At 36.0% G+C, this 57671-nt stretch carries 47 protein-coding genes (1 of these 47 running past the window's edge); 35 read left to right on the top strand and 12 right to left on the bottom strand.

From position 1 onward, the window contains the following. A protein-coding gene (gene thpR, locus OM074_RS09780) for an RNA 2',3'-cyclic phosphodiesterase (protein ID WP_301199291.1) crosses the window boundary here: on the bottom strand, positions 1 to 534 show its 5' portion. It extends 9 nt beyond the left edge of the window; only the first 534 of its 543 coding nucleotides appear in the window; the start codon lies at positions 532 to 534; its stop codon lies off the left edge, out of view. Positions 535 to 642: 108 nt separating this feature from the next. Between thpR and OM074_RS09775 the strand changes: the two genes are divergently transcribed. The 6 genes from OM074_RS09775 to OM074_RS09750 all read left to right on the top strand — a co-directional run bounded on the left by OM074_RS09775 (position 643) and on the right by OM074_RS09750 (position 6576). After that, complete coding sequence (locus OM074_RS09775; RefSeq protein ID WP_301199290.1) at positions 643 to 1239, top strand: ATP-binding cassette domain-containing protein; 597 nt, start codon at positions 643 to 645, stop codon at positions 1237 to 1239. Between the two features lie 23 nt (positions 1240 to 1262). Further along, positions 1263 to 2066, top strand: a complete 804-nt coding sequence (locus OM074_RS09770; RefSeq protein WP_301199289.1) for an ABC transporter permease — start codon at positions 1263 to 1265, stop codon at positions 2064 to 2066. Positions 2067 to 2187: 121 nt separating this feature from the next. Further along, the gene (locus OM074_RS09765) at positions 2188 to 2703 is read left to right on the top strand and encodes a KdsC family phosphatase (protein WP_301199288.1); all 516 of its coding nucleotides are present in this window, start codon (positions 2188 to 2190) and stop codon (positions 2701 to 2703) included. 62 nt (positions 2704 to 2765) lie between these two features. Continuing rightward, complete coding sequence (locus OM074_RS09760; protein ID WP_301199287.1) at positions 2766 to 3713, top strand: geranylgeranylglycerol-phosphate geranylgeranyltransferase; 948 nt, start codon at positions 2766 to 2768, stop codon at positions 3711 to 3713. Positions 3714 to 3721: 8 nt separating this feature from the next. Beyond that, positions 3722 to 4309 (top strand): Maf family nucleotide pyrophosphatase, encoded by a 588-nt coding sequence (locus OM074_RS09755; RefSeq protein WP_301199286.1) that lies wholly within the window; start codon positions 3722 to 3724, stop codon positions 4307 to 4309. Between the two features lie 116 nt (positions 4310 to 4425). Continuing rightward, complete coding sequence (locus OM074_RS09750) at positions 4426 to 6576, top strand: S46 family peptidase (RefSeq protein ID WP_301199285.1); 2151 nt, start codon at positions 4426 to 4428, stop codon at positions 6574 to 6576. Positions 6577 to 6716: 140 nt separating this feature from the next. On the opposite strand, the gene OM074_RS09745 is transcribed toward OM074_RS09750, so the two are convergent. Next, the gene (locus OM074_RS09745) at positions 6717 to 7496 is read right to left on the bottom strand and encodes a Rossmann-like and DUF2520 domain-containing protein (RefSeq protein WP_301199284.1); all 780 of its coding nucleotides are present in this window, start codon (positions 7494 to 7496) and stop codon (positions 6717 to 6719) included. A gap of 268 nt (positions 7497 to 7764) precedes the next feature. Here OM074_RS09745 and OM074_RS09740 point away from each other — a divergent pair, with 268 nt between their 5' ends. Both OM074_RS09740 and OM074_RS09735 read left to right on the top strand, forming a co-directional pair. Beyond that, positions 7765 to 8742: an oxidoreductase family protein gene (locus tag OM074_RS09740; RefSeq protein WP_301199283.1), complete on the top strand. Its 978-nt coding sequence runs from the start codon at positions 7765 to 7767 to the stop codon at positions 8740 to 8742. A gap of 62 nt (positions 8743 to 8804) precedes the next feature. Beyond that, entirely contained in the window at positions 8805 to 9710 is a 906-nt protein-coding gene (locus OM074_RS09735; protein ID WP_301199282.1) for a 3'(2'),5'-bisphosphate nucleotidase CysQ family protein, read from the top strand. Positions 9711 to 9719: 9 nt separating this feature from the next. Here the strand turns inward: OM074_RS09735 and OM074_RS09730 are convergent, their stop codons facing one another. The 3 genes from OM074_RS09730 to OM074_RS09720 all read right to left on the bottom strand — a co-directional run bounded on the left by OM074_RS09730 (position 9720) and on the right by OM074_RS09720 (position 14158). After that, positions 9720 to 11612 carry a sensor histidine kinase gene (locus OM074_RS09730; protein WP_301199280.1) on the bottom strand — a complete coding sequence of 631 codons (1893 nt, stop codon included), beginning with the start codon at positions 11610 to 11612 and terminating at the stop codon, positions 9720 to 9722. A gap of 87 nt (positions 11613 to 11699) precedes the next feature. Continuing rightward, positions 11700 to 12836: a carboxynorspermidine decarboxylase gene (gene nspC / locus OM074_RS09725; RefSeq protein ID WP_301199279.1), complete on the bottom strand. Its 1137-nt coding sequence runs from the start codon at positions 12834 to 12836 to the stop codon at positions 11700 to 11702. Positions 12837 to 12964: 128 nt separating this feature from the next. Next, complete coding sequence (locus tag OM074_RS09720) at positions 12965 to 14158, bottom strand: saccharopine dehydrogenase family protein (RefSeq protein WP_301199277.1); 1194 nt, start codon at positions 14156 to 14158, stop codon at positions 12965 to 12967. 161 nt (positions 14159 to 14319) lie between these two features. Here OM074_RS09720 and lspA point away from each other — a divergent pair, with 161 nt between their 5' ends. From lspA to OM074_RS09700, 4 genes are all read left to right on the top strand, one after another. Beyond that, positions 14320 to 14823 (top strand): signal peptidase II, encoded by a 504-nt coding sequence (gene lspA / locus OM074_RS09715; protein ID WP_301199276.1) that lies wholly within the window; start codon positions 14320 to 14322, stop codon positions 14821 to 14823. Between the two features lie 466 nt (positions 14824 to 15289). Next, complete coding sequence (locus OM074_RS09710; protein WP_301199274.1) at positions 15290 to 15544, top strand: putative signal transducing protein; 255 nt, start codon at positions 15290 to 15292, stop codon at positions 15542 to 15544. 18 nt (positions 15545 to 15562) lie between these two features. Then, positions 15563 to 15802 (top strand): hypothetical protein, encoded by a 240-nt coding sequence (locus OM074_RS09705; RefSeq protein WP_301199273.1) that lies wholly within the window; start codon positions 15563 to 15565, stop codon positions 15800 to 15802. 150 nt (positions 15803 to 15952) lie between these two features. Continuing rightward, positions 15953 to 17239: a metallophosphoesterase gene (locus OM074_RS09700; protein ID WP_301199272.1), complete on the top strand. Its 1287-nt coding sequence runs from the start codon at positions 15953 to 15955 to the stop codon at positions 17237 to 17239. A 62-nt stretch (positions 17240 to 17301) separates the two neighbouring features. On the opposite strand, the gene OM074_RS09695 is transcribed toward OM074_RS09700, so the two are convergent. Further along, entirely contained in the window at positions 17302 to 17628 is a 327-nt protein-coding gene (locus OM074_RS09695; protein WP_301199271.1) for a hypothetical protein, read from the bottom strand. Between the two features lie 147 nt (positions 17629 to 17775). Continuing rightward, positions 17776 to 19461: an alpha-amylase family glycosyl hydrolase gene (locus OM074_RS09690; RefSeq protein ID WP_301199269.1), complete on the bottom strand. Its 1686-nt coding sequence runs from the start codon at positions 19459 to 19461 to the stop codon at positions 17776 to 17778. A 183-nt stretch (positions 19462 to 19644) separates the two neighbouring features. On the opposite strand from OM074_RS09690, the gene OM074_RS09685 reads away from it, so the two are divergent. From OM074_RS09685 to menB, 5 genes are all read left to right on the top strand, one after another. Next, positions 19645 to 22641, top strand: a complete 2997-nt coding sequence (locus OM074_RS09685) for a hypothetical protein (protein WP_301199268.1) — start codon at positions 19645 to 19647, stop codon at positions 22639 to 22641. A 78-nt stretch (positions 22642 to 22719) separates the two neighbouring features. Next, on the top strand, positions 22720 to 23769 hold the full coding sequence (locus tag OM074_RS09680) for a nucleoid-associated protein (RefSeq protein ID WP_301199267.1): 1050 nt from the start codon (positions 22720 to 22722) through the stop codon (positions 23767 to 23769). Between the two features lie 23 nt (positions 23770 to 23792). Beyond that, complete coding sequence (locus tag OM074_RS09675; protein ID WP_301199265.1) at positions 23793 to 24890, top strand: isochorismate synthase; 1098 nt, start codon at positions 23793 to 23795, stop codon at positions 24888 to 24890. Positions 24891 to 24899: 9 nt separating this feature from the next. Then, entirely contained in the window at positions 24900 to 26597 is a 1698-nt protein-coding gene (gene menD, locus OM074_RS09670; protein WP_301199264.1) for a 2-succinyl-5-enolpyruvyl-6-hydroxy-3-cyclohexene-1-carboxylic-acid synthase, read from the top strand. 13 nt (positions 26598 to 26610) lie between these two features. Then, complete coding sequence (gene menB / locus OM074_RS09665) at positions 26611 to 27432, top strand: 1,4-dihydroxy-2-naphthoyl-CoA synthase (protein ID WP_301199263.1); 822 nt, start codon at positions 26611 to 26613, stop codon at positions 27430 to 27432. 191 nt (positions 27433 to 27623) lie between these two features. Here the strand turns inward: menB and OM074_RS09660 are convergent, their stop codons facing one another. After that, positions 27624 to 28088, bottom strand: a complete 465-nt coding sequence (locus tag OM074_RS09660) for a hypothetical protein (RefSeq protein WP_301199262.1) — start codon at positions 28086 to 28088, stop codon at positions 27624 to 27626. Positions 28089 to 28314: 226 nt separating this feature from the next. On the opposite strand from OM074_RS09660, the gene OM074_RS09655 reads away from it, so the two are divergent. From OM074_RS09655 to OM074_RS09615, 9 genes are all read left to right on the top strand, one after another. Beyond that, the gene (locus OM074_RS09655; protein ID WP_301199261.1) at positions 28315 to 30411 is read left to right on the top strand and encodes a methyl-accepting chemotaxis protein; all 2097 of its coding nucleotides are present in this window, start codon (positions 28315 to 28317) and stop codon (positions 30409 to 30411) included. A 26-nt stretch (positions 30412 to 30437) separates the two neighbouring features. Beyond that, positions 30438 to 31340 (top strand): 1,4-dihydroxy-2-naphthoate octaprenyltransferase, encoded by a 903-nt coding sequence (menA, locus tag OM074_RS09650; RefSeq protein WP_301199260.1) that lies wholly within the window; start codon positions 30438 to 30440, stop codon positions 31338 to 31340. A gap of 16 nt (positions 31341 to 31356) precedes the next feature. After that, the gene (locus tag OM074_RS09645; RefSeq protein WP_301199259.1) at positions 31357 to 32403 is read left to right on the top strand and encodes an o-succinylbenzoate synthase; all 1047 of its coding nucleotides are present in this window, start codon (positions 31357 to 31359) and stop codon (positions 32401 to 32403) included. Then, complete coding sequence (locus OM074_RS09640; RefSeq protein WP_301199258.1) at positions 32400 to 33473, top strand: AMP-binding protein; 1074 nt, start codon at positions 32400 to 32402, stop codon at positions 33471 to 33473. The genes OM074_RS09645 and OM074_RS09640 overlap by 4 nt, the downstream gene beginning before the upstream one ends. A 181-nt stretch (positions 33474 to 33654) precedes the next feature. Then, entirely contained in the window at positions 33655 to 34854 is a 1200-nt protein-coding gene (locus OM074_RS09635) for a C1 family peptidase (protein ID WP_301199257.1), read from the top strand. A 163-nt stretch (positions 34855 to 35017) separates the two neighbouring features. After that, positions 35018 to 35407: an SRPBCC domain-containing protein gene (locus OM074_RS09630; protein WP_301199256.1), complete on the top strand. Its 390-nt coding sequence runs from the start codon at positions 35018 to 35020 to the stop codon at positions 35405 to 35407. 38 nt (positions 35408 to 35445) lie between these two features. Beyond that, entirely contained in the window at positions 35446 to 37479 is a 2034-nt protein-coding gene (locus OM074_RS09625) for a ComEC/Rec2 family competence protein (protein ID WP_301199255.1), read from the top strand. 134 nt (positions 37480 to 37613) lie between these two features. Continuing rightward, positions 37614 to 38954 carry a Trk system potassium transporter TrkA gene (gene trkA, locus OM074_RS09620; protein WP_301199253.1) on the top strand — a complete coding sequence of 447 codons (1341 nt, stop codon included), beginning with the start codon at positions 37614 to 37616 and terminating at the stop codon, positions 38952 to 38954. A gap of 68 nt (positions 38955 to 39022) precedes the next feature. Further along, entirely contained in the window at positions 39023 to 40474 is a 1452-nt protein-coding gene (locus OM074_RS09615) for a TrkH family potassium uptake protein (RefSeq protein ID WP_301199252.1), read from the top strand. A gap of 18 nt (positions 40475 to 40492) precedes the next feature. On the opposite strand, the gene OM074_RS09610 is transcribed toward OM074_RS09615, so the two are convergent. From OM074_RS09610 to OM074_RS09600, 3 genes are all read right to left on the bottom strand, one after another. Then, the gene (locus OM074_RS09610) at positions 40493 to 41107 is read right to left on the bottom strand and encodes an L-threonylcarbamoyladenylate synthase (protein ID WP_301199251.1); all 615 of its coding nucleotides are present in this window, start codon (positions 41105 to 41107) and stop codon (positions 40493 to 40495) included. A 297-nt stretch (positions 41108 to 41404) separates the two neighbouring features. Continuing rightward, complete coding sequence (locus tag OM074_RS09605) at positions 41405 to 42820, bottom strand: DUF3078 domain-containing protein (RefSeq protein WP_301199249.1); 1416 nt, start codon at positions 42818 to 42820, stop codon at positions 41405 to 41407. Between the two features lie 123 nt (positions 42821 to 42943). Beyond that, on the bottom strand, positions 42944 to 43408 hold the full coding sequence (locus OM074_RS09600) for a methionine-R-sulfoxide reductase (protein WP_301199248.1): 465 nt from the start codon (positions 43406 to 43408) through the stop codon (positions 42944 to 42946). Between the two features lie 328 nt (positions 43409 to 43736). Between OM074_RS09600 and OM074_RS09595 the strand changes: the two genes are divergently transcribed. The 5 genes from OM074_RS09595 to OM074_RS09575 all read left to right on the top strand — a co-directional run bounded on the left by OM074_RS09595 (position 43737) and on the right by OM074_RS09575 (position 50844). After that, positions 43737 to 44684 (top strand): electron transfer flavoprotein subunit beta/FixA family protein, encoded by a 948-nt coding sequence (locus OM074_RS09595; protein ID WP_301199247.1) that lies wholly within the window; start codon positions 43737 to 43739, stop codon positions 44682 to 44684. 100 nt (positions 44685 to 44784) lie between these two features. Continuing rightward, positions 44785 to 45804, top strand: a complete 1020-nt coding sequence (locus OM074_RS09590; RefSeq protein ID WP_301199246.1) for an electron transfer flavoprotein subunit alpha/FixB family protein — start codon at positions 44785 to 44787, stop codon at positions 45802 to 45804. 85 nt (positions 45805 to 45889) lie between these two features. Continuing rightward, positions 45890 to 47596 carry an acyl-CoA dehydrogenase family protein gene (locus tag OM074_RS09585; RefSeq protein ID WP_301199245.1) on the top strand — a complete coding sequence of 569 codons (1707 nt, stop codon included), beginning with the start codon at positions 45890 to 45892 and terminating at the stop codon, positions 47594 to 47596. A gap of 368 nt (positions 47597 to 47964) precedes the next feature. Then, a complete protein-coding gene (locus OM074_RS09580) occupies positions 47965 to 50028 on the top strand; it encodes a site-specific integrase (protein WP_301199244.1) in 2064 nt (687 codons plus the stop codon). Between the two features lie 387 nt (positions 50029 to 50415). Further along, positions 50416 to 50844 (top strand): hypothetical protein, encoded by a 429-nt coding sequence (locus OM074_RS09575; protein ID WP_301199243.1) that lies wholly within the window; start codon positions 50416 to 50418, stop codon positions 50842 to 50844. A gap of 197 nt (positions 50845 to 51041) precedes the next feature. On the opposite strand, the gene OM074_RS09570 is transcribed toward OM074_RS09575, so the two are convergent. Beyond that, complete coding sequence (locus tag OM074_RS09570) at positions 51042 to 51683, bottom strand: hypothetical protein (RefSeq protein WP_301199242.1); 642 nt, start codon at positions 51681 to 51683, stop codon at positions 51042 to 51044. A gap of 195 nt (positions 51684 to 51878) precedes the next feature. Between OM074_RS09570 and OM074_RS09565 the strand changes: the two genes are divergently transcribed. From OM074_RS09565 to OM074_RS09550, 4 genes are all read left to right on the top strand, one after another. Continuing rightward, positions 51879 to 52145, top strand: coding sequence for a hypothetical protein (locus tag OM074_RS09565; RefSeq protein ID WP_301199241.1), 267 nt, complete (start codon positions 51879 to 51881; stop codon positions 52143 to 52145). Next, the gene (locus tag OM074_RS09560; protein WP_301199240.1) at positions 52146 to 53366 is read left to right on the top strand and encodes an IS91 family transposase; all 1221 of its coding nucleotides are present in this window, start codon (positions 52146 to 52148) and stop codon (positions 53364 to 53366) included. A gap of 482 nt (positions 53367 to 53848) precedes the next feature. Beyond that, complete coding sequence (locus OM074_RS09555; protein ID WP_301199239.1) at positions 53849 to 56440, top strand: N-6 DNA methylase; 2592 nt, start codon at positions 53849 to 53851, stop codon at positions 56438 to 56440. Positions 56441 to 56747: 307 nt separating this feature from the next. Further along, on the top strand, positions 56748 to 57572 hold the full coding sequence (locus OM074_RS09550) for a hypothetical protein (protein WP_301199238.1): 825 nt from the start codon (positions 56748 to 56750) through the stop codon (positions 57570 to 57572). Positions 57573 to 57671 lie beyond the last annotated feature (99 nt).

Genomic DNA, 57671 nt, shown 5'->3' with positions numbered 1-57671 from the left:
AATTCTTTCCAGTATGTTGTAAACCACACCTCCGGGCTGAGATTTGCTTTCAATAATTTGGATTTCGGTGATATGATGAGTGTCTATAGCGTTGTTACTTGAGGCATTCAACAGCTCAGGGTCTATTTTTAATGAATGATGATACCTTGCCAGTGTAATGTGAGGGGTATATTGGTTGTGCTGGATGTTTAAATCCGGAATGATTTTTAAAGTAGCCTTTGTTATTTTTGATTGTAAGGATTCTAACACATCGTTTTGATGCACCTTTAACCATAAAATGCCCGGTTTTCTTCGTTTTATAAATGTGCCGTAGTCCTGAACCTGTATGGTAAATGTGTTTTCTGAGGATAAGGTGGTTTCCAGATTTTGTTTCAACTCCGGAACAATATCACGGTCGATGTTTCCTATAAACAAGAGTGTAAGGTGCAGGTTGTTTTCTTTTACCCATTTTATTTTGGTATCCTCATGAAAAATAGTTTGAACCTGGTTCAGTTGTTTTGCCAAATCCAATTTTATGCCTATAAATATCCTCATACCCCTTAATTTGTTTAATGCTACATTAAAATTAATGTAAATAGTCGATGAAACGTTGTGAAGGATGGAATTACATTGTATTTTTAGCTTAAAATTTAATATGCAACAATGATTGTATGTAATAAACTTTCGCTTTCGTTTGATCGTATTCCTGTTTTTCGTGATTTGAGTTTTGAAATTTATAAAGGAGAATTTGTAACTGTAAATGCAGCTTCTGGAAAAGGGAAAACATCACTGTTAAAAATACTGCAAGGCTATGTGTTGCCTGCTTCGGGAACTGTTTTGATAAACGGTGTTGAGCTGGGGGAGCATACAATTAATAAAATACGGGAACAGATAATATGGATTCCGCAGAATGTGAACCTTCCTGTTGATTGCGGTATGGAGTTAATTGAAATGCTTAATTTAAAGTCTAATATCAATTCAATAAAACAGGTTTTGGATAAACTGGGATTGGATTCTGATTTTTTGTCAAAGAGTTTTAAGAAAATAAGTGGCGGACAAAAGCAACGTGTGGTTGTAGCTATCTGTTTGGGCATTAACAGGCCTTTGGTTTTAATGGATGAACCCACATCATCGCTTGATGAAGAAAGCATCAAAATGCTGTTGGATGTAGTAAAAAGCACCGGCGATAAAACTTTTTTCACCGCATCGCATAATAAAACATGGATGGAGCATTCTGATAGGATTATAGAGTTAGGATAACATCTATCTAATTTTATATAGGTATGAAACAAATAACAGATATAGACCTTATTGATTTGATATTGGGGTTTTCAATCATGATTATTCCAGTTTTATTGTTGCTGTACTACAAAATAAAACTGGTAAAAAGCATTTTGTTGGCCATCGTGCGCATGTCGCTACAGTTATCGTTGGTGGCTGTATACCTTGAATGGATTTTTGAACAGAACAATGCCTGGATTAATTCCTTATGGGTATTTGTGATGATAGTGGTTGGAGCTTCGGCTTCGATAAAAAGGATTGGATTAAACTGGAGGTTTTTTATCCTGCCCATGTTTCTTTCTTCGTTTATTTCTGTTTTAATTATCGATACATTCTTTTTAGGGTTTGTTATCCGGCTCGATTATGTTTTTGATGCGCGGTATTTTATTCCTATAACCGGTATGATAATTGGCAATTCGTTAAATCATAATATTGTGGGGCTGACCGCCTATTTTAAAGGTCTTTCAGAAAAAAGTGATTTGTATTTCTTTTTGCTGACCAACGCTTCAGATTCTAAAATGGCATTGCGCCCTTATATTTCCGAATCGGTTAAACGCGGGCTAAACCCCATGATTGCTATGATGACTGTGATGGGGTTAATATCATTGCCCGGTATGATGACTGGGCAGATTTTGGGAGGGAGTTCGCCAACCGTTGCTATTAAATACCAGATAATGATTATGCTGGCCATTTTTACCGGCTGTACTATCAATCTTTTTCTTGGAATACTGTTGTCCAATAGATTTGTTTTTGATGGTTACGGCAGATTAAAGGAGGGGATTTTTAAGGGGGGTAATAGTCAATAGCCAATAGCTGATAGCAAAGGGCCAAAAGCTTATAGCCAATAGCTATCCGCTAAAAGCTACCCCCCCCCTATTAACTAAATTTTCGTAAATTCGCAGCTGTAGCATTATACAATCAATATACATGAGTAATTTTAAAGAAGATTTAAAAAATGTGAAGGCTTTTGCCTTTGATGTAGATGGAGTTTTATCGGCACAAATAATCCCGATCCATCCCAACGGAGAACCCATGCGTACTGCAAATATTAAAGATGGATTTGCCATGCAGCTGGCAGTAAAGTTAGGGTACCCGGTTGCTATAATTACAGGTGGAAATACCGAAGCTGTGCGCAAAAGGTATTTAAACCTTGGGGTACAGGATGTTTATATGGGAGCTTCCGATAAAATGGTTCAGTTTAATGAATGGATAAAAAAGAGAGATTTAAAGCCTGAGAATATCATGTATATGGGAGATGACTTGCCTGATCACCCGGTAATGAAAGTAGTGGGTGTTCCTGTTTGTCCGGCTGATGCAGTGGAAGAGATCAAGAGCCTTTGCAAATATATCAGTCATAAAAACGGAGGTGAAGGTTGTGTCCGTGATGTATTGGAGCAGGTATTGCGTGTTCACAACCAATGGGGAACAGACCACACCTGGTAGAGGCAGGGAGCAACTAACAATGACCAATTAACAATGATCAATGATCAATTAACAATTATGGCATGATAGCACTATTTCAACTAGTACGATTCAAAAACTTAATAATTATAGCTCTGTTTCAATGCTTAATTCGTTATGGATTGATTATTCCCGTATTAAATAACTTTGGTTACGAACCGGTATTGTCTCATTTTCGCTTTGGTTTATTGGTGTTGGCATCAATGCTTTTAGCTGCTTCGGGCTATGTTATTAACGATTATTTTGATGTAAAGATTGATCGGCTTAACCGACCGGAAAGAGTGGTGATAGATAATGAATTTGGCCGACGCGATGCCATGTTTTTTCATGTTCTGCTTACCTTTATCGGCGTATTTATAGGCTTGTTTCTGTCATATGTAACCAGAAAGGAATCCTGGGCACTGATGTTTTTGTTTATCCCGGTATTTTTATGGTATTATTCTACAACATTTAAAAAGCAGGGGTTTATCGGCAACCTGGTGGTGTCGGCACTCACAGCTTTGGTCGGAATTCTGGTCGTATCGTTGGAGTTTGGCGCTCTGGAAAGGGTTCACGGCCAGGAAATCATTAACAGCCAGGCTTGTTCAATGGCCTGGTATTGGACATTGGGCTTTGCCTTCTTTTCGTTTATAACCACCCTTATACGTGAAATTGTAAAAGATCTGGAAGATATGCATGGCGACAAAGAAGAAGGTTGCTCTACCTTGCCTGTGGTTATTGGTGTAAAGTATAGCAAAATACTCGTTGTGCTCATAAGCTCATTTACTTTAATATCTATATGGATCTTATATTTTTATATAGATTTTCTTAATTCAAATACAATAACATTATATTATTTAATAGCACTGATAACAGTTCCGTTTATAGTATCACTCCTGATGCTTTTTAAGGCAAACACCCCCAAAGCCTATCATAAAATAAGCCTGATGCTCAAGCTTATTATGCTAATGGGTATATTATATATTATTGTTATCAGTAAATTATTACAGTAGTTTAAATAATGATTTCAGAACATTTAAAGGATTTTGAAGTCGTGCTCGCTTCAAAATCTCCCCGCAGAGCACAATTATTAAAGGAAGTAGGTGTTGATTTTACCATTGGAACAAAGTCTGGCGTTGAGGAAATATTTCCCCGGGGACTATCTCATCAAGAAGTGGCAAAATACCTGTCAGAGTTAAAATCATCGGTGTATCAGGATGAAGTGACTGAAAGTAATAAACTGATTATTACGGCTGACACTATTGTTTGTTTAGGAGATGAGGTTCTCGGAAAACCTGCAGACAGGCAAGATGCCATCAAAATGCTTCAAAAACTCTCAGGAAATAAACATTCGGTTATTACAGGAGTTACCCTGATGAGCAAAAACAAAAAAGTAACCTTCGCTGTTGATACTAAGGTGTATTTTAAACAAATGTCAAATCAAGAGATTGAGTATTATGTAGACCATTATAAACCTTTTGATAAGGCAGGCGCCTATGGTATACAGGAATGGATTGGAATGACAGGCATTGAAACGATTGAAGGATCCTATTTTAATGTAGTGGGCTTGCCGGTTCAAAAACTTTATACTGAGTTGATGAAGTTTTAAGCTGATTGGAGTCACTATAAAACAGGGGTTTTCTTGCAGAGACTAACTAAGAATTAAACTTTCAAATTGAAAGTAGCTCAAAAACAAAAACATTATTTAGAAATTAATAGATGATTATGAAGCGATGGATAGCGGTACTCTTTATTGTGGTTTATTCCACTTTGGGGGTTAAAGCAAAGGAAGGAATGTGGATTCCGATACTTTTAGAAAAGTATAATATAGAAGAAATGCAGCAAATGGGCTTTAAACTAACAGCCGAAGATATATACAGCGTTAACAAAGCCTGTATGAAAGATGCTGTTGTGCTATTTGGAAGCGGGTGTACCGGAGAATTGATTTCGGATCAGGGTTTATTAATAACAAACCATCATTGCGGATACAGGGCAATCCAGTCGCATAGTTCCGTTGAGCATGATTATTTAACTGATGGTTTTTGGGCAAAAAGCAGGGATGAGGAGTTGCCCAACGACAACCTGAGCGTTACTTTTTTAAAGAGCATGAAGGATGTTACTAATGAAGTGATGGAAGGGATTTCGGATGATTTGAGTGAGGAGGAGAAGGACAAAATCATAGAGAAAAATATTTCAAGCATTAAGAAAGAAGCCATTAAGGATACCCATTACAAAGCTGAACTTAAACCGTTTTTCCATAGTAACCAGTATTTTCTGTTTATAAACGAGGTATACAAAGACATAAGGTTGGTAGGGGCGCCTCCTTCGGCCATTGGGAAATTTGGCGGGGATACCGATAACTGGATGTGGCCCCGTCATACAGGCGACTTTTCATTGTTTAGGATCTATGCCAACAAAGATAACCAGCCGGCTGAGTATGCTGCAGATAACGTACCTTATAAGCCTGGAAAACACTTCGCAATTTCCATGAAAGGGGTTCAGGAAGATGATTTTACAATGGTTTTTGGATACCCCGGGTCAACAGAACAATACGCCCCGTCGAACCATTTAACCATGATCACCCAAAAAATTAATCCTGAATTGATTGATGTAAGAACCAGGAAACTTGAAATAATTGATTCCTATAAGAGTGATCCGGCGATACGGATTAAATATGCGGCAAAAGATGCCAGTATATCAAACTCATGGAAAAGATGGATAGGTGAAATCAGGGGATTGGAAAAGTTGGATGCCATTAATAAAAAGAAAGATTTTGAAGCTGGATTTAAATCCTGGGCAGCATCCACTAACAAGTATGAAGATATCTTTGATGAATATGATAGGTTGTATGAGGATTATGGCGATTATAGATTGGTTTATTATTACATAAACGAAGTAATTTTTCGCAATGGTGCTGAAATGGTTCGTGCTTCTTCATACCTGGATAAGTTGGTAAGGGAGTTTAAAAAGCCAAAGCCGGATTCTGTTATGGTTAATCTTTATAAGGCAGAGGCCCGTAGCTCGTTCGAAAAGCTTTTTAAGGACTATCATAAACCACTGGATAAGGAGATGACGGCCATGTTGCTTTCTATATACCAACAAAGGATGAAACCTGAATTTTTGCCTGATATCTATAATGAAATTCAGAAGAAGCATAAAAACAATATAGAAAAGTATGTTGATAAGCTTTTTGCCAAATCGGTTTTTGCCGAACCTGAATTAGTATTTTCTTTTATTGATAAATTTTCAGCTAAAAGCATTAATAAAGTCCAGCGAGACCCTGCTTATGTGTTGTATTCCAGCTTTTATAATTTATACCGAAACAAGGTTGCTGTAGTTTATGGTGAATTGAATTCAAAGATAGAAGGATTGAACAAAAGGTATATGGCAGCTCAAATGGAATATCAGGATGATAAAGTTTTTTATCCGGATGCCAATCTGACATTAAGGGTTTCGTATGGCAAAGTAAGGGCATATGAACCCAGGGATGGGGTGCTGTATAAAAACACAACAACACTCGAGGGTATCATTGAAAAAGATAATCCGGATATTTATGACTATAGGGTTCCTGAACGTTTAAAGGAATTGCATAAAAATAAAGATTATGGAAAATATGAAGTGGATGGAACTGTTCCGGTTTGTTTTATTGCCACAAACCATACAACGGGTGGAAACTCTGGTAGTCCTGTAATCAATGCCAACGGTGAACTGATTGGGATAAACTTTGACAGAGCCTGGGAAGGTGTAATGAGCGACCTGATGTTTAATCCGGTTCAATGCCGCAATATTACCTTGGATATCAGGTATGTTCTATTTTTAATTGACAAGTTTGCCGGAGCAGGATATTTACTCGAAGAGATGGATATTGTAATGTGATCGTATCATCTCCCTCAACCGGCAGGGCAAATGGGGGTGTATGGTTTTATTGTCCGGTTTCAACTTTTTGAAAGAGAAAAAAGTGCGTGTCAAACAAGCAGGTATGTAAATGATCTGTTTTTTTTGACACGCACTTTTTATTATTCGTTGGGTTGGTTGCCCATTTTAATAATTCTGTTGCTTAGATTTTTATATAAAGCATGAAGTTCATGGTCATCGGATAGCATTTCAAGGTGCGAATCCATAATAGCTTTATCCCCTCTGATAGCCGGCCCGGTTTGAGCTTTAGCAGGGCTCAACGATTCTGTTTTTAATGCAGTTTCTATTATTAAAGGTTTAATAACATCAAAACTAATATTGTTTTTACTTAGCAACTCTTCTGCAATGGCATACATGTGGTTCGAAAAGTTACATGCAAAAACAGCAGCCAGGTGGATGTTCTTTCTTTGATTTGAGTTGCAACTTGATACAGTTTTGGAAAAGCATTTGGCAAATTTCGTTAGTTTATCTTCTATTTCAGGTTTGTCCGATTCTATAAGAATGGGTATTGAGTCAAACTCCACATCCCGGTCTTTACTAAAAGTTTGAAAAGGGTACAAAATTCCATTATTCTCAAACTTCAACAGAGCATCAATATTTACACTGCCTGCGGTATGAACCACAATTCCTTTAACTATGGGCAACTGATTAATAACTTGTAATAAAGCTCCATCTTTTACAGAGATAATATATAAGTCGGCATCTTTTTGTATCTCATTCAGGTTATCGGTAGCATATGCGTTTACTTTATCAGCCAATAATTCTGCATTAGCCAGTGTATAACTATATACCTGTCTGATATTAAATCCCTTTTTGGATAGGGTGTAGCCTAGTTGTGAAGCCAGGTTACCTGCTCCAATTAAAATAATATTTCTAATCATGTTGTGTTATTTTTAAGATTACCAAAGATAAAATAAGTTGTGCAGAAGGAGTGGTATGTATATAAAAAAATCGTTGTTAGTATTTTATTTATTATAGGTGTACAATGGGCTTGTTTAATATCAATCGACTTAACCTCTCAATAGGGAGTAAATATTTCATTGTCCAATTCTATGGACGGGAATTTTTACTAAAAAGCAATGATTTTTTCATCATTTGCTATATTTGCAAGCTTGAAAATTGGTATAGTATATCTTATTAATAAATAAAATGAACAATCATTTTAAAGAAATTACATTACAATCAACAGGGGCTAAGGAAATGTCTGTCCATGAAGAAATCCAGAGTTTATGGAGTGGATATGGAAGCATTGTAAGGATTGATTTGAAAGGGAGTGAGCTAAAAAGTGTTGTTGCAAAGCATGTAAAGATGCCCAATAACAATAAGCACCCCCGGGGATGGAATACCGATTTCTCGCATCAAAGAAAAGTGCGTTCCTATGAGGTTGAAACATATTGGTATAAAAAATATGCAACCATGTGCGATGAATATTGTAAGGTGCCTGAATGTCTTGCTGTAGAGCAACGCGGGAGTGAGGTCTTTATGGTGATGGAGGACTTGGATGCAAGTGGTTTTGGCAGAAGGTTATCTTCTGTTGAATGGAAACATATCGAAACCTGCCTCAAATGGCTGGCGAATTTTCATGCTACATTTTTAAATGTAAACCCCCAGGGACTTTGGCCGGTTGGAACATACTGGCATTTGGATACCCGGCCTGATGAATTAAAAGTTATTGAGGATGTGGAGCTGAAAAACTCAGCTTCTGCAATTGATTGTGTTTTAAACAATGCAAAATACCAGACCTTTGTACATGGCGATGCCAAACTTGCCAATTTTTGCTTTTCAAATGATGGTGAAAAAGTTGCTGCAGTCGACTTTCAATATGTTGGAGGAGGTTGTGGAATGAAGGATGTGGCCTACTTTGTAGGGAGTTGTTTGTATGAAGAAGATTGTGAACGACTGGAATCGGAAATATTAAATTGCTATTTTTTAGAACTTTCTGCGGCTTTGTCACGTATGAATAAGCACGTTGATTTTGAAGGACTTGAAAATGAGTGGAGAGCTTTGTATTATTATGCATGGACTGATTTTCACAGGTTTTTAAAAGGATGGAGCCCGGGACATTGGAAAATAAATGATTATAGTGAAAAGGTATCCCGGGAGATTATTCAACAATTAAAAAAGTAAAAATAGTGATGCGCTTCAAGAAGATATTTTTATCTTCAGCGCCAGTTTTAAACCTCACAGAAATGTTAAGCACACAAGTATTACAGTTATTAAGCCAAAAAGCGATAGAGGCTGCCAAAGAAGCCGCTACTTTTATTTCATCATATGATATAGAAAACGTAACTGTTGATATAAAGAAAAACGAAGTGGGGTGTTTAACACCACAGGGGGGTACGTCTGTAGCTTCGCAGGTGGTAACCGAAGTTGATATCAAAAGTCAGGAAATAATCCTTAATATTCTTAATCCTACCATCCGGGAGTATGACCTGGGTATTTTAGCCGAAGAAATTGTTGATGATAACAGTCGTTTTGAAAAGGATTGTTTTTGGTGTATCGATCCTTTGGATGGAACATTGCCGTATACCCAGGGATATCAGGGATATTCAGTGTCGATAGCATTGGTCGCAAAAGATGGTACACCGGTAATAGGCGTAGTTTGCAATCCGGTAACAATGGATGTGTATCATGCTTTTTTAGGAGGAGGAGCTTTTAAAAATGGAAATTCCTGGACTGATGATAAAAGACCGGGGGATAAATATTTTACCCTTATTAATGACAGGAGTTTTACAAAACATCCGAAGTTTAAGGACATTACCATGTGTGTTAATGACGTGGCAATGGATTCCGGCTATTCAACTTTTAAAATGATAAAGCAGGGGGGCGCAGTTATGAATGCCATTTGGGTATTGGAAAACAGACCTGCATGTTATTTTAAATTACCCAAAAAAGAAAAAGGCGGCGGTAGTATTTGGGATTTTGCCGCTACAGCCTGTATTTTTACAGAACTGGGTGTCCCTGTTTCTGATATTTATGGTAATAAACTGGACCTGAACAGTAAAGAATCTACTTTTATGAATAATTATGGCGTGTTGTTTTATGATGTGCCCGATATTCAGTGCAATAATATGTTGGCTAAATTTCTTGAGTAATCAGTAGTTTTAAATTGTGTTTGGGAGCTTAAAGTAAAATATACTTCCTTTACCTTTTGTGCTTTCAACGCTGATTTTACCGTGTAAAATATTCGAAATCTTGTTTACAATGGCCAGCCCCAATCCGGCACCGGTTGTTTTTACCGAATGGTTTGAAGTAACTTGTCTAAACGGTTCAAAAATATACTTTTGATCTTTGTTTGAGATGCCAATTCCACTATCCTCAACATATACCACTACCATTTTTGGTTGTATGGTATACCCAATTTTTATATAGCCCTCTTTGGTGTATTTTAATGAATTAGAAATAAGGTTGTTGAGTACTTGCTGAATTAAAGCATAATCAGATACGATATGAACGGAATTGTTTTCATCCGGTATATCAAGTATCATTTTTAGGTTTTCCCTTTCGGCTGCAATGGTATATATATCATAGGTTTCCTTAATAACCTTTGCCAGGTTTATTTTATCCCACTTGGGTTTCATCACCCCTGATTCAATTTTTGATAAATTGATAATACTATCCAAAATAGATAATAATTGTTCGCTTCCTTTTAAAATCAAATCAGTGTATTCCTTGAATTCTTTAGGATCTGATTCGCAGGCTTCCAGAATCTGTGAAAATCCCATAATACTATTCATGGGCGTCCTGATTTCATGACTGATGTTTGCTAAAAATGCCTGGGTTAGTTTTTCGCTTTCTGAGGCTTTGATTAATGCCTGATTTAGCCTTTGATTGGTTTTTCTAAGTTTTTCTTTATCTGTTTTTAAATTGTCATTTGTAGTGTTAATTTCATGGATATAATTCGAAATCTGCATTTTCATGTTCTCAAAAGCTCTGGCCAGACTTCCGATTTCATCTTCTCTTGACAATAAAAAATTATCGGTTGAAGTTTCAAGATTTCCTTTAGCAATACTGTCCGATAGTTTTTTTAAGCGTAACAAAGGGGTGGTTATACCTCGCGACAAAAAATTTACAATTACCAGGGTTATTAGTAAAAACAAAACACTAAAAATAGCAGTCTGCTTTTCAACAGCAGAAAATATGGGGAAAAGCTCAACTCTGGGGACTGTCATAATAAGTTTGTACCTGCCATTATATAAAGGCATATAGGCAAGTTCAACCTTTGTTTTGTTATGTTTTATATTTGAAATGGCATTTTCTTTATTGTCCGACAAAATCATATCCACAACCTCCGGGTTAAACTGGCGCGATATCGGGAAGTTGATTTCTTTTACATTCTGGCTCATGATCACATTCCCGTTTCCTTCAACGAGCCATAGTCTTGAGTTTGGTGATGGTTTGTGTTGGTTAAAATCAGTAATTATCATTGATGGATCTATGCCAACACCGGCAACTCCAATGGGATTGGTTGTTTTTCCCATTATTACATTGACAAAAAGAATCGATTTATTCAGATCCCGGTTGTAATCAAAATTTAATGATGTTTTTATTTTGTTGTCTATCGTGTTGTAAAACCAGCTATCGTCAGGATCAAAGCCTGATACAACATCCAATAGGTTGAAATCTTCACTCCAGTAGTTTTTGGTAATGCTGTTTACAGCAAAAACGGTAGGGTAATTGTAATTTTTTTGCAGGAAGTCAAGTCGGGAAAGTGCAAGCTGTTTGAGTTTGTCATCCTTTTCACCACTTAAAAACCAGGAGGTAAGAGTTGGATCTTCAGCAAGCAATTCAGAGGTTTCAATGGCTTTGTGTAATATGGTGTGAAAAGAACTCTGGGACGCTTTTAAAACAGTAAACAGGTTTTTTTCCCTGTACTCGTTTATTAATGATCTTTTTAAGGTGGTTATATGTATAATAACAAGTAAGGATATGATTAGCAAAACAAAGATTCCTAATATTAACTGTAGCTGAAATCTTATTTTTTTGAATTTAATCATACCCGAACTTCTTTTTTGCAACAATGTAGGATTTTGAAGTTAAATAACGAATTTTTTACCAATAAAATAATTGGAGGATTTCAATATTTACCCCATTCTACCTTTGTAATCTTCATATCCAAATTTTCTAAGCAGCCTGAAACCTTCCTTAGAGTTCCATATGCCAATAGAAGGATGGTTTACGCCATTAAACATGGTTGTTTTTACCATGGTGTAGTGAATCATATCTTCAAATACAACTAAATCACCAACCTGAAGCTCCTTATCAAATGAATAGTCTCCCACAAAATCACCAGCCAAACAACTGTTGCCTCCCATCCTGTATGTTGGCTTTCCGTCAACAGCCTGCATATACGCATTCTTTATGCCGGGTTGATATGGCATTTCAAGGCAGTCGGGCATATGGGCAGCAAACGAAACATCTAAAAGCGCCGTCTTTATTCCTTTATTTTCAACTATATCAACTACCGAACTTACCAAAACACCTGTTCCCCAGTTGAATGCACTTCCCGGTTCCAGTATGAGCTGTATATTCCACTTCTTTTTAAAGGCTTTAAGTACGGTTACCAGATGCTCTACGTCATAATCTTTATGAGTCATTAAATGACCGCCTCCCATATTTAGCCATTTAATTTTTGACAAGTATTTGCCAAATTTACTTTCTACAGCTTCCAGTGTCTTTTGCAGGTCGAATGATTTGGATTCGCACAGGGTATGGAAGTGTAATCCTTCAATTCCATCAGGAAGTTCCGAAGGCATATCTTCTATGGCAATTCCCAGGCGGGTTCCTGGCGAGCATGGGTTGTATAAATCCGTTTCAACGGTTGAGTATTCTGGGTTGATACGCAAGCCCATCGATATTTTATGAGGGTGAGCAAGCACTTTATCTTTAAAACGGTTGTACTGGTTTAAAGAATTGAATGTAATATGCGAGCTATAGCCCATAATAGTATCAAAGTCAGCATCGGTATATGCCGGGGCATAGGTGTGAGCTTTACTTCCCATTTCTTCAAATGCCAGTTGGGCCTCGTTTACAGAACTTGCAGTAGCCACTTTAATGTATTCCCTGATAATTGGAAAAGCTCCCCACATAGCAAAAGATTTAAATGCCAGGATAATTTCTGCACCAGAGCGATCCTTTACTGATTTGATTAATTCCAGGTTTTTACGAAGTATATCTTCGTTTAAAACATAACAAGGTGAGGGGATGTTGGAGTAATTCATATGCATTTTTTGTTATGCGCAAGTATGCACAAGGTTTTATCGTAAAGAGTTTAAAATTAAAAAAAGCTCGCATAATATAACTTTGCGAGCTTTGTAAATATCCATGGTGCTCTTTGCGAGCAATTATATTATAACTCTAAATCAATATCGTGTTCTTCAACCCATGGCAATCCAAGTTGATTTAATTTTTCCATAAATGGATCTGGATTAAATTCCTCAACATTATAAACACCTGCTTTTTTCCATAATCCCTGAAGATACATCATTGCTCCAATAGTAGCGGGAACACCGGTTGTATAACTTACCCCTTGTGCACCGGTTTCTTCAAAAGCAGCCTGATGGCTACAGTTGTTATAGATATAATATGTTTTTTCTTTCCCGTCTTTTAATCCTTTTATTCTACATCCTATAGATGTTTCGCCGGTATAGTTTTCGCCAAGATCACCCGGATCAGGAAGTACGGCTTTTAAGAATTGTATAGGTACAATCTCCTTACCTTCGTACATAATTGGTTCAATACCTGCCATACCAATATTTTGGATTACCCTAAGGTGGGTAAGGTATTCCTGACCAAAAGTCATCCAAAAACGGGCACGTTTAATTGTTGGGAAGTTTTTCACCAACGATTCTAATTCTTCATGGTAAATCAAATATGATTCACGATCACCTATGTTCGGGTAATTTAAAGGCTTATGGATTTCATGTGGCTCTGTTTCAACCCATTTTCCATCCTGCCAGTATTTTCCTTTTTGGGTTACTTCACGAATATTGATTTCGGGATTAAAGTTAGTGGCAAAAGCTTTACCATGGTCGCCTCCGTTACAGTCAACAATATCCAGATACTGGATCTCGTCAAAATGATGTTTGGCGGCATGTGCTGTATAAATGCTTGTTACGCCTGGGTCAAATCCACATCCAAGAATGGCGGTGATACCAGCATCTTTAAACTTATCGTGATAAGCCCATTGCCATTTGTATTCATATTTGGCTTCATCCAGTGGCTCATAGTTTGCTGTATCTAAATAAGCAACACCAGTTTCCAAACAGGCATCCATAATATGAAGGTCTTGATATGGCAAGGCCACATTTACAACGATATCCGGACCAAAGGATTTGATCAACTCAACCAATTCAGGAACATTATCAGCATCAACCTGAGCGGTTTTAACACGGTTGTTTCCAATTTTTTCAGCAATAACATCGCATTTGCTTTTTGTGCGGCTTGCCAACATAATTTCAGTAAAAACCTCAGGTAATCCAGCCATTTTTGTGGCTACCACAGTGCCTACACCACCGGCACCTATTATCAAGACTTTTCCCATCTTTTTATGTGTTTCAAAATAAGTGTTTATGTATAAATGTTTAACATGGCAAAGAAAGATTATTTTTTGAATAATGTAAATAGTTTAGGAAATATTTTATTGATAAATATCTAAATTTAGCTCGTGAATAATAAAAGAAAATGTTTTAAAATATTGGTAAAATGATAGCGAAAACCACTAACAGAATAATTGTAATATTCTTATTGATTATAGCTAATGTAGCTTGTGATCAAATAACTAAAGAAATAGTACGGGATAAGGTTGAATACCATAAGCAAACAGAAGTTGTAGGGAAGTATTTAATACTTACAAAGGTTGAAAATACTGGAGCTTTTTTGGGTATGGGAGATTCTCTTCCCAAACCCTTATATATATTGCTGATGATCCTTTTGCCATTGATAGCTATTGGGTACGGTGTTTATTATCTGGTAAAGCATAAAGAGATATCATTGGTTGTGTTCGTTGCCATTTGTTTTATTATTGGCGGTGGCATTGGTAATATATGGGATCGGATTTTGTTCGGGTCTGTTACCGATTTTCTTTATTTTGATTTTGTGATTTTCCATACCGGAATTGTAAATATGGCAGATATATCTGTTACTCTTGGATTTTTTATGATACTATTTGAGCAGGTTCTGAATAGGAAAAATACTGCAAAAAAATAATGCTGATTGTACTGTAGATAATTGTAAAGGATAGAGAAATGCAATAATTATTTTGACGAATGGCAGTTTTATGGTGATGAAGGGTGTGAGATTAGAAAAACCATTAACTAAATTTGTTAAAGAAAGAACAAAGCGGAATAAGCTTTATACGAATAATATAAGTTAAAGTTTGTTCAGCCGCAGTCTGGAAAATTGCATTTTCACTATCCAATTACAATTATAATTATATAATTGCGCAAAAGAGCAGAAGTCTGTTAAAAGGTTACAGGTTTCTGCTTTTTTTAATGCATAAATTATCCTGATTGAATCATTTTAAGTAAGGGCATAACCGGACATTCTATTTCTGCGGGTAGTATAGGCGATGTGAGGTTGTAGTCTATCTTAAGATATAATTATTGACTTTATTCCTCAGAATATTATTAAGAGTTTGTTATCTTGGGGTTGCATTTTTATATACTAAATAGATATGAAAACAGACACAGGAAATAATTTAGTGGAAATATATTCCGGTCCTTCTGTAGAAGCCGGAATTGTAAAAAGCTATTTGTCGGATTCTGGCATTGAAGCATATTTAAAAGATGAATATATGGGTACTATTGCCCCTTGGAATGTTTCTGCCGGCGGAGCTAATCCGGTTAAGATTTTTGTTCCGGATTCGGAAATGGAGCAGGCAAAAAAGTTGGTAGATGAATATTTTAATCATATAAATAAGAACCTGTAATTATTTGTTTGGAAACATATGGTCATTGCTCAATCGTCCAGAATACTTCTTCGGCATATCGTACCTGATGATATTGATTACTTTCATAAAATCTATAACAAAGAAGAGAATATGAGATATGTATCCAATGGGAAAAGCAAATGGTCGAGGTTGGAAATTCTTGAAAAATGTGGGATGAAACAAAGCCATAGGGGTACTACAGTTGGGGGTAAGGAATATTTGGTTTATGAGATGACTGGAGAGGTGTTGAATAGTTAATTTAAACGTTGAAAATGTTGCTTTATTCCTCTTTCTTAAAAGTTTAACCTTTATTAATATAACCTTTTATAATATAATGCGTAACATTGCACAACCTTAAAAACAAAACTGTCGGCAATAAGAATGATGGTGGGGTATTAAATTGTTGATATGAAGCTAACTTTTGTAGCGTTTTTATTTATTGCTGTTTTTATTTTAGTTGTTGATGCCTTGGCATTTTTGGTTTGGAAACGGGAAGTTGAAAAACCAATGGATAAAACAACTAAATGGTTGGGGACTTTTCTCTTTTTTATAGTTCCTGTATTTGAAATTGTTTCCTATTATTATTTAACGCAATCTATTCGTGATGCATCATCGCCAGAATTTTATATTTGGTTTATGATGGCTAATGCCATATGCTTGTTTATATACTTGCCAAAGGCATTCTTCTTATTTTATTATGGTTTATTTATGGTGGTTTCAGCTATAACCCAACTATGGAAAAATAAAAAGTATTCAAAGGAGCAGACAACGATCAGGTATCCGCGCATCAGCCGTAAAAAATTCCTGAGTCAGGTAGGAATAATCTTTGCTACCGCACCATTTATATCCCTTATTTTTGGGATGCACAAAGGTCGCTTTAACTTTTTTACCCGACACCAACGTTTGAGTTTCCCAAATTTGCCATCAGCTTTTGATGGTTTTAAGATTATCCACATATCAGATATTCACCTGGGATCTTTTGCCAGCAATTATCACAAACTTGAAGGTATTGTTGATATTATTAATGATGAACATGCCGACGCTATATTTTTTACCGGAGATTTGGTGAATAATTTTCAGGAAGAAACCTACGGATGGGAGAAAGTATTTACACAACTTAAAGCCCGATACGGTAAGTTTTCTATTTTAGGGAATCATGATTATGGTGATTATACAGATTGGAATACGCCGGAAGAGAAACAGAGGAATTTTCAGGGTATTGTAGATGCCCATAAAAAGTTTGGTTTCAGGCTGCTGCGTGATCATTCTGTTTCTATAGAAAAAGAAGGGGAAGAAATTGCTTTAACAGGAGTTGAAAACTGGGGGCATGATCCTTTTCCCCGTTATGGAGACCTTCAGAAAGCTATGGCAGGTACAGATGGATTCCCGTTTAAAATACTATTGTCGCATGATCCGGATCACTGGGATGCAGAGGTTGTGGATAAAACAGCATATGATTTAATGCTAGCAGGGCATACACACGGCATGCAGTTTGGTATTGACTGGAAAGGATTTAAATGGAGCCCGGCAAAATATAAGTTTAAAAAGTGGGATGGTTTGTATCAAAACAAAAACCAGTTTATGTATGTGAACAGGGGACTGGGCTTTTTAGGAATGCCAGCCCGAATAGGGATGCCCCCTGAAATTACGGTTATTCAGTTAAGTAAAGGGCCTGTAGGTACAGAGCCTATGTAAAAAAATATCAGTAACCAATTTTTTTAATTGATTACTGATAAACGATAATTGTTAACTGAGAATTATGCTACTGCACAATTATTAACGTACCAGGATACAGAGTGATCCTGTCCGTTTATGAGCTCTTCTATAATTTTATAATTATCCCATTTATTTCTGGAGCTGGTTGTTTGATCCATGGCTTTGATAAGCAGCAGCCAGTCGTTAATTATTTTAGTAGTTAGCCTTCCTTCAAAGTGTTTCAGTATATCAAGGCATCTGGAGCCTATGAAATGAATGGCTGGCTGTTCTCTGTGAATAGATTCTTGTGTTGTATAAATATTATCTCCCACCTGAATAAATTCTGAATCATCTAAAGAAATGTTGAAAGAAAAATCGACTTTTGACATATAGAATTCCTCCTAAATTTAGATTAACAAATAGTACTTATAATATACTACATATTCTTTCCAATTAAAAGAGGAATTGTGTATTGATATTCAATTTAGAATGCATAAAAATTGAATATATCGCTTTGGCTTAAAATTGTTTACAGATTATTTTAGTTCATAAACCCGTCCCGAATATGGTGCCACTTTAACGCCAAGCCCATTGGTTATGGCTACTTCCTGAGGAAAACTCACTTTGTTCTTTTGGGTTAAAATATCAACTCCTTTAAAAAACTTATTGCTTTCAACTCCTATAGTAAAAAATGCATGTGCCGGAATTTTTATTCTGCATTTTATTTTTTCGGGTGAGAAGTTTACAACAACCAATAGAATGTTGCCTTCGTGATACCTTAAAAATGCATAGAGTTTAGAGCTGTCAAAATATGGATTGTCTTCGTTTGCCCACATCAGATCGTAAAACTTCCCTTCTTTAATTTCCTCGTAGTCGTGCAGTATATTCAGGAATTTTTTATACCACTTTTGAAGGTCAGCATTGTCCTCAGGCAGCATGGCATTGTCAAAGGAACCATTGTTAATCCATTTTTCGATTAAATCGATACTCCAATAATCAAAGATTGTGGTTCTTCCGTCCTTCCCGCTAAATCCTTCTTCTTCCATACCGGGTTCTCCCAGTTCCTGACCAAAGTATATCATTAAGGGATTGGAGTACATTAAACCGGATATAATTAATGCTGGAATTGCTTTATGGGGGTTGCCAGCAAAATACGGAGAGGCGATCCTTTGTTCATCATGGTTTTCCAGGAAGAAAAGCATGTGTTGATGTATTCCATTTAAAACGTCCCAGGCTTTGGTAATGGCATTGGGTTGTTTATGTCCCTGGATAATATCTTTTAAGGTGTCGTACATGCCAACTTTATCGTATAAAAAATCAAAACCACCATAAGTAATGTACTGACGATACAGGTCGGGGTTGTACACCTCGGCAATGAAAATAACTTTAGGATATTTTTCTTTTATCTTAGGAATTACCCAATGCCAAAACTCAACAGGTACCATTTCGGCCATGTCGCATCTAAAACCGTCAATTTTTTTATCCGCCCAAAACAGGAGTACATCATACATTTTTTGCCATGTATCCGGAATGGGGTCGAAGTGTTTGCTGCCATCAAATATGTTTATCCCATAATTAAGTTTGATGGTTTCATACCAATCGTTTATGCCCGGTTTTGAAGATAAGCAGTCGTTCCCGGTTACTTTTGCAGGTTTTTCTATCAGGCGATCCGCATTTTTGGGGGTTATAGGGCCATCAAAAGTTTCGTCGGGTAAATAATAAAAATTGTTACTGGCACTGAAATTTACAGAAGTGTCATCATTTTCTCCAAAGTCATTTATGCCTTGAGGTTTGTTGTCGGAAATATAATGTCGGGCCAGATGATTGGGGACAAAATCAATGATAACTTTTAAGCCGGCGTCATGGCTTCTACTGACCAAGCCCTCAAATTCATTCATTCTTTCAGTAACATTTGTAGCTAAATCCGGGCACACATCATAGTAATCCTTAATTGCATAAGGAGATCCTGCTTTTCCCTTGATTACCTCAGGATAGTCTTTTGAAATGCCAAGGCTGGAATAATCGGTAGTAGTGGCGTGTTCTATAATGCCTGTATACCAAACGTGAGTGATACCCATGTTTTTAATTTCGTGGAGTGCTTTTGGAGTAAAGCTGTTCATCTTTCCACATCCATTTTGTTCAATGGTGCCATTCTTTATTTTTGATGTGTTATTGTTGCCAAAGAGGCGGGTAAATATCTGGTAAATAACTATTTTTTGCATATGTGTGTAGAATGATGTTAAAAGATTCAGGTTTCAAATCACTAAAAATACAATTTTGGTATTAAAAATGTAAGTGCATCAAGTTTTAAATTTGTAACAATATCAAAGATTTTAACAGGAATCAATAACCTTGTGTTACTTTGAAATTTTAAACTATTTTTATCCATTATATAAAAAATGATAATGAATTGTAAAGTTTTTCTTCTTATACTGGGTATTTTTCTTTGTTTTCCTCTCGTAACATTTTCGCAGTATTATACTTCGGGAGAAGATCCCGCCTCCTTAAAATGGAATAAAATAGAAACGGATAATTTTAAATTGGTATTCCCTTCCGGTTATATTGGGAAGGCACAGTATCTCGCTAAAGTTTTTGAAGAGGTTTACAAATATGGTTCAGAATCATTAAATCATCAGCCTAAAAAAATAAGTGTTTTAATTCATCCGGAAACTTCATATTCAAATGGTTTTGTAAGCTGGGCGCCCAAGCGGATTGAGTTATTTCCTACCCCAAATCAACAGATGCATGCGCAAGAATGGTTGCAACAATTGGCCATGCACGAATTCAGGCATGTAGTACAGATAGATAAACTTAATACAGGTTTTACAAAGATTTTGAGTTATGTTTTGGGAGAACAGGCTGTAGGTGCAGTGTTGGGTTTAAATGTGCCTATGTGGTTTTTGGAAGGGGATGCTGTTGCTGCAGAAACGGCACTATCAAAATCGGGAAGGGGGCGCTCGCCATGGTTCGAACAGAGAATCCGGGCGCAGATAATGGAAAAGGGTATTTATTCATATGATAAGGCGTATTTTGGATCGTATCGTGATTTTACGCCCAATTATTACGAAATGGGGTATCAATTGGTGGCGGGAGCAAGGGCTCGGTATGGTGCCCAAATTTGGGAGGAGGCTTTATTCAATACGGGCAGGAATAGTATGTGGTTTTACCCTTTTAGTAATGGAATTATAAATAAGATTGGATATAATAAAGATCAGCTATATAAAAACGTTTTTGCTGGTTTGCATAAAGATTGGGAGAGCCAGGATGGTGAAACGGTAAAAACAAATTTCCAGTTGATTTCGAAAAGGAATGATGCCTATATAAATTTCAAATACCCGCTTGTTACTGAAGAGGGAAATATTATTGCAGAAATTTCCGGACCTGGAGAAATAACTCGTTTTGTAAAAATAGACTCCTTGGGCAATTATTCTACAATTTTTACTCCCGGACAAAAAAATGATGAGCCATTTTCGTATGGAAACCATGTTGTTTGTTGGGCAGAATATACCCCTGATGCACGTTGGGAAAACCAGGCATGGTCTGTAATTAAATGCTTCGATTTGTCAAATTCAAAATTGAGTGTTGTAACAAAAAAATCAAGGTATTTTGCTCCGGAAATTAGTCCGGATGGAAAATTCATTGCCGCAGTAAAAGTAAGTACTGATAATAAATATAACCTGGTGATTGTTGATAGGTTTTCGGGTAAAGAGGTTAAAGAATTTGTAAATAATGCATCAGATTACATCATGTCGCCATCATGGAATATGAATGGAGATGAGATTGTGTATATCTCCTTGTCGGATAAGGGGAAAAGGGTTTGTGTGGTTGGTGCGAATGGTGGAGATGTGAATGATGTTGTAGTGGATTCGTATCAGGATATCAGGTATGTGTCATGGAAAGATAACAATACGATTTTACTAACAGCTGGTTTTAGTGGAACAGAGGAGATTTATGCCGTTGATAGGGGATCAAAAGAGGTGAAACAGTTAACGCAGTCGCAATATGGTTGTTCCCATGCTGTATTTAATAACCATTCTGGAGAAATTGTATTTAATACATATACTGCTGATGGATTTATGGTGGCTAAAGCATCAGAAGGGGATTTGTTGAATGTACCTTTGTCGCGGGTAAGCAATCACTCAAAAAAGTTGTATCATACCATTTCAAAACAGGAATCCGGGCAACCTGATTTTATATCGATAGATACTATCCAGGATTATCAGGTAAAAAAATATTCAAAATGGAATTTATTTAATTTCCATAGTTGGGCACCGGCTTTTATAAGTATCAATGATGAAGTTGTTAATGCAGGCTTATCTACATTTTCGCAGAACTTATTGGGAACGGCCATTACTTCGGTTGGATATAATGCAGATTCGCAAAAAAAACTGGAGAAATATCACTTTAATTTTCAGTACAGGGGCTTTTATCCTGTTTTTGAAGTGGATGTTAAGCATGGAGATGACAAAGTAGTATATGATGGACTATATGGAAATGACAATGAAGCTTTTTATTTGCTGGCTAATGAAAAAATTCACCAAACACAGATTGAAGCAGGATTGAAACTTCCTTTAAACCTGACTAAAAATAAGTATTATAGTTTGTTACAACCATCTGTTGATTATAACTTTTTTCATCGGTCGGGATATGAAATAAACCGGACCGAATATACTCAGGGTATTAATCGGTGGATTCCTGTGCAAGGTTCTGAATCGATAATTTATAACTCCAGTGTTGACTATTCAACAATGGAGTATGGACTTTATTATCATCACTTAATGAAGCGTTCGGAAAGGGATGTAACTACCCGTTGGGGGCAGCTGTTTCAGTTAAATTATCAAAGTACTCCATTCAATGGAATTGATGCAGGTAGTATTTGGGGTTTCAGTTCCCGTTTGTATTTTCCCGGTTTTCTAAAGCATCATTCGGTCAGGGTTGATAACGAATACCAAACAAAATTAAAAGGCGAAGAATATGATAACGGTAGTACTGAAATTGTTGCATATAGGACATTGGGAGATTATGTGAATTTTGCACGGGGATACGGGAGGTATGCAAACAATCGGTTATACTCCTTTAAAGCTGATTATATCTTCCCCCTTTGTAATCCGGATATATCGTTACCGGGGATTTTATATTTAAAACGCATAACATCAAATGTGTTTTTTGATTATACAAAAGGATGGCAGGAGATCACTGATGCAGTAACACGGCAAAATAATACAGCATCGTATGAGCTTAAATCATTGGGAGTAGAATTTAGAGGCGAAGTTCATGTATTGCGGTTTATTTATCCGCTATCGGTGGGTTATAGATATGCACGATTGTTAGATATAAACAGTAATCATCATGAATTTTTACTGGGCTTGAATATTTCCGGTTTTTCGGTAGGGAAAAAATAAAAAATGACTGAAATATAAATTATGCCGAGTTTAGGTTATTATTATATTTGTAGGCTGTTTAGATAAAAACAAATTAAGATGATTGATTTTTCGCAGGCAACCATTGAAAGTATGGTTGTACATCATATTGGGTCAAGGTCAGAAGCTGAACCAATTAGATTTTCAAAGGATACCATGGATTTGCAGGATGATGAGATGGTAAAGGATGTGTTGTTGAATTATTTTTTTAAGCCATTTAAGGATGATTCATATTATACCTTTTTTCATCCGGAAGATTTGGAACAGAATATTGTTTATACCAATGTGAGGGATCTTTTTGAAGGAGCCGGAGATTTTTATCAGTCGTCTATTCAGATTTCAGAATGGCTTTATGAAAATTCCAATCATCCCAAAATAAGGGGTGGAGAATTGTATCTGGCAGTTTTTAAAAATGTGGTAGTGGATGGAGAACTGGTTGATGCCATGGGGGTTTTTAAATCGGAGAACAAGGAAACATTTTTAAAGGTGTATCTGAATAACCAGAATTTTGAACTGGGTACTCAGGAAGGAATCAATATTAAAAAACTGGATAAAGGCTGTTTGATATTCAATACCGAAAAGGAAGATGGATATAAGATCTGTTCAGTGGATAATATTAATAAAGGAAATGAAGCTCGGTTTTGGGTCGATGATTTTTTAGGTCTTCAGCCCAGGGAAGATAATTATTACTTTACAAAGAATTACCTTGAAATGTGCCGGGGCTTTGTGGATAATGTTTATAATAAAGAAAATGACGTAGCCAGAGCTGATCAGATTGATATGCTTAACCGTTCAATGGATTTCTTTAATAATAAAGATAGCTTTAATGAAGCCAATTTTGAACACGAGGTTATGGGGCAACCTGAAATAATTGATGCTTTTAAAGATTATAAGGAAAGCTTTCAGCAGGAGGGTAGTATGCCTTTAAAAGAAGAGTTTGATATTTCAAAGAGTGCAGTAAAAGGTCAGAAGGGTACATTTAAATCAATTTTGAAACTAGATAAGAACTTTCATGTTTATATCCATGGACGCAGAGATTATGTGGAACGAGGATATGATCAGCAAAAAGGATTGAATTACTATACTCTTTATTACGAAGTGGAAAGTTAAATTGCCTAAATAGAGAATTTATTGTGGCAGAAATTAGTCAGAAGAAAGTATTGGAGTATTGTATTGGAATCAATGCTCCTTTTGCAATATATAAGAATCCAGGAGAAGAAAAAATAACTCTGCTCATTAGTGAAGAAGTGGGAGTGTATGGAGACAAAGAGCTTTCAGGATACTTAAAAAAAAGCGGTTTTGTTATAGCACCTTTTGATCTGCAGCATGATGCCGGATTGTTTTTAAAAGATGATTTTGTTGTTGAAGGATCAACTTCTGCCGAAGTATTTGAAGCAATTAAACAAATCAAAACGTCAGGTGATCAAACTACTGAAAGTAAATGCTATGCTACCTATAATTCATATGAAAAACAATATCGCCAATTATACAAAGCAATAGAATCAGGTAAAATAGAAAAAGCCATTCTTTCGAGAATAAAAAGAGTTGATGGGGTTGATGATTCTTGTGCTGCTGATTTGTTTTATAAGTTGTGCAGCAAATACCCGGAGGCTTATGCCTTTATGTATTATACCTTAAATTCAGGCTTGTGGGTTGGTGCCAGTCCTGAGCTTCTTTTCAAGGTCGAAAACAATTTGGGCACAACAGTTTCGTTAGCCGGAACCATCAGTGAAGGAGAGCATTCGCAATGGCAGAATAAAGAAGAGGAGGAGCAGCAGATTGTTACTGATTTTGTCACAGATGTTTTAAAAAGATATGGGGTGGATGAGGCAGATGTTGATGGTCCTAAAAGTGTAAAAGCAGGTAGGTTATTTCATCTTAAAACAATCTACAGGTTTGCAGTAAACGGATTGCGAGATAAGCTTGGAGATTTTGTTAAAGATCTTCATCCTACACCAGCTGTTTGTGGCTTGCCTAAAAATGAAGCAATGGAGGTTATTCGCCGGGTAGAAGAGCATATGCGCAGTTATTATGCAGGTTTTATTGGCAGAATTAACAATGGGAATGTAGAGTTGTTTGTTAATATCCGATGCATGAAGTTTAATGATGGTGGTGTTGATATGTTTTTGGGTGGGGGTATTACTGTTGGTTCGAAGCCTGAGCAGGAGTGGAATGAAACAGAATTGAAAGCAAGTACTCTTTTGGATGTTATAAATGAGATAAAAGGTTAATTGAAAAGTATGTCTTACGAAATATCTGATAAATCGTCTGTTAAAATATTGGTTCAGGTATTAATTGCCAAAGGACTGAAGGAGGTAGTGATTTCTCCCGGTTCACGCAATGCGCCTTTAATTCTCTCATTTAGCTCTATCCCTGAAATAAAATGCTTTACCATAGTAGATGAAAGAAGTGCAGGCTTTTTTGCACTGGGGATGGCGCAACAGTTACAAAGGCCTGTGGCATTATTGTGCACAAGCGGTACGGCAGCGCTAAATTATGCTCCTGCCATAGCAGAGGCATTTTATCAGGAAGTTCCGTTGGTGGTTTTAACAGCTGACAGGCCTGTGGAATGGCTTGGTCAGGCGGATGGACAGACTATTCCCCAGCAGGGATTGTATCAAAATTATGTGAGGTTTCAGGCAAATTTGCCTGTAGAAGCTATTTTACAGGATGATCACTGGTATGTAAAACGACTGGTGTCAGAGGCCTTTAACAGAGCAAATGGAAATGTGTCAGGTCCTGTTCATATTAATGTTCCGTTACGTGAACCATTGTATAAAAAAGGGGAGTTGAAACCGGGTTCATATAACACCATTGATGTTGTTGAACCATCAAGTGCGCTAAGCGAGGAAAATTTACGTGCTTTAGCTCAACAGTGGAGCTATGCTAAAAAGGTGATGGTAGTCTGTGGAGTTTGTCACCCAAATGAAGAGTTGAATAAAGCTATTAATGTCTTATCGCAGCAACCCAATACTGTTTTTCTTACAGAAACCACCTCAAATATTAAGGGTGAAAATATTGTAGAGTGCATAGACAGGCAGGTTTTTAGTATTGAAGAAGACAAGGCAGTTGATTTTTCGCCCGAGCTGTTAATCTCTTTTGGGGGACAAATAGTAAGTAAACAGATCAAAAAGTTTTTAAGGAACAATGCTCCCCAAAATCATTGGCATATTTCATTAAATGAGGAGGTTATTGATACGTTTCAGCATTTGTCATTAGCAGTAAAAGTGAAGCCTGAAATGTTTTTTTTGCAAATGGCCGGCTGTGTGCAATCTCAGGATTCAGATTATAGGGATTTGTGGATGGGCTTAAGTGTTAAAAACCGATTGTTGCATCTGGATTATTGCAATGATGTTGAATGGAGTGATTTTAAAGCTTTATCACACATATTTACAAATTTGCCACAGAATATCAATTTACAGTTGGCCAATAGTACGCCAGTAAGGTATGCCCAATTGTTTCAGGATGAAATTCATGAGGATACTTTTGCCAACAGGGGGACGAGCGGAATTGATGGATCTACCAGTACTGCTGTCGGAGCTGCTTATGTATCTCAAAAGGCTACGCTTCTTATTACTGGCGATATGTCTTTTTTTTACGATTCAAATGGCCTGTGGAATAAATACCTTCGTAAGGATTTTAAAATTGTATTGATCAATAATGGAGGTGGCGGTATTTTCAGGTTTATACCTGGCCCGTCACAAACAGAAGAGCTGGAAGAATTTTTTGAGGCAAAACATAATCAATCGGCAAAATATATTGCTAAAGCTTTTGGATTAAGGTATTATTCATGTTCGGGTGAAGATGAATTAAGGACTGTATATAATGAGTTTTTGCTTGAAAATGAACAAGCTTCTATATTAGAGGTATTTACGCCAGGTGATTTGAATGGTGAAATACTTCGAAACTACTTTAAGAGTTTAGTGTTTAAAATATAAAAACATTTTTGTAATGAGTAAATATAGCTGGGAAACAATAAAAGAGTATACCGACATCAAGTTTGAATTTTTTGAAGGTATTGCAAAGGTTACTATTAACCGGCCAGAGGTTTATAATGCATTTCGACCTGAAACAAACATGGAAATGCTGGATGCTTTTGAAATATGTAGAGAGCGTCAGGATATTAATGTTGTAGTTTTAACAGGGACAGGGGATAAGGCCTTTTGCTCAGGCGGAGACCAGAAGGTGAAAGGTGTTGGAGGCTATATTGATGAGAATGGGGTGCCTCGCCTGAATGTGCTTGATTTGCATAAAAAAATACGCTCTCTTCCTAAGCCGGTAATAGCTATGGTAAATGGTTATGCCATTGGAGGTGGTCATGTATTGCATGTTGTTTGTGATCTGACTATTGCTTCGGACAATGCACGATTTGGACAAACCGGGCCTAAAGTAGGTAGTTTTGATGCAGGTTTTGGTTCCTCGTATTTAGCCCGCCAGGTGGGACAAAAGAAAGCTCGTGAAATATGGTTCCTATGTGAACAATATACCGCAGAGGAAGCTGAAAAAATGGGTATGGTCAATAAAGTAGTGCCTCTGGAAGAACTGGAAGATATAACAGTGCAGTGGTGCAGAACAATTATGAAAAGAAGCCCGTTGGCTTTACGAATGATAAAAAGGGGACTTAATGCCGAACTCGACGGACAGCATGGGATAATGGAGATGGCAGGTGATGCAACTTTAATGTATTATTTGATGCAGGAGGCCCAGGAAGGGAAAAATGCATTTTTAGAGAAAAGGGATCCTGATTTTGGACAATTTCCGAAGTTTCCCTGATACATTAGTTCGTTAGTTTTTTATAAGTGTTAGATTATGAGATGCTTAATGAAATCAACTTAAGTTAGGTAAAAATCTGATTTTAAGTATCTTGCAAATAAGTCTCTTATCTCTTATCTAAAATCTAACGATCTGTTATGATAAAAAGAACTATAAAAACTCTGGCAATAAACGATTGTCAGAGTTTTTTACTATACTACAGTTGGATAGCCTTGAAGTATCTCTGTAATAGTTGTTGATAGGAGGTTGTAGAATACAATTACAGACACCGTATATAGTATTAATGAGATAATGGTTAGTATCCCAATAAACCGGTAATACGACCTTAAATTTTTAAATGCCAAATCAACATCCTGTCCATTCTGTTTTTTTAATCCACGCTTAATTTTATTTGAGAATCCATTTAAAAAATATATGGGGAAAAACATTATCACAATAAATGCAATAGTAGTGATAAAAAAGGATATGGGAGAAAATGGAAGAACTTGTTTTGTGCTTTCTACCAAAATCATAAAATTAGTAAACAGGGCTATTAGGATATAGAGAGTCCAAAAAACAAACCCTAGTACTGCAAGGAATTTTGTCCATCTGGCAATTCCGTATATATGAGAAATGGCTTTGTCCGAAAGTAGTAATGATGAGTATTTATTTTCCATAGTTTGCATAATTTAATCGAACACTAATATAATTAAAATCCAATTTAGGTAATGGGTTTTCTGTATTTATTGACTAATCTATTCGATAAACTCATTTTCATATGAAGCAGTGACTTTAAATGAATAAAGTTGTAACTTATACAATGATTGCATTAATGTGTTGATAATTAGTGTGGTTGTTAAGGCTAACTCTAAAGTGCGGTTGTTGAATTTAATATGGAACGGTATGAAAAAGAGTTGGTCATTAAAGAATATCAGGATTGGGAGAAGGTTGAATTTAGTATTGGGTTCGGTAGTAGTGATTATCATTTCGGCCTTTGGGATTTTTGCCTTACTATCAGAGTACAAAACGGTAAGTCTGTCAATGGATTACCTGTCGTATGAAGAAACTCATAACCTTAAAACAATGATTGAGTTACAAATTGAAACCAAACAAGAGTTTGTCAATTCCTCTATGTTAGTAGCTCATGATTTTTTTTATCAGGAAGAAGTGGGTATAAACGAGCGCAAGGCCACCATGGTTCAGGCTGTTAACCAGAAAACAAAACAAGTATCTGTAGTTGAACTACCTGGTTTTATGCGTGGAGGACAGGCTGTTTATGGCAATAATCTATTTGTGGACAGGTTGGGCGAAATGACTAATGGTTCGGTTACTGTATTCCAAAAAATTCCGGATGGCTTTTTAAGAATATCAACCAATATAAAGGATCAACAAGGAAATAGGGCTGTAAACACTTATATACCCAATGATTCTCCTGTTGCAAAGGCAGTGGTAAAAGGAGATACCTTCAGGGGACGGGCCTTTGTTGTTGATGATTGGTATCTTACTGTTTATGAACCTATTTATGTTGATGGTGAAGTGGAGGGAATTCTTTATGTAGGAATGAAAGAAAAAGATCTGGCAAAAGTTAAGCAGATATTTGCCGGTAAAAAATATCTGGAAACGGGCTATCCGTTTATTATAGATAAGGAGGGGAAGATGTTAATACATCCAACCGGAGAAGGTGAATACTTTACTGAAGATGATTTTTTTAAAAAGATAACAGAGTATTCAAAAAGTGCAGATAAGGGGAAGTTTTATTATGATTTTGAGGGTAAAGGAAAGGTGTTGTATTTTGAATATATACCGGCAATTGAATCGTTTGTGGCCGTATCTTATTATAAGTCAGATATTGATAAGGTAATAGTAAAATTGCTAATAGCAATATTGGTTGCCTTGTTTATTGGTATTGTGGTTTTTATTGTTGTAAACAGATATGTGGCACGTTCAATTAGTAAACCTTTAGAGAATACTATGGAGTTTGCCAAACATCTGGCCAGTGGTGATCTGTCTGCTAAAGTACAAATAAATCAGAAAGATGAAATTGGTCAAATGGCATCTGCTTTAAATGAGATGGTAGGCAAACTCAAAGAGGTTGTGTCAGAGATTATTACAGGTTCATCTAATATTGCTTCGGCCGGGCACCAGGTTAGTTCAACTTCAATGCAAATATCGCAAGGGGCAACTCAACAGGCTGCTTCTGTAGAGGAGGTATCTTCTACTATGGAAGAAATGGTAAGTAACATAGAGATGAATGCTCAAAATGCTAAAAGCACCGGGCAAATTTCCGAAAATGCACATAAAACAATGAAGGGTGTATATGAGGGGACTCATAAGTCAATTGAGGTTACCAATAGCATTTCACAAAAAATTAAGGTAATAGAAGACATTGCTGCACAAACCAATATTTTGAGTTTGAATGCAGCCGTGGAGGCAGCAAGGGCTGGTAGCGAAGGGAGAGGTTTTGCGGTTGTTGCAGAAGAGGTACGGAAATTGGCTGAAGTTAGTAAAGTAGCTGCCAATGCTATTTCAGAATTGTCCAGAAAGAGTATTGAAGTTGTTCAATCGGCAGGTGACCAGGTGAATGAAATGGCACCGGAGATAGAGAAAACAACTGAAATGGTTCAGGAAATATCTACATCAAGTGAAGAGCAATTAAAGGGCGCAGAACAAGTCAATACCGTAATACAAGAGCTAAATAATTTGACACAGCAGAATGCTTCGGCAAGTGAGGAATTGGCAGCAAGTGCTCAGCAATTGTCTGCTCAGGCAGATAAGCTTAAGGAGTTGATTAGTTATTTTAAAATTAACGGACACACAGAAATCTCACAGCAGAAAAATTCCGCCCCAAAGAAAGCGAATCCTAAAAAACAGACAAGAATAGTGCATAAGGATAAAGATAGCGTGGTTCAAAACCATCCTCCTGTTAATCTGGGTAAGGTCGTTAAGAATATAGATAAAGATTTTGACGAAGATTTTGAAAAGGGTTTTGATACCTTTTAATATCTTTGGGGCTTATTTTTTAAGCCATGTCCAAAATAAAATCTTACATTTCATCCTTTCGTTTGCGTACGCTTCCGTTGGCAGTATCAACTGTGTTAATGGGTAATTTTTTAGCCTCATATGATGGAAATTACAATGAAGCGGTGGGTTTTCTTGCCATATTAACCACTATCTTTTTACAAATTTTATCCAATGTTGCCAATGATTATGGAGATGCGGTTTCCGGCGCTGATAATATGGAGCGGGTTGGTCCTGAGCGAATGGTGGCTTCTGGTAAAATATCAATGAAAGAAATGAAGCTGACCGTCATTGTTTTTGCTTTTTTATCATTGGTGTCAGGTGTAACACTGATAGTTTTTGCAGATTTTGAGGCAATAAGTTTAAAAAGTTGGCTTTTCTTATTGTTGGGAATGGCATCTATTGTAGCTGCTATAAAATATACTGTAGGCAAAAATCCATATGGTTATAGGGGAATGGGCGATTTGTTTGTGTTTGTATTCTTCGGATTGGTTGGGGTTTTAGGAACGTATTTTTTGCACGTAGGCACCTTGAACTTTTGGTTGTTGCTACCTGCAACTACAGTTGGGCTGTTGAGTGTTGGTGTATTAAACCTGAATAATTTACGCGATGTGGATAGTGATGCCAAATCGGGGAAAAGAACACTTGTTGTTATTAAAGGAAGTAGTTGGGGTAAAAAATACCATTTGTTTTTAATTGTTGGTTCAATGCTTCTGTTTGTTATTTACGGATTGGTTTGCTTTGAGTCTATTTGGCGTTGGTTTTTTATTCCTGTATATATTCTTTTGGTTAAAGACTTGGTTTTTGTTTATAAAAATCAGGATCCTTCTAATCTTTATCCCTATCTGAAAAAACTTGCACTGGCTACATTTTTCCTTGTTTTATTGTCGGGCGTAGCATTGTGTATATAATAAATTAGTCCGCAAAATGTTAAGAGCATATTATAAAAAGCATAGATTCCGGTTTATTACACCGGGTGGAACTTCCCGTGGTGTGTTAACGCATAAAGATAGTTGGTATTTATTTGTTTGTGATTCCCAAAATGCTGAAGTTGTTGGAGTTGGTGAATGTTCCGTTTTACCTGGTCTCAGTATTGACTATGTGCCAGGGTATGAATCAAAGATTCAAGAAGTGTGCGAAAATATAAATGAGTATGCTCAAAATTTGCATGTTGCACTGATCGATTTTCCATCTGTGAGGTTTGGATTAGAAATGGCTTTGCTTGATTTGGAAAACGGTGGAAAAAGAATGGTATATTCAAGTGGTTTTTATAGCGGAAACGCAAGTATTCCAATTAATGGCCTTATTTGGATGGGGGAGGTTGCCTATATGAAATCACAGTTAAAGCAGAAGCTGGATGATGGTTTTAACTGTATTAAAATAAAGGTTGGAGCTATCGATTTTGAGAAAGAAATTGAGCTGATAAGGGGGATACGTCAATCATTTTCTCCTGCCGAAATTGAAATACGGGTGGATGCCAATGGAGCTTTTACTAAAAATGATGCAGAATCAAAGCTAAAAAGGTTGAGTGAACTGGGAATACATTCAATAGAGCAGCCTGTAAAGGCAGGACAGTGGGAATTGATGGCAGATCTGTGTTCGAAAGGAATTCTGCCCATAGCCCTTGATGAGGAATTGATTGGCATAAACGGGGTATCTCAAAAGCAAAGGCTTATTGATACCATAAAACCGGATTATATCATTTTAAAACCTTCGTTGCTTGGAGGGTTTAAAGCTTCAGAGGAATGGGTGCATATAGCTGAATGTGCCGGAATTAAATGGTGGGCTACATCTGCACTTGAAGGCAACATCGGACTCAATGCCATTGCGCAGTGGACTTCATTACAAAATAATTCAATGCCACAGGGCTTGGGTACCGGACAGGTGTTTTCAAATAACATTAATTCTCCATTAAAAGTTAATGGGGGCCGTCTTTGCTATGATCAAAATGAAAGCTGGGGGGATTTGCCATGAAGGGTTATCAGGGAATAAAACTTGATGGGATTTACAGGGAAAAAGAGGGGTTGGTTTCCTTTTGTGAAGAAAAGTTGAGTGATAAAGCAATCCCGGAATGGATAAAGCCTGTATATTCTTTTATACTTGAATGGGTAAGTGATTCAGCTCATGTTATGGGGTGTACATCCGGATCTACAGGTAAACCTAAAACGATCCGATTGTATAAAAAACATATGATTGCTTCTGCTGCCAAAACAGTAAAGTATTTTAACTTGTCATCCGAAAAAACAGTGCTTTTGTGTTTGTCAGCCAATTATATAGCCGGAAAAATGATGTTGGTTCGTGCCTTTGTTGGTGGGTTTAATTTGTTGTTAAAAGAGCCTACGGGCAATCCTTTAAATGAAATTCAAACAAAAGTTGATTTTGCTGCCATGATACCCATGCAAGTAACTAATTGTCTCAATAGTATTTGCCAGGGCGATAAGGTTGGTGTTGTAATTATTGGAGGGGGGGCTTTAAATGAGGATATTAAAAGTGGATTGCATAATGCAGGTACGGTCTGCTATGAGACTTATGGAATGACGGAAACAGTTTCGCATGTGGCGGTCCGCAGGGTGGGAGAGGCTAATTTTAGAGCCATGCCAAATGTGTTGTTTCAAGTTGATTCAAGAAATTGCCTGGTAATTGATGCGCCGGATGTTTTAAATGAAAAATTAATTACTAACGATATTGTTGATTTAGTATCTCCGTTAGAGTTTAAATGGAAAGGGAGGTATGATAATGTGATTAATTCAGGAGGGATTAAACTGTTTCCTGAAGAAATTGAGAAAAAGCTAAGTAAAGTCCTGTCTGCTGCCTGTTTAGTGTCTTCTGTTGAAGATGAGGTGCTTGGGGAGAAGGTAGTGTTGGTGGTTTTGGAAGGTTGTAATATTAATGAGGTGAAAACAATCCTGTCCCTAAATACTTCTTTATCTAAATATGAAAAGCCTAAAGAAATAGTGCAAATCCCTTCATTCCCCTGTACTGACACAGATAAAATCCAGAGGGGAGAGGTTAAAAATCTTATAGGCAGGATTTTAAATAAATAAGGCTGGAGAAGTAAGCTTTCTACTGCATTTTAAGTTGATTTATGTGTTGGGTTTAGATATTGGCTGAAAACCTGTAATATATCATTAAATAATAATATGATATTTATTTTCTTTGTGAACTTTCCAAAGAAGGGGTGCTTTTTTGTAGAATATTTATCTAATAATGAATAATATAAGGAAAATGATGAAAATGAAAATGCTTTGTAGCTTGTTGTTAATTGTGTTGACCATTCAGTCAAGTTGGGCGCAAGATGAAGCTAAAGAGGGATATCAATTTGAAACTATTTATGATTTAGAGGCTACATCAGTTAAGAATCAAAACAGATCAGGTACGTGTTGGAGTTTTTCAGGATTATCGTTTTTGGAATCAGAAATGTTAAAAGCAGGAAAGGAGCCTGTTGACTTATCTGAAATGTTTGTAGTAAGAAACTGTTATTCAGATAAGGCAAGCAAGTATGTTCGTTTACATGGTAACTTAAATTTTGGCGCAGGAGGTTCGTTTGAAGATTTGTTGTATGTTTGGCGTAATTATGGTTTGGTTCCGGAAGGTGCCTATGATGGTTTGCATTATGGTGAGTCGAAGCATGTACATGGTGAAATGGATGCCTTGTTAAAATCATATGTAGATGCTGTAATCACAAATAAAAACAAGAAGTTGTCTACTGTATGGCATAAGGGTTTTAATGGTATTTTGGATGCTTACCTGGGTGTTTACCCTGAAACTTTTTCATATAAAGGTAAAGAATATACTCCACAGTCGTTTGCTAAAGAATATACAGGGATTAATCCTGAAGATTATATCATCGTTACATCTTTTACCCATCACCCCTATTATTCAAAGTTTATTTTTGAGGTGCCTGATAACTGGGTTTGGGGTGAGGTATATAATGTTACGCTGGATGATTTAAAAGAGGTTATGCATTCGTCGCTTGAACAGGGACATACGTTTGCCTGGGCTTCGGATGTTAGTGAAAAGGGTTTTTCATTCAGAAATGGGGTAGCCATAGTTCCTGAAAATGATATTGAAGAATTATCTGATTCGGAAAGATCAAAATGGGAGAGTATGACCAAAGCTGAAAGGGAAAGAATGATGTTTAGTTTTGATGGTCCTGTAAAAGAAAAGTCGGTATCGGCAGAAATGCGTCAGGAATTGTTTGATAATTACCTTACAACAGATGATCATGGAATGCATATTACCGGGATGGTAAAGGATCAGGAAGGAAAATGCTATTATAAAGTAAAAAATTCATGGGATACTAATAATAAGTATGATGGGTACTTTTATGCCTCAGAACCTTTTGTTTTGCTTAAAACCATGAACATAATGATCAATAAAAATGTTCTTCCAAAAGAACTAAAGAAGAAGTTAGGTTTAAAGTAATAAGCATTGTCTTTTGAATTAAATAAAAAATTCCGATATCATCATCAACGTTTTACCCAATCAAGTAAATTATGGTATCAGGATGAGGCCATCTCTTTTAAGAGGTGGCTTTTTTTATATCTTTGTTTTGGAGCTAAGAAAAAATTTTAAAAAAATATATAAAATGAGTTTTAAAGACTATAAAACCAGATTGAAAATTAAGGCTGAGGCTGAGGACATATATGCAGCATTAACAAATCCATTTACAATTGAATTGTGGTCGGGGTATCCTGCCGTGATGAGTACTGAGCCGGGGTCGGAGTTTTCACTATGGGAAGGAGATATTGCAGGTAAGAATATTGAGTTTGAAACAAATAAAAAAGTAGTTCAGCAATGGTATTTTGGTGAGCAGGAGGAACCATCTATTGTTACAATAAAGATTTTTGAACAAAAAAATCTCTGCCAGGTGGAGTTGGTGCACACCAATATTCCTGAAGATGATTTTGATGATATTTGTGAAGGATGGAATGACTACTATCTTGGAGCCATAAAAGAATTTTTTGAAGAAGATTAAGTCTGCATAAATCCATCTTTAATCAAGCTGTTAATTTAATGAAAACTTTTCCTTTTGGGGCGTTCCCATTTGTCCGTATTCTTATACCATTTATTCTGGGACGCTTTTTGTCTTTTTTTATTCCAATAAAGCCGGTTTTTTATGGAGTGTTTTTGTTGTTGAGTCTGTTTTTGTTGTTCTATCTTGTTTTTCGCCTTGAAAGAAAATATTCCGCCCGCTGGTTGACGGGTATTGGCATTTCTTTAGTGTTGCTGGTGGGTGGCTGGAGTAATGGAATGGTTAATGATTTTGAACCGGATTATAACCACGAGTTTGTATATACAGCTACCATTTCAAAAGTTTTGAGAGAAAATTTAAAGGGGCAAACGGTAGAAGTGAGGTGTAATAGTGAACAAAACAGTAAGGCAGAAGGATTTAAAGCCCATATATTCTATTATGTGGATAGTTTGTCCCGGGCTTTGGTTCCGGGCGATAGAATTGCGTTTAGGGCTTGCTTGCAAAAAGTTGTGCCCAATAGCAACCCTTATACCTTCGATTACTCCCTGTATCTTCAAAAGCGTGGGGTGTTGGGGCAATTTTTTATTCATAGCAACGATTGTGTCAAATTTAAAAGGGGTTTTTCTGTTAATTGTCACTTGTATTTGTTACGAAAGTGGTGTGAAAAAAGGATAGCCTGTTTGGGTTTTCCTGATAAAGAAAGAGGTGTCCTGTCTGCGTTATTGATTGGTTCTAAGGCAGACATGGATTATGATACCAGGTTGGAGTTTTCCGGAGCAGGGATTATTCATGTTATTTCCATTTCTGGCATGCATGTGGGGATCATATATCTTTTATTGATGTTTCTTTTATCGCCAATAAAAGGGCCTGGACTAAAGTTTTTCAAATTGTCCGTTGTTTTATTCTGTTTGTGGTTTTATGCCTCTCTCACAGGTATGTCGCCTTCTGTATTCCGCGCTTCGGTTATGTTTTCGGTATTTGCAATTTCAAAATACTCAAACCTTCATTATAATATTTATCATTCGCTGGCTATTTCTGCGTTTGTGATATTACTTTTTACGCCCGAAGCTATCTTGAACCTGGGGTTTTGGTTAAGTTTTTTTGCTGTTGCATCCATTGTTTATTTTTACCCTAAGATAAATGGAGTTTGGTATTTTAAAACTCCCTGGATGAGGCTTGTGTGGAATTTGTGTTCTCTTTCGTTAGCGGCGCAAATAGGTACTGCTCCATTAAGTATATATGCGTTTGGTTATTTTCCTGTTTGGTTTTTGATTTCTAATGTGATAATAGTCCCTGTTGTTCCATTTGTGTTTGTGGGGGGATTTGTTTTAATGGTTTTTGATAGAGGTTCTGTGATCAATGAATTAATAATAGGGGGAGTGGAAGATGTGATGGGTTTTATGTTGCAGTTTTCGCATTGGATAAACGAATTGCCTTTTTCAAAATTTTCAGGCATTCAGATTGGCGAAGTGGAAATGTTTGGGATTTATGCAGGAATGAGTGCGCTGGTTATTTTTCAGCAAAATAAGCGGATTTTCTTTTTAAAGATGACTCTTGTTGCCTTTGTATTTGTAGTGGGAACCAATATAATGGCTTCAATTTCACGAATGTCGAAAGATTTGATTGTTGTACATGATGTAAAAGGGCATACTGCAGTATCTTGTTTGTCATCCCAAATGGCAGACAGTTTAATAAGTGATAGTATTGATTCCAAAACTATGTCGCAATCTGTTTTGCCTTTGTGGAATTATCATTTACGAAGTGAAGCAAAAAGGATGGGTATAGAAGATTCTTCTATTTGCTTTGTTGCAAATGGTTATCAGCATGGAGTTGTAATCAATGGATTGCTTGATGTTGATGTTTTGGAGTGTGTAAAAGAAGAGATTGATTTTATAGTTCTAACACAGCGGGTTCCCCAAAAAGTAGTTTGTGATATATTGGAATTTTGTGGCGATAAAAAAGTAGTTTTTGATTCGTCGGTACCAAAATATAAGGCAAGGGCTTTGCTAAGGCGTTTTAAATCAACCTATGAAAATCTTTATTTTGTTTCCCTGGGGGGAGCAGTGTCTTTGTGAAGTATTTAAAATTAGTTTCAAATAGTCAGTAAAAATTTCGCTTGCAATGAGTTGTTTTTAATATTATCTTTTAAATTTGCTGCGTTTTTTCGCAAAAATGTATCATTACAGAAATACTTTGAATTAATATAGCGATGAGAATAATTATTGCAGGAGCAGGAGAAGTTGGTACGCATGTGGCAAAAATGATGTGCAATGCGAACCATGATGTAATATTGATTGATGATAACGAGGAGCGTTTACGTCAGATTGATGCTCATTTTGATTTGATGACCATAGTGGGGTCGGTGTCTTCTATTGAAGATTTGAAGCAGGCCAATGTTAGCTCGTGTGATCTGTTTATTGCTGTTCCTCCATATGAGGAACTTAGTATCATGTCTGCAATATTGGCAAAAAAACTGGGTGCAAAAGTCACCATAGCGCGTATTAATAATTACGAGTATTTATTACCTGAGAACAAGGAGTTTTTCAAGCAGTTGGGAGTGGATGAGTTGATTTATCCCGAACAGCTTGCAGCTAAAGAGATTCGAACTTCATTAAAAAGGGTTGGTATCCGTCAGCAAATAGATTTTTCTGATGGGAAGCTGATTTTGTATGGTGTAAAGATCCGAGATAATGCCCCTATCGTAAATAAAACTTTGGCCGAAGTTGCTGAAATGCACGACCAGAAGCTGTATAACACCGTGGCAATTAACCGTGAGGGGTACACTATTATTCCAAGGGGTAATGAAACGTTCAGGCATAATGACCTGGCTTACTTTATTACTACTCCTGAAGGGGCAAAGCAGGTTATGGAAGATAGTGGAAAAGAGCAGTTTGATGTAAAAAATGTAATGATTCTTGGGGGAAGTAGGATAGGGAAAAAAGTAGCCCAACGCCTCGAAGGTTATTATAATGTAAAGCTTATTGAAATAGATAGGGATAAAAGTACCCGCCTGGCAGATACCTTGGAGAGCACGCTGGTGATAAATGGTGATGGGAGAAATCTGGAGCTCTTAAAGGATGAGGGAATCAAAAAAATGGATGCATTTGTTGCAGTTACGGCTAATTCAGAAGTAAATATCCTGGCCTGTCAGCTTGCAAAAAAGATGGGGGTAAGAAAAACGGTGGCCGAGGTTGAAAATATGGATTACATAGATTTGGCTGAAAATATTGGTATTGGTACTTTGATTAATAAAAAGCTGATAGCGGCAAGTTATATATATCGTTATACGGTTAAGGCCAGGGTTTCGCATGTTAAATGTTTAACTTCCTCCGAAGCTGAAGTTTTGGAGTTTGTGGCCAGTGAAGGATCCAAAATTACGAAAGGTCGTTTGAGTGAACTAAAGTTGCCTAAAGATGTAAATGTTGGAGGTGTAATAAGGAGTGGTCAGGCTATTATTGTTACAGGAAATACTCAGATTATACCTAACGATAAAGTAGTTGTTTTTGCTATGCCTTCCGGAATACGTAAGATAGAAAAGATGTTTAGTTAGTTTTGGTGCATATTGCATTGGGATTGTTTGATTTAAAGCTTATGTTTAAAGCTAAACCACATTAGAGTATGCTTAATGTTCGTGTAGTCCTGTTGGTTATGGGACTTTTACTGGTAGTTGAAGGGGTTTTTATGTTGTTGTCGGCCCTTGTGGCAGCAGGTTATGGTGAATACGATATGCCGTACTTTTTGCAATCAGCACTTATATGTATTGCAACAGGGGGTGTATTGTGGCTTGCAAATCATAAGGCTCCCAAAAGTATTGGTAAGCGGGAGGGCTATGTTATTGTAACGATGGTTTGGCTGGTATTTTCGTTTTTTGGTTTACTTCCTTTTTATTTGAGTAAGGCAATCCCATCATTTACAGATGCTTTTTTTGAAACCATGTCGGGTTTCACCACTACGGGTTCATCTATTTTAAATGATATTGAAGCTCTGCCTCACGGGATCTTATTTTGGCGCAGTATCATCCAGTGGCTTGGAGGAATGGGGATAATTGTTTTATCATTGGCCATTTTGCCGGTGTTGGGTGTAGGAGGGATGCAGTTGTTTATGGCAGAGGTTCCTGGGCCGGTACCTGATAAGTTGCATCCGCGTATAGCCGATACGGCTAAAAGGTTATGGGGTATATATGTTGTATATACAGCTGTGGAAACCATTTTGCTATGGGGTGGTGGCATGACTTTGTTTGATGCAGTATGTCATTCCTTTACCACAATGGCTACGGGAGGTTACTCAACAAAGCAGGCCAGTGTTGCTTTCTATGATTCTGCTTTTATTCAATATGTGATAATCGTTTTTATGTTTGTGGCCGGGGCAAATTTCACTTTGTCGTACAGCGCATTTATGGGAAGGTTTAAACGTATTTATAAGGATGAGGAGTTTAAGTATTACCTGGGGTTTGTTTTGTTGGTATCAGCTTTGGTTGCTGTTGTTTTGTATGTTTCAGGTGATGTGGATACGGTAGAAAGAGCGATACGGGATTCCTTATTTCAGGTTGTTTCTTTAATAACCACCACAGGATATGCTACTGCTGATTATTTGGTGTGGTTTCCAACTTTAAGCATTGTCATGTTTATGTTGATGTTTGTTGGAGGTAGTGCTGGTTCTACAGGTGGGGGAATTAAGGTAATGAGGATAGTTATTTTGTTGAAAAATGCTTACTTTGAATTAAAGAGGTTGATACATCCCAATGCCGTAATACCAGTAAGGTTTAACTCTAAGGCTGTTTCTTCGCAGGTAGTAACTAATGTTTTGGCTTTTATTGTAATCTATATGTTGATTGTAGGGGTAAGTATGATAATCATGTCAGTAATGGGGTATAACCTGGATACATCAATAGGTGCTGTTGCTACGTGTATAGGAAATATAGGTCCCGGGTTAGGTGAGGTTGGCCCTGCAGTTAATTTTGCACATGTTCCTGACTTTGGTAAGTGGTTTTTGTCGTTTTTGATGCTGATTGGGCGTTTGGAGATATTTACGGTGGTGTTGTTGTTTTCTCCGTATTTTTGGAAAAACTAATGGGTTGATAATTGGTTTTTAGTGTTCTAATTCGCCTTTCCCTTGTCTGATAATTTCAAGGTCTCCATTTGTGCAGTTGACAATTGTAGAGGGGGTGTTGTTTCCGTAACCGCCATCAATGACAATATCCACATGTTTTGAGAACTTTTCGTATATTAACTCCGGATCAGTGGTGTATTCAATAATGTCGTCCTCATCTATAACGGAAGTGCTCAGGATGGGATTCCCCAGTTCTTTTACTAAATCGCGAATGATATTATTGTCAGGTATCCTGATCCCTACTGTTTTTTTGTTGTTTTTAAAAAGTTTGGGAACGTTGCTGTTGGCATTTAAAATAAAGGTGAAAGGCCCGGGCAGGTTACGTTTCATGATTTTAAATGTATTGTTGCTCAGGCTTTTTGTATAATCGGAAATGTGGCTTAGGTCGTAACAGATAAATGAGAGGTGTTCTTTTTTAAGGTTTATGTTTTTTAACCTGGCAACACGTTCTACGGCCTTTGAATTATTGATATCGCACCCAATTCCGTATACAGTGTCTGTGGGGTATATCACTACGGCACCTTTGCGAAGTTCTTCTGTAACATATATAATGTCCTTGGGATTCGGGTTTTCCGGATATATCTTTAATAGCATAAATTAATTGTTTTATAGATGATTATAAAGATCTGAAATTTAACGATAATTATTTAAACTAACTGCTATAAAAAAGTGAAAGCCGCTGTCTTAGAAAATGACAACGGCTTTCGATCTTTAACCAAACCTAACCCTAAACTATGAGAAAATTTAAGACTTTAAATATTTTGTTACCCTATTTGGGTATTTCATTTCTTAATTGCTATTACAAATATAATGGCTTAATTGTTTGTGCCAAAAAATATTTAGTGAAAAAATGTTAAAATTTACGAAAAGCATAAATTATTTGATGAAAGGCTAAAATTTGTAATTAAACCCAATGGTAAAATTCTCTCTTAACTGAATTTTATCTGATTCATTATTAAAATATCTGAGTTGCGTGTTGATTCTGGTTGATAAAAACCTGTTTACTCTCATGTTAAAAATCAATTCCCAATCAACTTGTTGTATGTCGTCTTTAGTAAAATAACTAATATAGGCATCTATTTTTGAGACAAGGGATAATTCGGTGGATATTTTCCAGTTGATATTGTTTACTATCGATGCTCCGTTACTAAATGCAGATCTTTTTCCTTCCAGCTTACCGTTTTTAATGTATTTATCCTGATTCACCTTAACCGTATCCATAACGTAGGTTAGTTTGGCAGTAAGGGGAGAGAGCAGCAAAGTAAAAACTTTATCTTTTTTGTAATCCATGCCTAAGGCAACGGTAAAATAGGCCGGCGACATAAATCCCGAGATTATTTCTTCCCTGTTTTTATTATTGTAACCATTGAAGAATTGAGTCTTAAAATCGTATAATGCAGAATAGTACCATCTTTTTGATGCTTTCATACCGTATTTACTATTCATTTCAATCTGGTCGGTATTAATTTGTGTGGCATAGCTTTCAGAGCTTATTACTCCTACTTTATGGCGTACGTAGTTTTCCCATTCATTTTTATCCTTTTTGTAATTGGCATTTAAAAGCAAATCACTCAATAAGGATACCGAGTTTTCACCACCTTTTGTCCAGTTTTCAAGATATGCCTGCGATAGTTGAATGCTTTCTATACCTGTTAATGTCCAGGGGCCTTTAATTTTTTTCTTTTCTTTTAGTTTGTCGGGTTTGTTTATATCGCGTGTTAAAAGACTCCTGATCCCCTCTTCAGCAGATCTTTTGTTTAAATGTTGCCTGTCGGTGATTAACCTATGTGGTTCGGGTATGGTTTTTAATACGTGTTTTACCAGGTGAGGATTTGAAATAAAGATTTCTTCATTTTTCTTTTTGATTGAAAAAGGTTCTGTTTTAATAAAATCAGTTTGCCTGTTGTTGTTCAAAACAAAAAAATAGCCATCTTCCTGATATAACAGTTCCTTGTTTACCAGGGTTGGTTTAAAATCTATTTTAAGGTTTGGATCGGGATAAAACTTTAAGCTCATCACAAAGTCTTTGTAATTTCTTACATTAGGAATCAAGGTGGATGTTTGATTTCTATTATATTCTATAGTGTCTAAAATAAAAAAACGTTGATCAAGAGGTAAGGCTTTCCATTTTTCAATGTTATAGTCAAGGCTATCGTTTATTGTGGTGTTCTTAATTAGGGAATCTATATAAAAGGTATGATACATGCCTTTTTGTGCAGTAATATCATTGGTATTGAAAGTTGCAGGGATGCATAAAATTAATAATAAACGCAGAAAATAAAGTTGAGTTGACTGAAATGAAAACATATTGATATAATGCAATTTATTAGATGAACACTTCCTTAATGTAAATTATACAATGAGATATAAATTCTCAACATATAAAATATTGTGTGCAAAAATAAACTGATTTTTTCTTAATTAAAATTACTACTCCCTTTTTTCTGTTTTTATTATTTCGGGAGGAATCGAGTCTGTGTGGATAAAGTTAAGTGAAATAGAATTTACACAATGTCTTGTGTTTTTAGTAGTAAAGCCTTCGTTAAAAAATACGTGTCCTAAATGACCATTACAGTTATTGCATACAATCTCAGTTCTTCTGCCATCTTTGTCAGGAATCCGTTTTACAGCCCCTCGTATTTCGTCATCAAAACTAGGCCATCCACAATTAGAGTCAAATTTATCAGAGCTTTTGTATAAAGGAGCGTTGCATTGTTTACAAATGTATGTGCCCGAATTTTTATTGCTGTTATATTTTCCTGTAAAGGGCATTTCTGTCCCCTTGTCAATAATTACCCTTTTTTCATCTTGGGTTAAAGGGTTGTATTGTTTTTTTTGAGCGTCCATTTTGTTTGATATTGTAAATGATAAAATAATAAATAATAGCGTTTTCATATGGTTGGTTTTTGTGTTTATAATTAATCTCTGCACTAAAACCCGAATTTATTCCAACCCGCGCCCTCCAACTCTCCCGAATACAATTTCGGGACAGGCTCTGAAGGGAGAGTCTCAACCCACATAGTGCGAGAGGCTTCCCCTTTCGGGGGACAAGGGGTGAGAAATTCGGTTTTACAATGAAATAGTATTTTTCTTGTTAGTATTATTTAAAACAAAATTTATACTGTTTTGTTGATTTTTACTTCTGATAGATTGTGTAATTCAATGGATTTTTTAAATTTGCTAGCCATTGAAAAAATTTCTCACTCTTAAAATCATATAAAATATGGGATTAAAAATTATTGTCCTTGCTAAGCAGGTTCCCGACACCAGAAATGTTGGAAAAGATGCAATGAAGGCAGATGGAACGGTTAACCGTGCGGCTTTGCCTGCCATCTTCAACCCGGAAGATTTAAATGCATTGGAGCAAGCTTTAAGGTTAAAGGATAGATATCCAGGTTCAGAAGTAACCATTTTAACGATGGGGCCTGGACGTGCTGCTGATATTATTCGCGAAGGCTTATACAGAGGTGCGGATAATGGTTATTTGTTAACAGACAGGGCTTTTGCCGGATCAGACACACTTGCAACTTCATACGCCATTTCATGTGCCATTAAAAAAATAAGTGATTACGATATCATTATTGCAGGAAGACAGGCTATTGATGGAGACACCGCTCAAGTAGGGCCTCAGGTTGCCGAAAAATTAGGATTGCCTCAGGTTACTTATGCCGAGGAAATTGTATCGGTTACAGAAGGTATAGTTGCTGAAGATGATAAATATGGTGTGCCCCATGCCATACTGGCAGATGAAGTATCATTAAATATTAAGGGATCTTTAGTAATTAAAAGAAGGCTTGAAAGAGGTGTTGAAACAGTAGGAACCACATTTCCGTGTGTTCTGACAGTAAATGCTTCTGCCCCTGATTGTCGCCCAAGAAATGCCAAGAAGGTTCAGAAATATAAACATGCCAAAACAGTTACCGAAATTCAGGATCAAAGTGAAGATTACATGGATTTAACAGCTGACCGTCCTTATTTAAAAATTGAGGAGTGGAGCGTTAATGATATTGAAACAGATATCAATTGGTTAGGTCTTTCTGGTTCTCCAACAAAGGTTAAAAAGATTGAAAACGTTGTTTTCCAGGCAAAGGAAGCAAAAAAGATTTCATCTGATGAATCTGAGCTGGAAGAGTTAATAGTAGAGTTGATCGAAAACCACACTATCGGATAAAGTGATAATTATTGTAATCATTTTTATTTATTAGATGAGATAAAGTTTGGAGTTATAGTCTATAATCTCTTATCTCATATCTAAAAATCTTAAAGAAAAAATGGGTAACGTATTTGTAATTTGCGAAATAGAAGAAGGCAAGGTTGCTGATGTAAGTTTAGAATTGCTTACTAAAGGGAGATCTTTAGCCAACGACCTTAATTGCAAACTGGAAGCAGTAGCTTTGGGTCATAATATAAAAGGAATTGAAAGTCAGATTTATCCTTATGGTGTTGATGTTATACACCTGGGAGATGACAAAAGGTTGGAGTTTTATACTACTCTTCCATATACTTCAATAATTGTTGATTTATTTAAAGCCGAAAAGCCGGAAGTTTGTTTGCTGGGGGCGTCTACATTAGGCAGGGACCTGGGACCAAGGGTTTCTTCTGCTTTGTTTAGTGGGTTAACTGCAGACTGTACTGCATTGGAAATTGGAGATCATTCAGATAAGAAGGCGGGTAAAGAATATAAAGATCTTCTTTATCAGATCCGACCTGCTTTTGGAGGCAACATTGTAGCCACTATTATTAACCCGGATTGTCGTCCGCAAATGGCTACCGTTCGTGAAGGGGTTATGAAAATGGAAATTCATGATGCTAGCTATAAAGGTGAAATAAAGGAAATTGACGTTGATAAAATCCTAAAACCAGAAGATTTGGTTGTTAAGGTAATTGAACGTCATATGGAAAAATCAAAAGTCAACATAAAAAATTCTTCGATTATTGTTGCCGGAGGTTATGGTATGGGTTCAAAAGAAGGGTTTAATCAGTTATATCAACTGGCAGATGTGCTAAGTGCCGAAGTTGGTGCGTCAAGGGCTGCAGTTGATGCAGGATTTGCCGATCATGAGCGTCAAATCGGACAAACCGGGGTTACGGTTCGTCCTAAATTATATATTGCTTGTGGTATATCCGGGCAAATTCAGCATACGGCAGGTATGGAAGAATCATCAATGATTATTGCAATCAATAACGATTCAAATGCACCTATCAATAAAATTGCTGATTATGTGATTAATGGCGATGTGAACGACATTGTTCCAAAACTGATTAAACTTTATAAAAAGAACACAAAATAGACTGTTAAATAAGGGATGAGAGGTTTTTAGACAGATGATGTCTATGATCTTGTGTCTCTGAGTCTATTATCTAAAAAATAAGAAAATGGCTAATTTTTTTACAGATAACCCCGAATTAAAGTTCCATCTAACACATCCGTTGATGGAGAAAATTGTGGCATTGAAAGAGCGTAATTTTACCGATAAGGATAAGTTTGATTATGCCCCAATGGATTTTGAAGATGCCATGGATAGCTATGAAAAGGTTTTGGAAATTGTGGGAGAGATTTGTGGTGATATTGTAGCTCCAAATGCAGAGAGTGTGGATCAGGAAGGTCCAAAAATTGTGGATAATGAAGTAATTTATGCCAAAGGCACCCAGGAGAACCTTGATGCTCTGGTTAAGGCAGGTTTAATGGGAATTACTTTGCCGCGTAAGTACGAAGGGTTGAATTTCCCGATTGTTCCTTATATTATGGCTGCCGATATCGTGTCGCGTGCAGATGCCGGGTTTGTTAATATATGGGGACTACAGGATTGTGCCGAAACAATTAATGAATTCGCCAGCGAAGAGCAAAAGCAAAAATATTTGCCCCGTATCTCTAACGGAGAAACAGCAGCAATGGATTTAACCGAGCCTGATGCAGGTTCTGACCTTCAGGCGGTTCAGTTAAAAGCAACATACAATGAGGAGGATGGCAAGTGGTACTTAAATGGAGTAAAACGTTTTATTACCAATGGAGATGGCCATGTTTCATTAGTTTTAGCCCGTTCGGAGGAAGGAACAACTGATGGCCGTGGTTTATCTATGTTTATATACGATAGAAATGAGAAAGCTGTTATTGTTCGTCGTATAGAAAATAAAATGGGTATTAAAGGTTCGCCTACTTGTGAGCTTGTATTTAAAAATGCGCCTGCAGAATTGGTTGGTTCGCGTAAGATGGGATTAATCAAATATGTGATGGCATTAATGAATGGTGCCCGTTTGGGTATCGGCGCTCAATCGGTAGGTGTTTCTGAGTCTGCTTATCGCGAGGCTTTGCAATATGCCAAAGAGCGTGAGCAGTTTGGTAAACCTATTATTCAATTCCCGGCAGTATATGAAATGCTTTCTTTGATGAAGGCCAAACTTGATGCTTCGCGTACCTTATTGTATGAAACATCGCGTATGGTTGATGTATATAAAACATATATGCACATTAGCGAGGAGCGTAAGCTTGAGCCGGAAGAAAGAAAAGAATTGAAGCGTTATCAAAAAATGGCTGATTTCTTTACTCCGCTATTAAAAGGTATGAGTAGTGAATATAGTAACCAATTGGCCTACGATTCGTTACAAATTCATGGGGGCTCCGGGTTTATGAAGGATTACCCTATTGAGCGTATTTACCGGGATGCCCGTATTACTTCAATTTACGAAGGAACAACTCAGCTTCAGGTAGTAGCTGCCATTAGGGGGGTTACAACCGGAGGCTATGTAGATAGGATTCGTGAGTATGAGGCTATGGAACTTAAGCCAGAGTTGCACGGTTATCGTCGCATATTAATCGGTATGACAGAAGAGTATGTTCACGCTGTTAAAACCGTTACAAGTGTAAAAGATCTGGAGTATGTTGATTTTCATGCACGTCGTTTGGTTGAAATGGCTGGTCATATTGTTATGGGATACTTGTTGTTGTTAGATACCCAAAGAGATGATTCTTTTAAAACATCAACTGAGATTTATATTAATTATGGAAAGGCAGAGAACCAGTCAAGGGCCGAGTTTATCCATAGCTTTAATCTTGACCAGCTTGGTTTGTACAAACATGTTTAAGTAAGGAGTAGATATTTTTAAATGATAGTTATAGAGCCATCCGGATTCCGGGTGGCTTTTGTGTTTTATGGAGATACCTATAACATTTGATCGTCAGACTTGAGATAAGAGATGTGAGACTTGTTTGCAAGGTGCAGAATGTTAATTAAAGTTTAAAAGTTAAATTACAAGATATAGAGATTCCTGGGGGAAAAGGTTGTAGACTGAAGAAAGAATGATTAAGGGTTCCTTCGAGGTTCCTTCAAGGTTCCTTCAATGTTTGTTCAATAAAACATCATAATTTTTGAATAAAAAATAAGCCGTATTTTTGTAAATGATGTTCATTGTTTCTATATTTAGATGCCTTAAATTTTTGCAACGCTAACATTATGAGTACAATCTTTATTTATCCTGCCACCTATAAAAAGCAAAAAAGTATTGTGTTAAAATTTGATTATAAGTCAAATAATCCAGTTGATCAAGTTGTAAAACTATTACCGGGAAGACAATATAGCTCATCTAATAAATTTTGGTATATCCCATATCGGGAGGATTATAAATCCTATTTACAGGGGTGTTTTGCAAGTTTAAATTTTGCGAAACTAATTTTTGGAGAAGTAAATAATCTGGAAGCATATGCAGAAAAACAATTAAATACAAACTCAGGGGCAACTTCATCTGTTAAAATAAAAATAGATAAGATAAATAAAAAGATCTACCTGGATCATGGCTATCGTCCAGATTTGTATAGCAGGATAAATAATCTGGGAAAAGGTTTATGGCTGAAGAAGCAAAAGAATTGGATGTTTGAGGGTACAAATGAGGTGTATCTGAAAATTAAAGATATTCTTTTACAAGAAGGCTATGATTTTACAAGGGAGGAAGTTGAGGTAAAGAATTATAGAAGGAGTGAAACATCTATATATATATCAAAAAAAATCAAGGTGTTAAAATCGCTACAGGCTTCGGAAAAGGAGTTTTATGATTTTTATAATAAGCTACTTGACTTAAAGCGATTAAGTCCTTCGACAAAGGATGTTTATTCATATTTTTTTGCTGTTTTTTTAAAGGGATTTGAGGGGAGGGATGTTAAGGAATTAGAATATAAAGATTTATTTCACTACGTTAAAAAACAGTCAGAAATTTTAGGGGAAACCCAATTAAAACAATGTATTGCAGCTATAAAGTTTTTTTATGAAAAAGGTTTAAGTTGGGAAACCCTCTATTTTAATATTAAAAGAGCTGAGAGAATAGAAGCGGGGATAGTTCATGTACCCTATAATGATATTTCCAGAATTCTGGAAGGAGTAGTGCCCGTTGCCGACAGGATGATTTTGTTTTTATATTTTCATGGCAATTATAATTTTGAAGAGATTAGTAAGTTGCCTGCAGATGAGGAAATACTTTTTAGCAGAGCCTACAGACTGCCAGGACAAACAGAAAAAAGTGTCAGCTATTTTAGATCATTATTTAATGAGTTTACATTAAAGCATCCTTCTCGTAATGTTTTATGGGAATTCAACCAGAAACCGTATGGAAAGGAAAAGATAGAAACCAAACTTTACCGGGTGATGCAATATCATAAAATGCATGATTTGTTTAAGTTACAATACGAACATGCATTAAATGGTAGTGAATATAGTAAACAAACCAAGGCTATGTATCTGAGTGCTTTTATGCGTTTTATTGAGTATAACAATTATTTGCATCCGGCATTTATTACAAACGAAAATATTAGAGATTATTTGTTGTTGCACCGTGAAAAATCAACAGCGATGCAGGATAACATGATTAACGCCTTTAAGTTTTTCTTTGAGAGAGTGCATTCTTATCAAATATCGGAAAATAGTGTTATACGCCCGCGCAGGAAGCATTATTTACCTGATTATTTTACGACTGATGAAGTTGGGGCTATGTTGTTGGTAACAGATAATATAAAGCATAAATTATTGATAGCTGTTATATATGGAGCTGGATTACGTAGAAGTGAAGCCCAAAAACTAATGTTAAGAGATGTAGATGTTAAGAAGAATCGCATCTTTATAAAAGACGGAAAAGGAGGGAAGGATCGATATTCGGTTATATCGGGACATGTAAAATCAATATTAGAAAAATATTTAAAAGAATACAGGCCTGAGAAATATTTGTTTGAAGGATCAAAGCCGGGCAAAACATATAGCACGACTAGTATGTCGAATGTTATAAAAGATGCGGCAGTTAGGGCAGGTATCAGGCGAAGAGTGTATTTGCATATGTTACGTCATAGTTTTGCTACTCATTTGTTAGAGCAAGGGCAAGACATTAGGTATGTACAGGAATTGCTTGGTCATAATAGTATACAAACAACTCAACGGTATACACACATTATTAATGATGCATTAAAAACAGTTGTTAGTCCTTTGGATATTGTAGTAAGAGATTTGCAACGAAGAAAAAGAGCTGGTCCAGGCTGAGATCATATAAATAATAAAAAAAATATGGGGTGATGGATTGTAGGGATTTTATTTAAAAATAATAGATAATGAGTATATATTATGTGACTCAGTTGGCGGAGCTGTATGCAGTTGTTAAATTAATGACATGCGTTATTGAATAGAAGAACAAATTAGTATATTTGTTTGGTGAACAACAAAAGAAATCAAAAAATAATGGCTATATATCCAGAGAATAGAAAATCAAAAAAAAATCATAAACAAATATATATAAAACATATATATGTTCGTTAAATCAGTTAGTTACAAGGGTGGTTGTCCTTGCATATAATATATATAAAGCCAATGTATTTAGCGAAACGTTGGCAACAACCCTAAAGCAATACTGCAAAAAAAACAAATAAAGAAATGACAATTATTATATCAAGTTCTTTTACTGCTATTTATAAATTTATTGTTCCCTTGATTCCGATTTTATTAGCATTAGTTTTAAATTCTGTAATTGAAGAGAATTCACGGGGAATGATTGTGTTTTTTTTGATTATTACTGTTATACAGTATATTCAATTGGGTAAAATTAAGAAAGTATCATATGATGAAAAATATCTATTCGTTTCAAATTTTATAAAAAAATATAGATACAATCTAGAAGATATAACAAGTGTATATCGTACTTTCTTTGATTCTTATATAATATCAATTAAAACAGATGATGAAATTGTAAAAGTGAAATTTTCACCTTCTTTTAGTGATAGAATATTAAAAATAGGAGGAAATCGCAAGACGATAAATGAATTTAAAGAAAAAATAAGAATGGCAGTTGCCAACAGCGGCTAATAGCCTATACCGCTGCTCAATTTGGTAAGTAAAATGGATTTGCGAGGTTGGGTGATTTTATGTAACTATATGAATCAAACAAAAAGCGGAACAGGCCATAGCCGCAACACGTTAGTAGCAAGCGGGGGTTCTGTTCTCGTATCAAAGTTCCTGCGTAATTGGAACAAAAAAAAAGAAAAGCCCCACCCGCTTTTGCCCTATTGGGCAATTGGGGTAAAAGAGCACACTATCAATTCAGTATCTTCAACCTTAGTTTTAATGTCATTAATAGTGTATTTATGCTTGTTTCCCAAAACAATAACATCGGCAATTATCACATCTGGTAAAGTGTCGTATGCGTCAGTTTCAAACACTACAGTGTCTTTATTAAATTTCAAGGCTAATGCACTTTTACCTATTCCGCTTTCACCAGAAAATATATAGGTTGGTCTAAGTTCCTTACCTCTGCCATTAGCTTTAAATAAGTCCATATTTACATTATACCCTCCACTTGGATAATAATCACAGCCTCCATTATGGTCTACACTAAAAACATTATTGCTTATATATTCTGCGCTTTCATTAACATCATCAACAATAAGCTCCTTAATCGGCTTATGTGTGTACCCATTAAATTTATCAACGTGCTTCACTTCAAAGTTACCCCAAGAAGCAGTACACCAACCAGAGCCACATACACCTTCTTCATTGGTTAGTTCAATTTCTACCTTTCTGTTGTCTTCAAGCAATCCAAGTATAATGTGCTTTTCAAATTCAGCATCATTATACTCAAAGTCTAAATTATGTCCAGAAATTTTTTTGCCAATATACTTTTCAATTCTTAATCCAATAATTTTCATATCTGTATGTTTTAAAATAACCCCCACGCTTCGCTTTTCTTTTTTAGTGCTTCGTAGTAGCGGTGGTGGGTAATTAAACCGCCAGCTACTAACACTGTATATATTGCACCCTACGGGTCGCTATCGCTGCAACATATACTTTACGTTGTACGTAATGCTAGCATAACCCAGTAGGCACCCAAAAGACAACAGGCAATGAAAGAACTAAGTATAAGTAAAGAAGAGTTTAAATTATTCAACCAAGATGATCAATTTGGATTCTTCTATGATGAAGATGGCTTTCCTCGAAAAGATGCAGATGAAATATTTGACGAAGAAGTTGATAAACTGTATAGCAAATATGCAGTAATAGTTGTAGATTATGATGATAATATCTATGGCATAAAAGAAGGAAAAAAGGAGTTGATAATGGAGTTTGTGATGGAAGCGTATGATATAGCCAGAGAGGTGAAAGAAGAATAAATGAATAAACTATCACACCCGGAACCCAAAAAATATCGATTAGCCGATTATTTTGACCAATGGTGGGATATTTATAAGCAAAACCCCAAAGAATACATCACCCCGGAACAATATAAGGCAGTTAATGCCTTACGGTTATGCAGAACAGAAGCCTTAGGCGTAGATCATTACGTATGTAAGGAATGTGGAGAGATAACCCAGGTATACCATAGCTGCAAGAATAGATTTTGTCCGACATGCAGTTGGCAGGATACCTTACAATGGGCAGACCGGATAAAAAGTCAAATGCTAAATTTGTCTCATCGCCACGTAGTCATGACATTACCGCATGGATTGAATAGCCTAATAAAAGGAAATAGAAAACCCTTATTGGATTTATTACTACGCAGTGCATCCGCAACATTAAAAGATTGGATGTTACATAAATATAAACTACAACCTGGGATAATAAGTGTACTGCATACGTTTGGAGAGACCAAAGAATATCATTGTCATGTGCATATGATTGTATCATGGGGAGGCATTGAGAGGGAGACAGGATTGTTAAAGGAGATAAAAGGTGATTACGTTAACTATAAATTTTTAAAGCAGAAGTTTCAGGTAATATTTGAAGATGGATTAATCAACTTGTTCGATAAAGGGTTTTTAGTACATGATTTTGAAAACAGACAAAAGTTTTTACGATTCATAAATAATATCAATGCAAAACGATGGATATTACATTTAGAACCATCCATGCAAATACCCGCTCAGGTTATCCGATATATAGGAAGGTACTCCAAAAGAGCTTGTATAAGTGAATACAAGATAACCAGCATAGAAGGGCGTTCTATATCGTTTAGGTATAAGGATAATAAGCATAAAGATATAAATGGCAAAGCTATAGAACGGGAATTGGAATTAGATTACGAAGATTTTTTTTCACGATTATTACAACATGTTCCCCTAAAATATTTTAGAATAGTAAGGTATTATGGACTGTATTCCAATAAAGGACGAATACCGGAAGAATACTACTATAAAGGAGAAAAGGAAGAAGAAACCGAACAAAAAAAAGAAGATAAGGAGGAAAAAGAAGAGGATTGTTTAATATGTCCACACTGTAATATTAGAAAGGAATATTTATATACCAGTATAAAGCAAATGTACAAAGGGGAACAAAATATTTTTAGAAGAAGAAATTTAATAAAAAATGAGTTTATCGATAATAATGCAGCATAAAAAGCAATGGGAAAGGTATGTCCTGTTGTGAGAAATTGGTGTTTTGGAAGGGAAAACGTATCAGTTGTCAGGTGTTTTTTCATAAAGAATACCCCAAAGAAGGTAAAATGATTAAACAAAATAGAGTATTTTTACAACATAAGACTGGGGCAAAAAATTGAAATTCGTATAAATAAGGTAAAACCGCACAACGTACAACACTAAATAAAACCGCATTAAAACGACGGTTTATTCTTGACGTTAGGTGCAAGGCTAAAAAACGAGCGACAGTGCAAACTTAATTTTTGTTTTGCCAACCCGCAAATAAAACGAAAAGCCAACGCACATTTGGCACATTTACAAGCTCCGACACACAAGCCGATGCTTCTGCTTGCAAAAGAGCCAAATTTTTGCCGACGCTCAGCTGACAGATTAACAACAGAAAATTGTAAATTGCGAAATTTTATAAATGAAATTGAAGAATTAGGAGAATATAATATATAATGGCAAAGAAAAATATCCAATCAATAGAACCAAATATAGCAGATTTAGCAAACGGTTGGCTAAAATCATATAAACTACCTTATAAATTAGAGCAAGAATCAGTTAATGAAGAAATAGATAAAGCTCTTTCTGATTACTTCACAAAAAACGGAGGTACAGGTGCAAATCGACCAGATGCCAAAATATTACTTCAAGATAAAAATTTAGACTTCTATCCTGTGCTCATTGAGTATAAAGGCTATAAGGATAAACTCGTAAAACTTGATAAAGACGGTCAAGTTGAAAATAGAACGGCAAAGAACGAACCTAATTTTAAAAACATAAACTCGTTTGCAGTAAACGGTGCTGTTCATTATGCCAATGCTTTACTTCATCACACAAGTTACACCGATATTATTTCTATCGGAATGACTGGTTACAAAGATGAAACAGGGCAAATTCATCACGAAATAGGTGTGTACTATGTTTCAAAAAACAATCTAGGGGCAGGTCAAAAGATTGATGATTACACTGACTTTTCATTTTTAGCACCTAATAATTTTGACGCTTTCATAGAAAAGGTTAAAACGCTTGAACTTACACAAGAAGAACTTGACAAACTAAAGGAGCAGCGAGAAAGTGAAATAGACCAAACTTTAACCAAACTAAACCAACATATTTTTGATAACGAAAAAGGGATAAGTGAAAAAGACCGTGTTTATTTAGTCGCAGCCTCTATTATGGCAACAATTGGGGTGCCTAATAAAGTTTCAGCGTTAGATAAATCTGATTTGAAATCTTCTAATGAAAAAGGTAATACAGATGGTGATATTGTTTTACGGAAAATAAAAGCCTTTTTAGATATTAAGGATATACCGAACGAAAAAAAACTATTTGTTACAAGAGCTTTAGATAACACACTTACTACGGAGAATATTAACAAAGTTGAAAATGGTGAAAGTCAACTAAAAAGAGTATTTACAAAAATCGTAGACGATTTAGGTATTTACTATAAAATTGGTTTAACAACTGACTTTACAGGCAAACTCTTCAATGAAATGTATGGCTGGCTAGGATTTTCACAAGACAAATTAAATGATGTTGTGCTAACTCCGTCTTATGTTGCTTCGCTCCTTGTAAAATTAACACGAGTAAACAAAGATTCGTTTGTATGGGATTTTGCCACAGGTTCAGCAGGTTTATTGGTTGCAGCAATGAATGAAATGTTGAATGATGCAAAAAATACTATTAAATCACCATCTGAACTTACAAAAAAGGAAGTCCAAATAAAAGCTGAACAATTACTTGGATTAGAACTATTACCAGATATTTATATGTTGGCTATCTTAAATATGATTTTGATGGGCGATGGTAGTTCAAATATCTTAAATCTCGACTCCATTAAAGACTTTGATGGTAAATATGGTTTTGGTAAATCAGGTAATCAATTCCCTGCTGACGCATTCATACTCAATCCACCCTACTCAGCTCCTGGCAATGGAATGAACTTCGTTGAGCGTGCTTTAGGCATGATGAATAAGGGTTATGCTGCAATTATTATCCAAAACTCATCAGGTTCGGGTAAAGCTATTGACTACAACAAAAGAATTTTAGCAAAACATACCCTTTTGGCAAGTATTAAAATGCCTGTGGATGTCTTTATAGGTAAATCTAGCGTAAACACTAATATCTATGTGTTTAAAGTAAATGAAAAACATCATAAAGATGACATTGTAAAATTCATAGATTTCTCAAATGACGGTTACACAAGAGCAAATAGAAAAAAAGCAAGTAACAACCTAAAGGATACTGACCGCGCTAAAGAACGGTATGAAGAAGTTGTCAACTTGGTTCGTTTTGGCAAAAGTAAATTGAATATTTTTACAGAACGTGAATATTATGAGGGTTTTATTGACCCTAACCACGGTGCAGATTGGAATCAGACAGCTCCTGTTGATACTACACCGACCTTAAAAGATTTTAAGGAAACTGTTGGTGAATATCTAGCTTGGGAAGTTGGGACAATTTTAAAAAATCAAAACAATGGTCAGATAGTAATTCCTTCTGAATTGTCGTTAGAGGATATTGAATGGGGTGAGTATAATCTAGGTGACTTATTTGATATTAACCCAACAAAATATTACAAACTCAAGAACGAAGAAATATTAAGCAAAGATGGTACTGTACCTTTAATCTCAAATTCTTCAACAGACAACGGAGTAATGGGGTTTTCTAATTTAGAAGCTAAAAATAAAGGAAACACCATTACTTGCTCTGACACAACAATGGGAGCTGAAACTATGTTTTATCAAGAGAAAGACTTTATTGGCTATTCCCATATTCAACATTTAGTTCCAAGATTTAAACCATTTAATAAATCAATTGCTAAAATGATAATCTCAGCTTGTAGAGTTGTTACGACAAAAAAATATGATTATGGAAACAAGTTTAACCGTGATGCAATGAATAAAACAAAGATTCAACTACCAACTAAGGATGGAAAAATTGATTTTGATTTTATTGAAAAATATATGGCTGTGATTGAAAAGGAACGCCTAAAAGTTTTAGAGAATTATTTAGTTGCACACGGACTTAAATTAGCCAACGCATAGCAGTCATACACATTGCCAAGTCGCTCAAAAAAGCCGACGCACGACCAAAACTTGTCAAAGAGTATGCCTGCCCAAACGCACTGGAAAATGCCGACCCTGATAAAACAAAAATTAGTGCATAAATGAAACGTAAGTGATTGAAAATGAATAAAGCCCAGCACCTAACAAAGTATATAAAACATTTGGCGGATAGTGCTAATTTTAAGGCCGTTACATTTAATGAAAATTGTAGCGGTTTGACAGGTTTGCTCTCCGAAATGCCAAACGTTTCATATACGTGGCCGTTGTGCTTAATTATGAAAAAACGATGAACATTCCTGATACAGTAATATTTACAACATCAATATCCATAATGACTTTCTTCCTTGGGTTTATAATTCGTGAATGGATAATACTTTATTCGAACAATAATCGCATAAGAAATTCAAATGGATACATACAGTGGAATTTAAATAGATTAATTGAAAGTTTACCTAAACAAATAGATGGTTATATAAGGTTAGTTAATAATATTAAAGAAGAAGATTATCGAAATTGGTATATTGAGCCAAGCCTAAAACCTGAAATTGTGATACAAAATGAGGAACTTCTACATAAACTCATATTTAATAGAAAGAAAGGCAATAAAAAGGATAAGAATAGAATCTTTAATAATATAGTATCTCAATGTTTGATTGTGAAATCAATATTGGATGAAACTAATAAAATGTTTGAGAAGATTAACAATGAAATCCTAACTTATGAAGTAAAATTAGATGATACAGGAATCAAATTATATCAGAAAATAATGGATTCAAATTCTAAATCAGAACCAAATTTAATGGATAATGAAGTTTTTAAGATTTATGATGATTTTTGTAGGATTAAAATAAAAAAAAGGAGTATTGTCCATTCTGAATTAACAAATAAGATTGAGAGTTTATTACTAAATGAGAATTATCCTAATCTTATTGAATACCTTGAACTAACTTCAATGTATCAAAAAGACTTTGAATACTATGATATAACATTAAAGCAATTTCAAGTGAAAGTTTTAGAATATGAGATTGCTTTAAAAGCTTCAGCAAATACTCTAAATCAAAATATATTAGATTATAATAAAATGAAATTTAGAAGTGATTGGATAAAATAACTAAGCACAACACTTAGCCTCTAATGTAGGGTTGCTTGCATACCCTACACATTGGAGGGTTTGTTGAACTAAACATTATCCCAGAAACCTTTACGTATG

The sequence above is a fragment of the Plebeiibacterium marinum genome (assembly GCF_026013615.1).
Taxonomy (GTDB): domain Bacteria; phylum Bacteroidota; class Bacteroidia; order Bacteroidales; family Marinilabiliaceae; genus Saccharicrinis; species Saccharicrinis marinus_A.
This window is presented reverse-complemented; position numbering and strand designations above follow the sequence as displayed.

What these genes read in the sequence shown, in the direction of transcription:
- OM074_RS09640 (WP_301199258.1), top strand. Translation starts at nt 32,400, where the DNA reads ATGAAGGGTTATCAGGGAATAAAACTTGATGGGATTTACAGGGAAAAA.
- OM074_RS09695 (WP_301199271.1), bottom strand. Translation starts at nt 17,628, where the DNA reads ATGTCAAAAGTCGATTTTTCTTTCAACATTTCTTTAGATGATTCAGAA.
- OM074_RS09610 (WP_301199251.1), bottom strand. Translation starts at nt 41,107, where the DNA reads ATGCTATTAAAGATATATCCGGAAAACCCGAATCCCAAGGACATTATA.
- OM074_RS09770 (WP_301199289.1), top strand. Translation starts at nt 1,263, where the DNA reads ATGAAACAAATAACAGATATAGACCTTATTGATTTGATATTGGGGTTT.
- OM074_RS09765 (WP_301199288.1), top strand. Translation starts at nt 2,188, where the DNA reads ATGAGTAATTTTAAAGAAGATTTAAAAAATGTGAAGGCTTTTGCCTTT.
- OM074_RS09565 (WP_301199241.1), top strand. Translation starts at nt 51,879, where the DNA reads ATGAAAGAACTAAGTATAAGTAAAGAAGAGTTTAAATTATTCAACCAA.
- OM074_RS09760 (WP_301199287.1), top strand. Translation starts at nt 2,766, where the DNA reads ATGATAGCACTATTTCAACTAGTACGATTCAAAAACTTAATAATTATA.
- OM074_RS09755 (WP_301199286.1), top strand. Translation starts at nt 3,722, where the DNA reads ATGATTTCAGAACATTTAAAGGATTTTGAAGTCGTGCTCGCTTCAAAA.
- OM074_RS09655 (WP_301199261.1), top strand. Translation starts at nt 28,315, where the DNA reads ATGAAAAAGAGTTGGTCATTAAAGAATATCAGGATTGGGAGAAGGTTG.
- OM074_RS09720 (WP_301199277.1), bottom strand. Translation starts at nt 14,158, where the DNA reads ATGGGAAAAGTCTTGATAATAGGTGCCGGTGGTGTAGGCACTGTGGTA.
- OM074_RS09625 (WP_301199255.1), top strand. Translation starts at nt 35,446, where the DNA reads ATGAAAACTTTTCCTTTTGGGGCGTTCCCATTTGTCCGTATTCTTATA.
- OM074_RS09680 (WP_301199267.1), top strand. Translation starts at nt 22,720, where the DNA reads ATGATTGATTTTTCGCAGGCAACCATTGAAAGTATGGTTGTACATCAT.
- OM074_RS09700 (WP_301199272.1), top strand. Translation starts at nt 15,953, where the DNA reads ATGAAGCTAACTTTTGTAGCGTTTTTATTTATTGCTGTTTTTATTTTA.
- menB (WP_301199263.1), top strand. Translation starts at nt 26,611, where the DNA reads ATGAGTAAATATAGCTGGGAAACAATAAAAGAGTATACCGACATCAAG.
- OM074_RS09585 (WP_301199245.1), top strand. Translation starts at nt 45,890, where the DNA reads ATGGCTAATTTTTTTACAGATAACCCCGAATTAAAGTTCCATCTAACA.
- OM074_RS09730 (WP_301199280.1), bottom strand. Translation starts at nt 11,612, where the DNA reads ATGATTAAATTCAAAAAAATAAGATTTCAGCTACAGTTAATATTAGGA.
- OM074_RS09575 (WP_301199243.1), top strand. Translation starts at nt 50,416, where the DNA reads ATGACAATTATTATATCAAGTTCTTTTACTGCTATTTATAAATTTATT.
- OM074_RS09605 (WP_301199249.1), bottom strand. Translation starts at nt 42,820, where the DNA reads ATGTTTTCATTTCAGTCAACTCAACTTTATTTTCTGCGTTTATTATTA.
- OM074_RS09615 (WP_301199252.1), top strand. Translation starts at nt 39,023, where the DNA reads ATGCTTAATGTTCGTGTAGTCCTGTTGGTTATGGGACTTTTACTGGTA.
- OM074_RS09580 (WP_301199244.1), top strand. Translation starts at nt 47,965, where the DNA reads ATGAGTACAATCTTTATTTATCCTGCCACCTATAAAAAGCAAAAAAGT.
- OM074_RS09775 (WP_301199290.1), top strand. Translation starts at nt 643, where the DNA reads ATGATTGTATGTAATAAACTTTCGCTTTCGTTTGATCGTATTCCTGTT.
- OM074_RS09635 (WP_301199257.1), top strand. Translation starts at nt 33,655, where the DNA reads ATGATGAAAATGAAAATGCTTTGTAGCTTGTTGTTAATTGTGTTGACC.
- OM074_RS09645 (WP_301199259.1), top strand. Translation starts at nt 31,357, where the DNA reads ATGTTAAGAGCATATTATAAAAAGCATAGATTCCGGTTTATTACACCG.
- OM074_RS09590 (WP_301199246.1), top strand. Translation starts at nt 44,785, where the DNA reads ATGGGTAACGTATTTGTAATTTGCGAAATAGAAGAAGGCAAGGTTGCT.
- OM074_RS09660 (WP_301199262.1), bottom strand. Translation starts at nt 28,088, where the DNA reads ATGGAAAATAAATACTCATCATTACTACTTTCGGACAAAGCCATTTCT.
- nspC (WP_301199279.1), bottom strand. Translation starts at nt 12,836, where the DNA reads ATGAATTACTCCAACATCCCCTCACCTTGTTATGTTTTAAACGAAGAT.
- OM074_RS09740 (WP_301199283.1), top strand. Translation starts at nt 7,765, where the DNA reads ATGAACAATCATTTTAAAGAAATTACATTACAATCAACAGGGGCTAAG.
- OM074_RS09595 (WP_301199247.1), top strand. Translation starts at nt 43,737, where the DNA reads ATGGGATTAAAAATTATTGTCCTTGCTAAGCAGGTTCCCGACACCAGA.
- OM074_RS09570 (WP_301199242.1), bottom strand. Translation starts at nt 51,683, where the DNA reads ATGAAAATTATTGGATTAAGAATTGAAAAGTATATTGGCAAAAAAATT.
- OM074_RS09705 (WP_301199273.1), top strand. Translation starts at nt 15,563, where the DNA reads ATGGTCATTGCTCAATCGTCCAGAATACTTCTTCGGCATATCGTACCT.
- OM074_RS09685 (WP_301199268.1), top strand. Translation starts at nt 19,645, where the DNA reads ATGAATTGTAAAGTTTTTCTTCTTATACTGGGTATTTTTCTTTGTTTT.
- OM074_RS09555 (WP_301199239.1), top strand. Translation starts at nt 53,849, where the DNA reads ATGGCAAAGAAAAATATCCAATCAATAGAACCAAATATAGCAGATTTA.
- trkA (WP_301199253.1), top strand. Translation starts at nt 37,614, where the DNA reads ATGAGAATAATTATTGCAGGAGCAGGAGAAGTTGGTACGCATGTGGCA.
- OM074_RS09745 (WP_301199284.1), bottom strand. Translation starts at nt 7,496, where the DNA reads ATGATTAGAAATATTATTTTAATTGGAGCAGGTAACCTGGCTTCACAA.
- lspA (WP_301199276.1), top strand. Translation starts at nt 14,320, where the DNA reads ATGATAGCGAAAACCACTAACAGAATAATTGTAATATTCTTATTGATT.
- OM074_RS09750 (WP_301199285.1), top strand. Translation starts at nt 4,426, where the DNA reads ATGAAGCGATGGATAGCGGTACTCTTTATTGTGGTTTATTCCACTTTG.
- menD (WP_301199264.1), top strand. Translation starts at nt 24,900, where the DNA reads ATGTCTTACGAAATATCTGATAAATCGTCTGTTAAAATATTGGTTCAG.
- OM074_RS09630 (WP_301199256.1), top strand. Translation starts at nt 35,018, where the DNA reads ATGAGTTTTAAAGACTATAAAACCAGATTGAAAATTAAGGCTGAGGCT.
- OM074_RS09560 (WP_301199240.1), top strand. Translation starts at nt 52,146, where the DNA reads ATGAATAAACTATCACACCCGGAACCCAAAAAATATCGATTAGCCGAT.
- OM074_RS09690 (WP_301199269.1), bottom strand. Translation starts at nt 19,461, where the DNA reads ATGCAAAAAATAGTTATTTACCAGATATTTACCCGCCTCTTTGGCAAC.
- OM074_RS09735 (WP_301199282.1), top strand. Translation starts at nt 8,805, where the DNA reads ATGTTAAGCACACAAGTATTACAGTTATTAAGCCAAAAAGCGATAGAG.
- OM074_RS09710 (WP_301199274.1), top strand. Translation starts at nt 15,290, where the DNA reads ATGAAAACAGACACAGGAAATAATTTAGTGGAAATATATTCCGGTCCT.
- OM074_RS09550 (WP_301199238.1), top strand. Translation starts at nt 56,748, where the DNA reads ATGAACATTCCTGATACAGTAATATTTACAACATCAATATCCATAATG.
- OM074_RS09600 (WP_301199248.1), bottom strand. Translation starts at nt 43,408, where the DNA reads ATGAAAACGCTATTATTTATTATTTTATCATTTACAATATCAAACAAA.
- menA (WP_301199260.1), top strand. Translation starts at nt 30,438, where the DNA reads ATGTCCAAAATAAAATCTTACATTTCATCCTTTCGTTTGCGTACGCTT.